The 57,211-nt window shown below is 62.9% G+C and carries 51 protein-coding genes and 1 pseudogene (1 of these 52 running past the window's edge); 33 read left to right on the top strand and 19 right to left on the bottom strand.

Annotated elements, in window-relative coordinates:
* From phnG to PHS32_RS07130, 11 genes are all read left to right on the top strand, one after another.
* Positions 1–23 carry the 3' portion of a phosphonate C-P lyase system protein PhnG gene (gene phnG, locus PHS32_RS07180; RefSeq protein WP_301078241.1) on the top strand. It extends 442 nt beyond the left edge of the window, so 23 of the gene's 465 nt are visible here — the last part of the coding sequence; the start codon falls outside the window, past its left edge; the stop codon is at positions 21–23.
* Positions 20–619, top strand: a complete 600-nt coding sequence (phnH, locus tag PHS32_RS07175) for a phosphonate C-P lyase system protein PhnH (protein ID WP_301078240.1) — start codon at positions 20–22, stop codon at positions 617–619. Before phnG ends, phnH begins: the two co-directional genes overlap by 4 nt.
* An 89-nt stretch (positions 620–708) precedes the next feature.
* Positions 709–1,881, top strand: coding sequence for a carbon-phosphorus lyase complex subunit PhnI (locus PHS32_RS07170; protein WP_301078239.1), 1,173 nt, complete (start codon positions 709–711; stop codon positions 1,879–1,881).
* Positions 1,878–2,792 carry an alpha-D-ribose 1-methylphosphonate 5-phosphate C-P-lyase PhnJ gene (locus tag PHS32_RS07165; RefSeq protein ID WP_301078238.1) on the top strand — a complete coding sequence of 305 codons (915 nt, stop codon included), beginning with the start codon at positions 1,878–1,880 and terminating at the stop codon, positions 2,790–2,792. Before PHS32_RS07170 ends, PHS32_RS07165 begins: the two co-directional genes overlap by 4 nt.
* Positions 2,789–3,595, top strand: coding sequence for a phosphonate C-P lyase system protein PhnK (gene phnK, locus PHS32_RS07160; RefSeq protein ID WP_301078237.1), 807 nt, complete (start codon positions 2,789–2,791; stop codon positions 3,593–3,595). The genes PHS32_RS07165 and phnK overlap by 4 nt, the downstream gene beginning before the upstream one ends.
* A complete protein-coding gene (phnL, locus tag PHS32_RS07155) occupies positions 3,592–4,311 on the top strand; it encodes a phosphonate C-P lyase system protein PhnL (protein ID WP_301078236.1) in 720 nt (239 codons plus the stop codon). The genes phnK and phnL overlap by 4 nt, the downstream gene beginning before the upstream one ends.
* Positions 4,308–5,465, top strand: a complete 1,158-nt coding sequence (locus PHS32_RS07150) for an alpha-D-ribose 1-methylphosphonate 5-triphosphate diphosphatase (protein WP_301078235.1) — start codon at positions 4,308–4,310, stop codon at positions 5,463–5,465. Before phnL ends, PHS32_RS07150 begins: the two co-directional genes overlap by 4 nt.
* Before the next feature lie 59 nt (positions 5,466–5,524).
* A complete protein-coding gene (locus PHS32_RS07145) occupies positions 5,525–6,172 on the top strand; it encodes a DapH/DapD/GlmU-related protein (RefSeq protein WP_301078234.1) in 648 nt (215 codons plus the stop codon).
* Positions 6,173–6,350: 178 nt separating this feature from the next.
* A complete protein-coding gene (locus PHS32_RS07140; RefSeq protein WP_301078233.1) occupies positions 6,351–7,880 on the top strand; it encodes an Eco57I restriction-modification methylase domain-containing protein in 1,530 nt (509 codons plus the stop codon).
* Positions 7,873–8,952, top strand: coding sequence for a BsuBI/PstI family type II restriction endonuclease (locus PHS32_RS07135; RefSeq protein ID WP_301078232.1), 1,080 nt, complete (start codon positions 7,873–7,875; stop codon positions 8,950–8,952). The genes PHS32_RS07140 and PHS32_RS07135 overlap by 8 nt, the downstream gene beginning before the upstream one ends.
* Before the next feature lie 315 nt (positions 8,953–9,267).
* The gene (locus PHS32_RS07130; protein WP_301078231.1) at positions 9,268–11,214 is read left to right on the top strand and encodes an autotransporter-associated beta strand repeat-containing protein; all 1,947 of its coding nucleotides are present in this window, start codon (positions 9,268–9,270) and stop codon (positions 11,212–11,214) included.
* A 41-nt stretch (positions 11,215–11,255) separates the two neighbouring features.
* Here the strand turns inward: PHS32_RS07130 and PHS32_RS07125 are convergent.
* From PHS32_RS07125 to PHS32_RS07095, 7 genes and pseudogenes are all read right to left on the bottom strand, one after another.
* Positions 11,256–11,576: pseudogene (locus PHS32_RS07125) on the bottom strand (ABC transporter permease subunit); the annotation flags it as partial.
* A gap of 41 nt (positions 11,577–11,617) precedes the next feature.
* Positions 11,618–12,469 carry an endonuclease/exonuclease/phosphatase family protein gene (locus PHS32_RS07120; RefSeq protein ID WP_301078230.1) on the bottom strand — a complete coding sequence of 284 codons (852 nt, stop codon included), beginning with the start codon at positions 12,467–12,469 and terminating at the stop codon, positions 11,618–11,620.
* A 137-nt stretch (positions 12,470–12,606) separates the two neighbouring features.
* Complete coding sequence (locus PHS32_RS07115; protein WP_301078229.1) at positions 12,607–13,440, bottom strand: carbohydrate ABC transporter permease; 834 nt, start codon at positions 13,438–13,440, stop codon at positions 12,607–12,609.
* The gene (locus PHS32_RS07110) at positions 13,437–14,321 is read right to left on the bottom strand and encodes a sugar ABC transporter permease (RefSeq protein ID WP_301078228.1); all 885 of its coding nucleotides are present in this window, start codon (positions 14,319–14,321) and stop codon (positions 13,437–13,439) included. Before PHS32_RS07110 ends, PHS32_RS07115 begins: the two co-directional genes overlap by 4 nt.
* 56 nt (positions 14,322–14,377) lie before the next feature.
* Positions 14,378–15,607: an ABC transporter substrate-binding protein gene (locus PHS32_RS07105; protein WP_301078245.1), complete on the bottom strand. Its 1,230-nt coding sequence runs from the start codon at positions 15,605–15,607 to the stop codon at positions 14,378–14,380.
* A 150-nt stretch (positions 15,608–15,757) separates the two neighbouring features.
* Positions 15,758–16,771: an ABC transporter ATP-binding protein gene (locus PHS32_RS07100; protein WP_301078227.1), complete on the bottom strand. Its 1,014-nt coding sequence runs from the start codon at positions 16,769–16,771 to the stop codon at positions 15,758–15,760.
* A 58-nt stretch (positions 16,772–16,829) separates the two neighbouring features.
* Positions 16,830–17,630, bottom strand: a complete 801-nt coding sequence (locus tag PHS32_RS07095) for a DeoR/GlpR family DNA-binding transcription regulator (RefSeq protein WP_301078226.1) — start codon at positions 17,628–17,630, stop codon at positions 16,830–16,832.
* 127 nt (positions 17,631–17,757) lie between these two features.
* Here PHS32_RS07095 and PHS32_RS07090 point away from each other — a divergent pair, with 127 nt between their 5' ends.
* The 8 genes from PHS32_RS07090 (at position 17,758) to PHS32_RS07055 (ending at position 27,270) form a co-directional block, all read left to right on the top strand.
* The gene (locus tag PHS32_RS07090) at positions 17,758–18,510 is read left to right on the top strand and encodes an HAD hydrolase-like protein (protein WP_301078225.1); all 753 of its coding nucleotides are present in this window, start codon (positions 17,758–17,760) and stop codon (positions 18,508–18,510) included.
* Positions 18,507–18,674 (top strand): hypothetical protein, encoded by a 168-nt coding sequence (locus PHS32_RS07085; protein WP_301078224.1) that lies wholly within the window; start codon positions 18,507–18,509, stop codon positions 18,672–18,674. Before PHS32_RS07090 ends, PHS32_RS07085 begins: the two co-directional genes overlap by 4 nt.
* A gap of 46 nt (positions 18,675–18,720) precedes the next feature.
* Entirely contained in the window at positions 18,721–20,874 is a 2,154-nt protein-coding gene (locus PHS32_RS07080) for a phosphocholine-specific phospholipase C (RefSeq protein ID WP_301078223.1), read from the top strand.
* Positions 20,875–21,000: 126 nt separating this feature from the next.
* Positions 21,001–22,797 carry an alkaline phosphatase gene (locus PHS32_RS07075; RefSeq protein WP_301078222.1) on the top strand — a complete coding sequence of 599 codons (1,797 nt, stop codon included), beginning with the start codon at positions 21,001–21,003 and terminating at the stop codon, positions 22,795–22,797.
* 8 nt (positions 22,798–22,805) lie between these two features.
* A complete protein-coding gene (locus tag PHS32_RS07070) occupies positions 22,806–23,273 on the top strand; it encodes a hypothetical protein (RefSeq protein ID WP_301078221.1) in 468 nt (155 codons plus the stop codon).
* Positions 23,270–23,959, top strand: coding sequence for an ATP-binding cassette domain-containing protein (locus PHS32_RS07065; protein WP_301078220.1), 690 nt, complete (start codon positions 23,270–23,272; stop codon positions 23,957–23,959). Before PHS32_RS07070 ends, PHS32_RS07065 begins: the two co-directional genes overlap by 4 nt.
* Positions 23,956–25,197: an ABC transporter permease gene (locus PHS32_RS07060; protein WP_301078219.1), complete on the top strand. Its 1,242-nt coding sequence runs from the start codon at positions 23,956–23,958 to the stop codon at positions 25,195–25,197. Before PHS32_RS07065 ends, PHS32_RS07060 begins: the two co-directional genes overlap by 4 nt.
* A gap of 108 nt (positions 25,198–25,305) precedes the next feature.
* Positions 25,306–27,270, top strand: a complete 1,965-nt coding sequence (locus tag PHS32_RS07055) for an alkaline phosphatase PhoX (RefSeq protein WP_301078218.1) — start codon at positions 25,306–25,308, stop codon at positions 27,268–27,270.
* An 87-nt stretch (positions 27,271–27,357) separates the two neighbouring features.
* On the opposite strand, the gene PHS32_RS07050 is transcribed toward PHS32_RS07055, so the two are convergent.
* A complete protein-coding gene (locus tag PHS32_RS07050) occupies positions 27,358–27,813 on the bottom strand; it encodes a hypothetical protein (RefSeq protein WP_301078217.1) in 456 nt (151 codons plus the stop codon).
* A 275-nt stretch (positions 27,814–28,088) separates the two neighbouring features.
* Between PHS32_RS07050 and PHS32_RS07045 the strand changes: the two genes are divergently transcribed.
* Positions 28,089–29,885, top strand: a complete 1,797-nt coding sequence (locus PHS32_RS07045) for a phosphodiesterase (protein WP_301078244.1) — start codon at positions 28,089–28,091, stop codon at positions 29,883–29,885.
* Positions 29,886–29,887: 2 nt separating this feature from the next.
* Here PHS32_RS07045 and PHS32_RS07040 read toward each other — a convergent pair whose 3' ends face one another.
* Both PHS32_RS07040 and PHS32_RS07035 read right to left on the bottom strand, forming a co-directional pair.
* Positions 29,888–31,396: a Ppx/GppA phosphatase family protein gene (locus PHS32_RS07040; RefSeq protein ID WP_301078216.1), complete on the bottom strand. Its 1,509-nt coding sequence runs from the start codon at positions 31,394–31,396 to the stop codon at positions 29,888–29,890.
* Positions 31,397–31,487: 91 nt separating this feature from the next.
* The gene (locus tag PHS32_RS07035; protein WP_301078215.1) at positions 31,488–31,970 is read right to left on the bottom strand and encodes a fasciclin domain-containing protein; all 483 of its coding nucleotides are present in this window, start codon (positions 31,968–31,970) and stop codon (positions 31,488–31,490) included.
* A 227-nt stretch (positions 31,971–32,197) separates the two neighbouring features.
* Between PHS32_RS07035 and pstS the strand changes: the two genes are divergently transcribed.
* From pstS to phoR, 7 genes are all read left to right on the top strand, one after another.
* Positions 32,198–33,241 (top strand): phosphate ABC transporter substrate-binding protein PstS, encoded by a 1,044-nt coding sequence (gene pstS, locus PHS32_RS07030; RefSeq protein ID WP_301078214.1) that lies wholly within the window; start codon positions 32,198–32,200, stop codon positions 33,239–33,241.
* Between the two features lie 110 nt (positions 33,242–33,351).
* A complete protein-coding gene (gene pstC / locus PHS32_RS07025) occupies positions 33,352–34,317 on the top strand; it encodes a phosphate ABC transporter permease subunit PstC (RefSeq protein ID WP_301078213.1) in 966 nt (321 codons plus the stop codon).
* A gap of 62 nt (positions 34,318–34,379) precedes the next feature.
* Positions 34,380–35,264, top strand: coding sequence for a phosphate ABC transporter permease PstA (pstA, locus tag PHS32_RS07020; RefSeq protein WP_301078243.1), 885 nt, complete (start codon positions 34,380–34,382; stop codon positions 35,262–35,264).
* A 36-nt stretch (positions 35,265–35,300) separates the two neighbouring features.
* Positions 35,301–36,080, top strand: coding sequence for a phosphate ABC transporter ATP-binding protein PstB (pstB, locus tag PHS32_RS07015; protein WP_301078212.1), 780 nt, complete (start codon positions 35,301–35,303; stop codon positions 36,078–36,080).
* 159 nt (positions 36,081–36,239) lie between these two features.
* Positions 36,240–36,941, top strand: coding sequence for a phosphate signaling complex protein PhoU (gene phoU, locus PHS32_RS07010; RefSeq protein ID WP_301078211.1), 702 nt, complete (start codon positions 36,240–36,242; stop codon positions 36,939–36,941).
* Positions 36,938–37,660, top strand: a complete 723-nt coding sequence (phoB, locus tag PHS32_RS07005; RefSeq protein ID WP_301078210.1) for a phosphate regulon transcriptional regulator PhoB — start codon at positions 36,938–36,940, stop codon at positions 37,658–37,660. The genes phoU and phoB overlap by 4 nt, the downstream gene beginning before the upstream one ends.
* 44 nt (positions 37,661–37,704) lie before the next feature.
* A complete protein-coding gene (gene phoR / locus PHS32_RS07000) occupies positions 37,705–39,060 on the top strand; it encodes a phosphate regulon sensor histidine kinase PhoR (RefSeq protein ID WP_301078209.1) in 1,356 nt (451 codons plus the stop codon).
* Here phoR and PHS32_RS06995 read toward each other — a convergent pair.
* From PHS32_RS06995 to trxA, 4 genes are all read right to left on the bottom strand, one after another.
* On the bottom strand, positions 39,057–40,772 hold the full coding sequence (locus PHS32_RS06995; protein ID WP_301078208.1) for a hypothetical protein: 1,716 nt from the start codon (positions 40,770–40,772) through the stop codon (positions 39,057–39,059). The genes phoR and PHS32_RS06995 overlap by 4 nt on opposite strands.
* A gap of 154 nt (positions 40,773–40,926) precedes the next feature.
* A complete protein-coding gene (locus PHS32_RS06990; RefSeq protein ID WP_301078207.1) occupies positions 40,927–41,184 on the bottom strand; it encodes a type B 50S ribosomal protein L31 in 258 nt (85 codons plus the stop codon).
* Positions 41,185–41,353: 169 nt separating this feature from the next.
* Positions 41,354–42,616: a transcription termination factor Rho gene (rho, locus tag PHS32_RS06985; protein WP_301078206.1), complete on the bottom strand. Its 1,263-nt coding sequence runs from the start codon at positions 42,614–42,616 to the stop codon at positions 41,354–41,356.
* A 330-nt stretch (positions 42,617–42,946) separates the two neighbouring features.
* Positions 42,947–43,279, bottom strand: a complete 333-nt coding sequence (gene trxA, locus PHS32_RS06980) for a thioredoxin TrxA (protein WP_301078205.1) — start codon at positions 43,277–43,279, stop codon at positions 42,947–42,949.
* Positions 43,280–43,429: 150 nt separating this feature from the next.
* Here trxA and PHS32_RS06975 point away from each other — a divergent pair, with 150 nt between their 5' ends.
* From PHS32_RS06975 to PHS32_RS06950, 6 genes are all read left to right on the top strand, one after another.
* Positions 43,430–45,934 carry a PD-(D/E)XK nuclease family protein gene (locus PHS32_RS06975; protein ID WP_301078204.1) on the top strand — a complete coding sequence of 835 codons (2,505 nt, stop codon included), beginning with the start codon at positions 43,430–43,432 and terminating at the stop codon, positions 45,932–45,934.
* The gene (locus PHS32_RS06970; RefSeq protein WP_301078203.1) at positions 45,931–49,221 is read left to right on the top strand and encodes a UvrD-helicase domain-containing protein; all 3,291 of its coding nucleotides are present in this window, start codon (positions 45,931–45,933) and stop codon (positions 49,219–49,221) included. Before PHS32_RS06975 ends, PHS32_RS06970 begins: the two co-directional genes overlap by 4 nt.
* Positions 49,218–50,486 (top strand): TIGR03862 family flavoprotein, encoded by a 1,269-nt coding sequence (locus tag PHS32_RS06965; protein WP_301078202.1) that lies wholly within the window; start codon positions 49,218–49,220, stop codon positions 50,484–50,486. The genes PHS32_RS06970 and PHS32_RS06965 overlap by 4 nt, the downstream gene beginning before the upstream one ends.
* A gap of 241 nt (positions 50,487–50,727) precedes the next feature.
* A complete protein-coding gene (locus PHS32_RS06960) occupies positions 50,728–51,201 on the top strand; it encodes a hypothetical protein (RefSeq protein ID WP_301078201.1) in 474 nt (157 codons plus the stop codon).
* 72 nt (positions 51,202–51,273) lie between these two features.
* Positions 51,274–51,648, top strand: coding sequence for a DUF3592 domain-containing protein (locus PHS32_RS06955; protein WP_301078200.1), 375 nt, complete (start codon positions 51,274–51,276; stop codon positions 51,646–51,648).
* A 59-nt stretch (positions 51,649–51,707) separates the two neighbouring features.
* Positions 51,708–52,310: a hypothetical protein gene (locus PHS32_RS06950; protein ID WP_301078199.1), complete on the top strand. Its 603-nt coding sequence runs from the start codon at positions 51,708–51,710 to the stop codon at positions 52,308–52,310.
* Positions 52,311–52,331: 21 nt separating this feature from the next.
* Here PHS32_RS06950 and PHS32_RS06945 read toward each other — a convergent pair whose 3' ends face one another.
* From PHS32_RS06945 to PHS32_RS06925, 5 genes are all read right to left on the bottom strand, one after another.
* Positions 52,332–54,320, bottom strand: a complete 1,989-nt coding sequence (locus PHS32_RS06945) for a M48 family metallopeptidase (protein WP_301078198.1) — start codon at positions 54,318–54,320, stop codon at positions 52,332–52,334.
* A gap of 22 nt (positions 54,321–54,342) precedes the next feature.
* Positions 54,343–54,933 carry a LemA family protein gene (locus tag PHS32_RS06940; protein WP_301078197.1) on the bottom strand — a complete coding sequence of 197 codons (591 nt, stop codon included), beginning with the start codon at positions 54,931–54,933 and terminating at the stop codon, positions 54,343–54,345.
* Between the two features lie 6 nt (positions 54,934–54,939).
* Positions 54,940–55,518: a hypothetical protein gene (locus PHS32_RS06935; RefSeq protein ID WP_301078196.1), complete on the bottom strand. Its 579-nt coding sequence runs from the start codon at positions 55,516–55,518 to the stop codon at positions 54,940–54,942.
* A 28-nt stretch (positions 55,519–55,546) separates the two neighbouring features.
* The gene (locus PHS32_RS06930) at positions 55,547–55,957 is read right to left on the bottom strand and encodes a hypothetical protein (RefSeq protein WP_301078195.1); all 411 of its coding nucleotides are present in this window, start codon (positions 55,955–55,957) and stop codon (positions 55,547–55,549) included.
* Between the two features lie 73 nt (positions 55,958–56,030).
* Positions 56,031–57,206: a HEAT repeat domain-containing protein gene (locus PHS32_RS06925; protein ID WP_301078194.1), complete on the bottom strand. Its 1,176-nt coding sequence runs from the start codon at positions 57,204–57,206 to the stop codon at positions 56,031–56,033.
* Positions 57,207–57,211 lie beyond the last annotated feature (5 nt).

Genomic DNA, 57,211 nt, shown 5'->3' with positions numbered 1-57,211 from the left:
CTTTCGTGCGAGGTGAGGCATGACAGCGGCATCAACTCTGGCGGCCGGTCTGGTCGATGGCGTGCATGAAAGCCAGCAGGCGTTTCGCGCCCTGCTCGATGCGCTGGCGCGCCCCGGCCAGGCGCGCTGGGTCGGGGAGGCCTTGCCGGGCGTGGCGCTGGGCGGCGCGCTGGCGCGCTTGTTGCTGTGCCTGAGCGACGACGAGACGCCGGTCTGGTGGCAGCAGCCGGATGCCGGCCTGCCACAGTGGCTGCGTTTTCATACCGGTGCGACGCTGGCGCAGCGGCCCGAGCAGGCCGCCTTTGCGGTGCTCACGGGCATCCAGCAGGGGCTGGCGCTGGCCGACTTTGCCGCCGGCAGCACCGAGTCGCCCGAGTTCTCCTGCACGCTGCTGATCGAGCTGCCCAGCCTGAGCGGTGGGCCGGAGCTGGAATGGCGCGGCCCCGGCATTCAGACCCAGCAGCGCGTCGCGCTGCAAGGGTTGCCCATCGATTTCTGGAGCCAGTGGCAAGTCAACCACGCCGCCTTTCCGCAAGGCGTGGACATTGTTTTTACCTGTGGCGAATACGCCTTGGGCCTGCCGCGCACGACCCGCGTGCGGCGACTGGAAGGAGTCTGAGATGAAGCCCCCACGCTCATCACTTTGTGTATTCACTGCCCCCCGAGGGGGCGCAGGCTTCCCTTGGGGCGGCCCGGCGGGAGCCTGATATGTATGTTGCAGTAAAAGGCGGCGCTGCCGCGATCGAGAGTTCCTGGCGGCTGCTGGAGCAGCAGCGCCGGGGCGACACCGACATCGCCGCGCTGTCGGTGGCGCAGATACGCGCCCAACTCTCGCTGGCGGTGGACCGCGTGATGAGCGAAGGCTCACTGTATGACCCGGAACTGGCGGCGCTGGCGATCAAGCAGGCCAGCGGCGACCTGCTGGAGGCGGTGTTCCTGCTGCGTGCCTACCGCACCACCTTGCCGCGCCTGGGTTACGCCTTGCCGCTGGACACCGCGCGCATCACGCTGCTGCGGCGCATCTCCGCCACCTTCAAGGAGGTGCCGGGCGGCCAGTTGCTGGGGCCTACCTACGACTACACGCAGCGCCTGCTGGACTTCGCGCTGCTGGCCGAGCAGGACTCCAGCGAGCCGGCGCCGGCAGCACCTGAGGCGCCAGCGGACAGTGCGCCGGGCAGCGCTGCGGCAACCCCGGAGCCCGCCGCGGTGGTGCCGCGCGTCAACGATCTGCTGGCGCGTGAAGGCTTGCTGGAGACGCCGCAGCCCAGGGACGATGCGACAACCGGCGATCTGACGCGCGAGCCGCTGATGTTTCCGGCCGACCGTGCCTTGCGCCTGCAGGCGCTGGCGCGTGGCGACGAGGGCTGGCTGCTGGGCATGGGTTACTCGACGCAGCGCGGCTATGCCAACTCGCATCCGTTCGCCGGCGAGATCCGGCGCGGTTTCGTCAGTGTCGAGCTGGTTCCCGACGAGTTGGGATTTGCCATCGACATTGGCGACCTGGAAGTCACCGAGTGCCAGATGGTCAACCAGTTCAGCGGCAGCCGCGAGTTGCCGCCGCAGTTTACCCAGGGCTACGGCCTGGCTTTCGGCGGCTCCGAGCGCAAGACCATGGCCATGGCCCTGGTCGATCGCGCCCTGCGCGCCGACGAGCTGGGCGAGCCGCGCATCGCGCCGGCGCAGGACCCCGAGTTCGTGTTGTCGCACGCCGACAACGTGGAGGCCTCCGGCTTTGTGCAGCACCTCAAATTGCCCCATTACGTGGACTTTCAGGCCGAGCTGGAACTGGTGCGCAAACTGCGCGCCAGCCATGCCCAGGCCGCCCCGGCGGCAGCCGGCGGCGCCAGTTCTTTCCGGCACGATCAGCAGGAGGCCGCATGACGGACAGCCATTACAACTTCGCCTTTCTGGACGAGCGCACCAAGAAGCGCATCCGCCGTGCCCTGCTCAAGGCCGTGGCGGTGCCCGGCTACCAGGTGCCGTTCGGCTCGCGCGAGATGCCTTTCGCCTACGGCTGGGGTACCGGCGGCGTGCAGATCACGGCCAGCATCATCGGCTTGAGCGATGTGCTCAAAGTCATCGACCAGGGCGCCGACGACACCACCAACGCGGTCAACATCCGGCGCTTCTTTGCCCGCACCACGGGCGTGGCGACGACCGAGAAAACGGCCGAGGCGACGCTGATCCAGACGCGCCACCGCATTCCGGAGGTGGCGCTGACCGAAGCCCAGGTTTTGGTCTACCAGGTGCCCATGCCGGAGCCGCTGTTCCGGCTGGAGCCGCGCCGGCGCGAGGCCATCAAGATGCACGCCTTGAGCGAATACGGCTTGATGCACGTGCGGCTCTACGAGGACATCGCGCAACTGGGCGCCATCTCGCACAGCTACGACTATCCGGTCATGGTGAACGAGCGCTACCTGATGTCGCCGTCACCGATCCCCAAGTTTGACAACCCCAAGATGCACATGAACCCGGCCCTGCAACTGTTTGGCGCCGGCCGTGAAAAACGGCTTTACGCAATCCCGCCCTACACCCCGGTGCGCAGCCTGGACTTCGAGGACCATCCGTTTGAGGTGCAGCGCTGGGAGCATGCCTGCGCGCTGTGCGGCGCCAGCGAGAGTTATCTCGACGAGATGATCGTCGACGATGCCGGCAGCCGGCTGTTCGTCTGTTCCGACAGCGATTACTGCGAGCAGCGGCGCGACGCCGGTCATGTCGGCGGCCAGCAGGCGGTGACCCTGCGCGACGCGCTGTCCGAGCCATCGCCGGCAAGCGCCCAGGAGGCCGTATGAAGCCGCCCGTGTTGCTGTCGGCGCGGCAAGCTGGCAAGGCTTTCGTACAGCAAGGCCAGCCGCGCTGGGCTTGCCGCGATGTGAGTTTCGATCTCTATCCCGGCGAGGTGCTGGCGGTGGTGGGCGAGTCGGGCTCCGGCAAGAGCACGCTGCTGCGCCTGCTGGCGGCGCGCCTGGCCTGCGACGAGGGCGCGGTCCATTACGACCTGCGCGCCGAGGCCGACAGCCAGTCCGGCGCGCTGGTGGACCTGGCCACGCTGTCGGAGGCGCGGCTGCGCTGGCTGGCCCGCACCGACTGGGGCTTCGTCGAGCAGCATGCCCGGGACGGCCTGCGCATGAACGTCTCGGGCGGCGCCAATGTCGGTGAACGCCTGATGGCGCTGGGTGCCAGGCACTACGGCCAGTTGCGCAGCGAGGCGGTCGCCTGGATGCAGCGCGTGGAACTGGACACCGCGCGCATCGACGACCTGCCCGGTACTTACTCCGGCGGCATGCAGCAGCGCCTGCAGATTGCGCGCAACCTGGTGACGCACCCGCGCCTGGTGTTCATGGACGAGCCGACCACGGGGCTGGATGTGTCGGTGCAGGCGCGCCTGCTGGACCTGCTGCGCGAGCTGGTGGACGACTTGCAACTGGCGGCCGTGGTGGTCACGCACGACCTGGCGGTAGCGCGCTTGCTGGCGCAGCGCATGCTGGTCATGAAGGACGGCCGCGTGGTCGAGCAAGGCCTGACCGACCGCGTGCTGGACGACCCCCAGCATCCCTATACCCAACTGCTTGTTTCCTCGGTGCTGACGCCATGAATCCCCTGATTGAAGCCATTTCCCTGTCCAAGACTTTTACGCTGCACGGCCGCGGCGGCCTGCAACTGCCGGTGTTCGCCGGCATCGATTTGAGCGTGCGCGCCGGCGAATGCCTGGCGCTGACCGGCCATTCGGGCAGCGGCAAGAGTTCCCTGCTGCGCTGCCTCTACGGCAACTACGGCGCCAGCAGCGGCGAGGTGCGTATCCGCCATCTGGGCGACTGGGTCAGCCTTTCCGGCGCCGCGCCGCGCGAGGTGGCCGACGTGCGGCGGCGCACGCTGGGCTACGTGTCGCAGTTTTTGCGCGTGATTCCGCGCGTCGCCACGCTGGACATCGTGGCCGAGCCGCTGCGCCGCCTGGGACACAGTGCCGACGAGGCACGCGCGCAGGCGGCGCTGTGGCTGCAACGGCTCAATCTGAACGAACGGCTGTGGCATCTGCCGCCGGCCACTTTTTCGGGTGGCGAGCAGCAGCGCGTCAACATCGCCCACGGCATGATCAGCGCCCCACCGGTGCTGCTGCTGGACGAGCCGACGGCCTCGCTGGACGGCGACAACCGGCGCGTGGTGGTGGAGCTGATACGCGCGGCGCGAGAGCAGGGCAGCGCCGTCATCGGCATCTTCCATGACGACGAAGTGCGTGAGGCGGTGGCGACGCGCTTGCTGGACGTCGAGCGGTACCGGCTTGATGCGTCCATGGCGGGGGCCGTGCCGTGAGCGCCGAGCTGGTTTTCAGCAATGCGCGCCTAGTGCTGCCGCAAGAGGTGGTGCTGGGCACGCTGAGCGTCCATGGCAAGCGCCTGGGCCAGGTCCACAGCGGTGGCACGGCGTTACCGCAGGCGCTGGATCTGGAAGGGGACTATCTGTTGCCGGGCCTGGTCGAGATTCACACCGACAACTTCGAGCGCCACCTGATACCGCGGCCCAAGGTGCACTGGGTTGAACTGCCGGCCTTGCTGGCGCACGATGCCGAGATCGCGGCGGCCGGCATCACCACCGTTTTCGATGCCATGGGGATCGGGGATGTGGAGCACGACAGCCTGCGCGGCGGCGACATGGGGCGCGTGATTTCAGTCATCGACCACAGCACCGAGCGCGGCATGCTGCGCGCCGATCATCACCTGCACGTGCGCTGCGAGTTGCCGGCGGCCAACACGATTGACCTGTTCCGGCCTTTTCACGGCCATAAGCGCCTGTCCCTGATCTCCCTGATGGACCACACCCCGGGCCAGCGTCAATGGGAAAACCTGGAGCATGCGCGCGTCTACTACACCGGAAAAAAAGGCTGGAGCGCGGAGAAGTTTGAACACCAGGTGGCGCACGCCGCGTCGATGCAAGCGCAGTATGCGGTGCCGCACCGGGCCTACTTTGCCGACTACTGCCGCGGCCACGGCATCGCCATGGCCAGCCACGACGACACCACGGTGGACCATGTGGAGCAGGCGCACACCGAGGGCGCTTTCATCTCCGAGTTTCCGACCACGCTGCTGGCGGCACGCGAGGCGCATAGCCGCGGCCTGCTGACGGTCATGGGCGCGCCCAACGTGGTGCGCGGCGGCTCGCACTCGGGCAATGTTGCGGCGGCGGAACTGGCGCGCCAGCAACTGCTGGACATCCTCTCGTCCGACTACGTGCCGGGCAGTCTGCTGACCGCCGTTTTTCGCCTGGTCGACGACGGCCTGATGTCGCTGGCGCAGGCTGTCGCCACGGTGACCCGCAACCCGGCGCGTGCCACCGGATTTTTGGACCGGGGAGAGATTGCCAGCGGCCTGCGCGCCGACCTGGTTCGCGTGCGCATGGTTGAAACGCCCGACGGAAAACACCACGGCGTGGTGCGCTCGGTCTGGCGCGAAGGGCAGCGGGTGCTTTGACAATGAAGCAGCGCATCGGCCCGGACCTGGTCTGGGACAAGTGATCGGAACTACCCAACATGAGCTATACCCACATTGCCGCCCACAACCTGCCGGATGCGGTCCGTCTGGGGCTGGAGCCGACGCTGGCGTTGGATGCCGTGGTGCGCGACTGCCGCTTCGGCCGCTACACCCAGGTCGGCCGGCAGTCGCACATGGAAGACTGTCTGCTGGATGATTACGCCTACGTTCAGCACTACTGCGACCTGATGTCGGCGGACATCGGCAAGTTTGCCAACATCGCCAACATGGTGCGCGTCAACCCCGGTTTCCATCCCATGGAGCGGCCCACGCTGCACCACTTCAGCTACCGCCCGACGCTGTACGGCATGGCGCAGCATGACGATGCGGACTTCTTCGCCTGGCGGCGGCGCCAGCGCGTCGTCATTGGTCACGACACCTGGATCGGCCACGGCGTGGTGATCATGCCGGGGGTGCGCATTGGCAACGGCGCCGTGGTGGGCAGCAACTCGGTCGTCACCAGGGACGTGCCGCCCTATGCCATCGTCGCTGGCGCCGCCGCCAAGGTGATACGGCAACGTTTTCCGCGCTCCATTGCCGAGGCCCTCGAAGCCACTGCCTGGTGGGACTGGGATCACGAAACGCTGACCGCGCGCATGGCGGAGTTCAAGGATTTACGGACTTTTCTGGCCAGGTACGCGCCCTGACAGGGCTGGTTTGCGATGGGCCGCCAGTCGCCTGGCGTCGCTGGCAAAATGGTGGGATGCCGCCGATCAGGGACGGTGTTGCCAATCGGCCGCACTTTTCCCTGGGCAGGTTGGTATTGCTTGCCAAGTTTACTGTTAATTTGTACAGTACTGGTCATCGCCCCAAATATCCAGAACCATGCTCTTCGAGTTTTCAACGAACGCCGACAGCGCGAACCAAGCTTATGCCAATGGTATTGCGGCAACACGCTCGATCCCGAAGGCGGAACAAAAAGCCCTGGGACAGTACATGACGCCACCGGCGATCGCGGAATTCATGGCGCGGCGTGCGGTGCAGGGGTTGGGTGCCGCCACGATCAGGATACTGGAGCCGGCCGCCGGTTCCGGCGTCCTCGCTGCAACGGCCATTGATGCTTTGCTGGGTTCGGCAGATACGCCGCGCAGAATAGAACTGCTGCTCCATGAGATTGACGAGCGACTGATCCACGGCCTGCGGCATGTATGCGAGGCTCTCAAACTGAAATGCGCCGCGCGGGGGGTCGATCTCGACTATGTCGTTGCCAATGAAGATTTTCTTTTATCGGCGACGGCCCGGGAACAACAACCATTGGTCGATCTGGTCATCAGCAACCCTCCTTATTTCAAGTTGGGCAAGCTCGATCCTCGCGTCACGGCGCATTCCTATTCGGTCTGGGGGCAGCCCAACATTTATGGTTTGTTCATGGCGGCCTGTTGCGGCTTGTTGCGCGCCGGCGGCCGGTATTGCTTCATCACGCCACGGTCCTGGATGAGCGGCCCTTATTTCTCGGCCGTGCGCCGTCATCTGCTGGCGCATCTGCGGCTCGACGCTATCCATGTTTTCGACAGTCGATGCGCTCATTTTTCCGGCGATGAAGTGCTTCAGGAAGCGGCGATCACCTGGGGCACGGCGCGCGCCCAGGAAGGTCCGATCGCGATCAGCAGCAGCTACGGTGCGAAGGATTTGGACACGGCGCTGGTACAGCACCTGGCGCCGTCACTGTTGGTGAGTCCCTTGAGTGAGAGGGTCATTCGCTTGCCATCTCCCGCCAAACCCGCTCCGTCGTCGAAGCTGACCCACGGTTTTGCCAGCCATGGTCTCAAGGTGTCGACCGGGCCGGTGGTGGCGTTTCGTGCGGCGGCTTTTCTGCGGCATGAAGAAGCGATTGATTCGGTCCCGTTGCTGTGGCTGCAGCATGTCAAGGCCATGGCCATCGAGTGGCCCATCAAAAAGAAGCGCGAGCACATTTCTGTTCGCGCGCAAAACGCCTGGATGCTGTTGAAAAACGAACCCATGGTCATCTTGCGGCGCTTCAGTCCCAAGGAAGATGCGCGGCGCGTGACGGCGGCGCCCTATTTCGGTGACTTGCCCGGCTCTGTCATAGGTATCGAAAACCATCTGAATTACATCAGCCGGCCGGGCGGCGCCATGTCGGCAAAAGAGGTTGCCGGGCTGGCGGCATTTTTGAACAGTCAGAGTGTCAGTGAGTATTTTCAGGCGGTCAGCGGTCACACCCAGGTCAACGCCTCCGACTTGCGGCTATTGCCGCTGCCCTCCCTGACCGAGTTGGAACAGATTGGCGCCCTCGTGAAACCCCATTCGCCGCCGGAGGCGATTGACGAAGTGGTGGCGCAAGTGCTCGATTTGCCTCTTGCGTCGGAGCGAGCGTTAGACTCGCTCCATGCGTAAAACAACCACCGCTCCGATTGACCACGGTATGCCGGCGCTGGTGCCGCTCAAGGAAGTCCAGCAACGCCTGAATCAGATTTTTCCGGAAGCCTTCCCCGATCGGCGCATCCTGGTGGGGAGCATGGCGGTCCGTGTGGTCTACGTATTTCTTTACGGCGATTTCATTGAGGGCAGCGGCCACTGTTTGCGACCCAGTCATGTCTATTTTTTCACGGGCGAGCAAGCCCAAAAGACTTCGCACAGCGAGCGAACGCAGTGGCGTGGGGATGCCGGTAAACCAGGGTTCCGTCCTTTGGGCCAGCGCTGGTATGCCGATAACAGCCGGGAGTCGATTCGTGATGATCTGATGCGCAACACCATGCTTCGTTTGGGCATTGCGCACAAGCAAACTGGTGTTGCCGTGACCTCCAGCCAGCCGATCTGGTATCTCGACAAGGATTTTGCCGCGTTATTTCACTCGGCACTCAAGGGATCAGCGCTTGACCAGGCGATTGCCAAGTGGCGCGCAACAGCGCTCGATGCCGGCACGCTTCAGAGAATGGCGCTCCGGGCCGGCGGGATACAGAAAAAAGCGGGGGATGTCTTCATCGAGATGCCCGACGGCTCACGCCTGCGAGTTTCAGCCGGGCCTTCCTCCGTCATTGCCAAAGACGTTATCGAGCAGTACGCGCGGAAACATCTTGAGGCCCCGGAAGTTCTTTGGTTGAGTGCTTCCGACAAAAAAGCCTACCCGCAGTTTGTTGAACTGGCTGCCACTGTGGGGCTTCGGTTCGATCTGAATGCCGAGTTACCGGATGTCATCCTGGCGGACATGACCCGGCCCGTGAAATTCGTTTTTTGCGAAGTGGTGGCAACCGATGGACCGGTCACAGAGGCGCGACGGGAAGCCCTCATGCAACTGATTGAGCGGTCGCGAATCCCTTTGTCTCACGTTACCTTTGTCACGGCCTACGAAGACCGCAATGCCGCGCCATTCAAGAAGAACTTCAGCCAGCTTGCGTACAACTCGTACGTGTGGTTCAGAACAGAACCTGATCTTCTGGTGCACTTGTCAAGTATCGCTGTGCCTTGACTCAAGGCGAGGCGTCTTCCGGCGCCGCCACCAGCACCTCGACCCCCGCTTTCTCGATTTCCTGCCGGGTGCCGGGGCCCTTGCCGGCATCGGTGATGACGCGCGTCACCTTGTCGAGCCGGGCGATGCGGAAGATCGCCTGGGCGTAAAAGTGTGTCGCAATTCATTTCCTGGTCTTGGCAGGGCTGGGCAACAAGGCGAAATGGCCGCTGAGACACCTCGGAAAGCACTGCCGTGAGCGTCATGGGCATGTCACATGCGCGCCCTAGGATTCGACCCCGACATATCGTCTGAACTTACCCAGTCTTTTCTTACATGCAAACCGCGAACATCTTCCAGCTACGTTCCTTGTACATCGCCATTGCAGCCGGCTTTCTGCTCCTGTCGGGTTGCGGTGGCGGCAACGACACAGCATGGACTACTCCCGCTGCACCCAAGGGCGTGGGCAGCGTGGATACGGCGCCCGTCGCCAGCGAAGCCGCTGCCTTGCCCTTTGTCGACAACGTGGCCAGCAACCAACGGGGCGATGCACGCTACGCCACCCTGGCGACCAACGCCGGGGTCCGTGTGGCGGCGGGTTTTCTTGACATCTGGAAACCCAGCAGCTTGATCGTGGACGCAGGTGTCACCGCCGCTGCCAACGGCAGCTTCCCGGCGGTGGTGGCCTCTACCTGGTCAGGCATTCCCGGTGATGCCACCGATGGCACGGTGCTCAACGCCACGGTGCATAACGCCAATATCCAGTACGTCGTCAATGCCACGACCAACCGCACCAGCGCACAAACCCTGGCCGCCTACCTGGACGACCGGCGCGGCAAGGCCTACAGCATGAGCGACGGCATGGGCCCGCTGACCACAGCCTGGCGCACCGCAGCCCAGCAAAACACCAGCATTACGGCGATTGCCGCTGACGCGACCACCGTGTTGTACAACGACACGGGCAACAATGCGGGCGTAGGCGGTACGGCCAACACGCAAAACTTTGGTGCCGTGGTGGACATCGTGGGCAACATCGGTGAAAACGGCTCCACCGAGCCGGCCAAGCGTTTTTACAAGTATGCACGGCCCTGGCGCTGGAGCAGCAGCGTGCAGGTGGTGCCGGCGCTGGTTCCCGCCAAAAGCGGCGCACCCAAGACGGATGGGGGTTTCATCAGCGGCCATACCGCCGAGGCTGTGCGTGATGGCATCGCCATGGGCTATGTGGTGCCCGAGCGCTTCCAGGAACTGCTGACCCGCGCCGGTGAGTTGGGCGAAAACCGCATCCTGGCTGGCATGCATTCACCGCTGGATGTGATCGGCGGGCGCATCCATGGCCAGGCTGTGGCTACCGCCAGCCTTTATTCCGGCATCAACAGCAGCAAACGCTCCGCCGCCGCCGCCCTGGCACGCAGCACCTTGATGGCCGCCGTGGGTGTCACGACTCCGGCCGCGTTCAACGCGTATGCCCATTCTCAAAGCACCACGGCCGATCGTTTTGCCGACCATGCCACCAACAAGGCAAACTACCGGCGCTACCTGACGTTTGGGTTTACCCAGATTGCCGATGCCAGCAAGGCCGCCACGGTGCCCAAGGGGGCCGAGGTGTTGCTGGAAACCCGCCTGCCCTACCTGAGCGCCGACCAGCGTCGCGTGGTGCTCAAGACCACCGCGCTGCCTTCGGGCTACCCGGCGCTGGACGATGCCGAGGGCTGGGGCCGTTTGAACCTGTTTGACGCGGCCGACGGCTATGGCCTGTTTGCGGGCGACGTGGTGGTGTCGATGGATGCCAGCTTGGGCGGTTTCAATGCGCAAGACAGCTGGCAGAACGGCATCGGCGGCGCGGGTCTGCTGACCAAGCGCGGCAGCGGCCAGCTCACGCTGACGGGCAACAACAGCTACAGCGGCGGTACGCTGCTGGAAGCGGGCACGCTCGAAGGCACGTCGGCCACGGCGTTTGGTCGCGGTGATGTGTACCAAAGCGGCGGTGTGCTGCGCATCAATGCCGCCAACAAGCTGACCATGGGAGCGCGCTACACCCAAACCGGCGGCATGCTGCAACTGGTGCTCGCCAGCGGTGGTCAATTGGCGGTGACCGGTGACATCACCCTCGGTGGGGTGCTCGACGTCAGCTTCCAAACCGGCTACAAACCGGCCGTGGGCGATGTGCTTAACGTCATCACCGGCGCCAGCGTGCACGGCACCTTCAGCAGCATCACGGTCAATGGCTACACCGTGACGCCGATCTACTCCGCCACCGGTCTGCAGTTGCGCATTACGGCCTGATCCATTGGGCGTTCCAGGTGATCGACTTCATGAACAAGACCTCACTTGATGCCGGCGCGCATGAAGCTCTGCACGAACTGCCGCTGGAACAGCAGGAAGGCGATCGGCAGCGGTGCCGAAGTCATCAAGGTCGCCGCGGTGATGATGGACCAGTCCACGCCCTGGTCGGCGGATGAAAGCACTTGCAGACCCACGGTCGGCGGGCGCGACGTGACGCTGTTGGTGATGATCACCGGCCACCGGAAGTTGTTCCAGTGAAAGCTCACCGACGGCAGCGCAAAAGCGTTATGTACCGGCTTGGCTAGGGGCACGTAGACGCGCCAGAGAATTTGCAGCGCGCTGGCGCCCTCGACCCGCGCCGCCCCCAACGCGCCGGGCTTTGGCCGGAGCCCCTGATGCCAGGTCAGCCCAACTCAAGCAACACGGGTTGATGGTCGGAGGCACGCGTTTGCGTGTTGACCTCGATGCTTTTGAGGTGGGGCTGCAAGTCCTCGCTCACAAATACGAAGTCGCAGCAGATTGGCTCGGGACCGTAGCGCTGGTCAAACAAGCGAAATGTCGACGGCTGCCGCGTGTCGCCATGGATCAGGCGCCAGGCATCGCTCAGGCGGCTGGCACCCGAGGTTGCCGGGGCTGCCTGGATGCAGGCGTATTCGGCGCTGGAAAGCTCGAAGTTGAAGTCGCCGCACAGCACCGCGCTGGCGGTGTGCACCTTGCTCTGGAATGGCTCACTGCTTTCATCCGGCAACGGTGGCTGCGCGGCCTGGTCGCAGGCCTGGGCATGGAGTTCCACCAGCGCCTGCGCCTGGGCCAGGCGCTGCCGGACAGAGTAGTACTCAAGGTGAGTCGTCATCACGCGCAAGGGGCCCAGCGCCGTCAGCACCGTGGCGCTGGTGCAGATGCGCGGCATCGAGCTCACGGCGCCATCGGCCGGGTAAGGCAGCGGGTAATGCTGCACCAGGGCCACCGGCAGACGGCTGGCGACCAGATTGCCGAACTGCTGGCGTTGCCCCTGGCGCCCCAGTTCATTGACGGCGGCACCGAAAAAGACCTCATGCTCCGGCAACAGTTCGCGTAGGCGCGCTACCTGGTCGAAGCCGGCGTTGCCGGCAAGCCGCGGATAGTTGATGGCGACTTCCTGCAGGCACAGCACGTCGAAGTCGGCCATGGCGCGCGCCTCGCGCAGCACACGCTCGACGCTGACAACTTCATCAAGCCCACAAAACCATTGCACGTTCCAGGTGATCAGTTTCATGATGCGATGCACCCCATTGAGGCAAATTGAAATTCTTGAGGCCAAATTGCCATTCGGCTACTCATCTAGAGTTCGTATTATCCCGCTGCAAGGGATGAGAATTGAAGTTCCAGATGATGGGTTTAATTCAATCGTCCTCACTTGATGCCGGCGCGCATGAAGCTTTGCACGAATTGCCGCTGGAACAGCAGGAAGGCGATCAGCAGCGGCGCCGAAGTCATGAGTGTGGCGGCCGTGATGATGGACCAGTCCACACCCTGGTCGGTGGAGGAGAACACCTGCAGGCCCACCGTCAGCGGGCGCGAGGTGACGCTGTTGGTGATGATGACGGGCCACAGGAAGTTGTTCCAGTGAAAGCTCACCGACACCAGGGCAAAAGCGGTGTAGATCGGCTTGGCCAGCGGCACGTAGACGCGCCAGAGGATTTGCAGCGCGCTGGCGCCCTCGACCCGCGCCGCTTCCACCAGTTCCTTGGGAATTCCGAGGAAGGTTTGGCGCAGCAGGAAGATGGCGAAGGCCGAGGCGAAGTAGGGCAGGCCGACCGCCAGCAGCGTGTCCACCAATCCCAGGCGCGCCATGGTCTTGTAGTTCTCCACCAGCAGGATGTCGGGCATGATCATGAGCTGCACCAGCACCAGCGCAAACAACAGTTTCTTGCCGGGAAACTCGTAGCGCGCAAAAGCGTAGGCGGCCAGCGTGCTGCACAGCAACTGGCAACACAGGATCAGAGTCACCAGCGCCATCGTGTTCAGAAAGTAGCGGGCGAAGGGCGCGGCGGCCCAGGCGCGCGCAAAGTTGTCCAGCGTCAGCGGTGCCAGCAATTCGAAGCGGGTGGAATACTCGGACGGATGGAACGCCGTCCACACGGTGTAGAGCAACGGCAGGATCCACAGCAGCGCCAGCAGCCAGGCTGCCAGCGTGTCGATGCGTCCGGGGTCGTTATAGACCAGGCGCGTTGGCGCAGTTTTCATTGGTAATGCACCTTGCGGTCCAGCACGAAGAACTGAAACAGCGCCACCGTTGCCAGCACTGCCAGCAGCACCACCGTGAGCGCGGCGGCGTAGGCGGTGTCCCAGAACTTGAAGCCCACTTCGTACAGGTGATACAGCAGCAGCGTGGAGGCGTTGTCGGGGCCGCCGCGCGTGAGCACCACCACATGGTCCACCATGCGCACGGCGTTGATGACGGCGTTGATCATCACGAACAACGTGGTCGGCATCAACAAGGGCCACTGCACGCGCCGGAAAAAATACCAGCGCGAGGCACCTTCGATCGCGGCGGCCTCGCGCAGGCTCGGGCTCAAGGATTGCAGCGCGGCCAGGTAGAAGATCATGAAAAAGCCGGCCTCTTTCCAGATCGCCACCAGCGTGATCGCGCCCAGGGCGGTACTCTGGTCACCCAGCCAGTTGTGCGAGGGCAGCCCGAAGAAGCCGGTGATCTGCTCCAGCAGGCCGTAACCCGGTGTGTAAAAGAACAACCAGATGTTGGCCACGGCGATCATGGGCAGTACCGTGGGCGTGAAGTAGGCCATGCGCAAAAAGCCGCGGCCGGCGATGCGTTCGTTCACCCACAGCGCCATGACCAATGCCAGACCGATGGAAAAGGGAATGGTCGCCAGCGCGAACCACAAGTTGTTGGTGGCGGCTTTCCAGAATACCGGGTCGCTCACCATCATCTGGTAGTTTTCCAGTCCCACCCAGACGCCGGGGCGCGCGCCCTTGGGGGTGGAGAAAAAACTGTCGATCAGCGTGGCCACCGCCGGGTAATGCGTGAACGCCAGCAGCAGCACCAAGGCAGGCAACAGCAACAGGTAGGCGTGCAGCGCCGTGCTGCCGGAAGTTTTGGAGGTCATGAAGTGAAAACGCCATCGACCGGCACGCGCCGGTCGATGGCAGGAATGTCGCTATCCTATTTGTAGCTTTTCAGAATGCGGTCGGCTTCCTTCTGCGCGTCCTGCATGGCCTGGGCCGGCGTCTTGGCGCCGGTCAGCGCGGCCTGCAAGCCGTCGTTCAGGGCCTTGGTGACGCGCTGGTTGTCGTGCGTGGAAAACTCGGCGATGGAAAAAGGCAGTTGATCGCGCGCCACCAGGGCCGGCGCGAAGTCGCGGCCGTATTTGCGCAGCGCGTCGGTGGCGTAAGCGGCTTCGGACACGGCGACGTAGCCGGTCTCGATGCTCCAGCGCGCGGCGCGCTCGGGCTGCGTCACCCACTTGACGAACTTGAAGGCGGCTTCCTGCTGCGCCGGGGTGGACTTCTTGAAGATGTAGAAATTGCCGCCGCCCGTGGGCGAGCCCTTGCGCTTGCCAGCGGGCAACATGGCCACGCCGAAATCAAACTTGGCGTTGTTCTTGACGTTGGTGAGGTTGCCGGTGGTGGTCCACATCATGGCGACTTTCTTCTCGAAGAAGTCTTTCGGCGTCGTGCCCCATTCGACCACGCCCGCGGGGTGCACGCCTTGCTTGGCCAGATCGACCCAGTACTGCAAGGCTTCTATCACCTTGGGATCATCGAACTTCACGGCGTTGCCGGCGTCGTTGGCCAGGATCGCGTCGTTCTCGACGGCCAGCGCCTGGAACAGCCAGTACGGAAAACCGCTGGACGGAATCTGCACGCCGTATTGCGTGACCTTGCCGGAGGCGTCCTTCCTGGTCAGCTTCCTGGCGTAGTCCGCCATCTCGGCCCAGGTGGCGGGCGCCTTGTTGGCGTCCAGCCCGGCGGCCTTGAACAGTTCCTTGTTGTAGTACAGGACGATGGTGGAGCGCTGGAACGGCACGCCCCAGGTCTTGCCGCCGGTCTGGCTGTTGGCCATGAAGGCCTTGTAGAAACCGCCCAGCCAGGCCTTGTCGTCGGCGGTCTTGACGAAGTTGTCGATCGGCACGATGGCGTCTTCGTCGATCAGCGTGAACATATCGGTGGACAAGAGCACGGAGGTGACGGGCGGCGTGCCTGACTTGTGCGCGGTGAGCGCCTTGACGATGGTGTCCTGGTAGCTGCCGGCGTAGATCGGTGTCACCTTGACGCCAGGATTTTCCTTGGTGAATTCGCCTGCGAGGTCGTCGATGTATTTGGCAATCGTGCCGCCCACGGCCACCGGATAGAAGAAGGAAATCTCGGTCTGTGCCTGCGCCATCGCGCTCATGGGCAGGACGCCCAACGCGAGTGCGGCGGTGGCGAAACGAATGATCTTGCGGGACAGACCAAGAGCTACGCGAAGCGAGCTTTGCTCTGTCCTCAACTGATTAAGTGTTCTCTCTTGCATGTTTTTTTCTCCTTGGAGGATGGTTGATGTTCAGTTGACTCGGTTGCCCGGCAAATCGAAATAGTGCTCGGCCTGTGCCGGCCATTGCAGCGTGACCTGTGCGCCGGCCGTCAATTCGCATTGACCATCGGCGCGCACGGTGATGACTTCCGTGCCCACGGCGCAGCGCAGCACCAGGTCGGCGCCCAGGTATTCCAGGCTTTGCACGGTGGCGGGAATGTTGCCGCCCAGCGCGACTGATTCGGGCCGTATGCCCAACTGCGCGCCCGCGTGTTGCACCGCCACCTGGCTGCCCGCGATGTGACCGTTTTCCAGGCGCAAAAGGTTCATGGCGGGCGTGCCGATGAAGCGCGCCGCGAAGGTGGTGGCAGGGCTGGAATACAGCGTGCGGGGCGCCGCGTTCTGCTCGATGTGCCCCTTGTTCAACAGCACCACCTGGTCTGCCATGCTCATGGCTTCGGTCTGGTCGTGCGTGACATAGACCACGGTGAGTCCCAGGCGTTGTTGCAGTTCGCGCAACTCGCGGCGCATGTCCTGGCGCAACTGGGCATCCAGATTGGACAGCGGTTCGTCCATCAGGCAGACCTTGGCCTGTGCCACCAGGGCACGGCCCAGAGCAACGCGTTGCTGCTGCCCGCCGGAGAGCTGCGACGGCTTGCGAGCCAGCAGCTTTTGCAGCCCCAGCAGCTCCACAGTGGACTGCAAACGGCGCGCCGCCTCCGCGGCTTCGACCTTGCGCACCGACATGCCGAAGCTGATGTTGTCCGCCACGTTCAAATGCGGGAACAGCGCGTAATTTTGAAACACCATGGCAATGCCGCGCAGCGCCGGTGGCTGCTCTGTCACGTCTTGGCCGTCGACAAAGACCTGGCCGCTGCTGGCGGACTCCAGTCCGGCAATGATGCGCAACGTGGTGGATTTCCCGCAACCCGAAGGCCCCAATAAAACACAAAATGTGCCGGGTTCAATCGTCAGGTTGATGGCCTCCAGGGCTTTGGTGTTACCCCAATCCTTGGAGACGTCCACGAGTTGGATAGATGACATTGCGTGAGCATATGTCTGAACTGTGACTGTTTCGTGACGATTGAGGTCGGCCCCCGTCTCAAGGCGAGGCGTCCTCCGGCGCCGCCACCAATACCTCGACCCCTGCCTTTTCGATTTCCTGCCGGGTGCCGGCGTCTATGCCGGCATCGGTGATGACGCGCGTCACCTTGTCGAGCCGGGCGATGCGAAAGATCGCCTGGGCGTGGAATTTGGACGAATCGACGATCACGTTGACGGTTTGTGCGGCGGCTATGAAGGCGCGGTTCATGGCTGCCTCCTCGGCCGACAGCATGCCGATGCCGCCGGCGCACGAGATGCCGTGCACGCCCAGAAATGCGGCGCGCACCGAGATGTCGTCGAAGGCGCCGGGGGCGGGGCGGCTGACCGAGGCCATCTTCTTGAAATCTATGCTGCCGGGCAGCAGGTAAACCGAGGCGTTCTGGCTGCGCGCGAACTCCATCGCAACGGTCAGCCCGTTGGTCACCACATGCAGGTTGTTGTGCGCGCGCAAGGCTTCGGCCAGATGGCGTGAGGTGGTGCCGCCGTTGAGCAGGATGCAGTCGCCGTCGGAGACCAGTTGCGCGGCGATCTCCGCGATGGCGCGTTTCTCCCTAAAGTTCTCCCGCTCCCGCTCGGCGTAGCTGATGCTCTCGTAGCGCGCCCAGCCTTCGGCGATGACCTCTCCGGAGACGGCGCCGCCGCGCTTGCGCTCCAGCAGCCCGCGTTCGTGCAGCTCGATCAGGTCGCGCCGCACTGTGATCGGCGAGGTCTGAAAGCGCTCGGCCAGGGCGTTGACTTCAACGGCGCCACCGCCCTGAACCAGGGCCAGGATTTCCTTGTGACGAGCGGCTTTGAGCATGCGAAATCTCCGGGATGGACAAGCACCGTATTAGAAACCAGAAACGAACACAAAAAAACAAATTACCCCTGTGTCGAGCAGGATCTACGTCATCAAAATGACATTGTATGTTCGTAATATTGAATATATGAACAAAAACGATCATATTCGAGCAGTCATTTTTGATGTCGATGGAACCCTGTTTGACACCTTGCCATCGCTGTCTGCTGCCGCCAACGAGGTGCTGGTGCAAGTCGGCCGGCAGGCGGTCTCCGCCTCGCTGTTGCAGTCGGCGCTCAACGAGGGCTTGCGGCCGCTGTTTCACAAAGCCATCGCCTTGCAACGGGAGGCCGTCGATGCGCAGACAGTGACCCAACTGGAAGACCAGTTCATGGCGCGCTATCTGCGGCACGGCTTGGCTACAGCGCCCTTGTTTGCCGGCGTGGCGGACGCCTTGATCGCCTTCAAGGATCGCGGGCTAAGGCTCGGTGTCTGCACCAACCGGGACCGCGCTTCGACCGCCGCGCTGCTGGCGGCGGCGGGCATCGCCGACTCATTTGATGCCGTCGTCGGCCTGGGCGACGCGCCGCTGCCCAAGCCGGCGGCAGAACCGTTGCTGCTGTTGCTGGAGCGCCTGCGGGTGGCGCCGGCGAATGCCTTGTTTGTCGGCGATTCCGCCCTGGACGCGCGCTGTGCGCAGCTGTCCGGGGTTCGCTTTGCCGCACACCTGGGCGGCTACGCCGAACAGGCCCAAGACCTGCTACCCAACGTTTTGAGTTTTGGCCGTTACCAGCAGCTCACCCACTGGCTGCTGGATCACTGCGGTGATTCGTTTTCTCCGCGTCAGCTTCGTTTTGCCACGTCCCCTCAACCCTTGTCCATGAATCAGGAGTACTTATGAAACCCTTGTTGTCACCCGCCGGCGCACTGCGCCTGGGTCTCGCACTTTTCTTGACCGCGATCCTCGCCGCTTGCGGTGGCGGAGGCGGCGGTAATAGCGCCGCCGCAACGCCGGACCAGGCCGCCGCTGCCCCAAAGACGCCCGTCATGCGCTGCGCGCCCTGAGCCGTCCCATTGCAACCCCTTTTTCCATCATCAGGAGTACCTACCCATGAGCCTCGATCGTCGCAACTTCCTGCGCATGACAGCCAACAGCGGCGCCGCCGCCGCCGCGCTGGCCGCGCTGCCTTTGAGCATTCGCAAAGCCCTTGCCGTTGAACCCGCCGTGCAAACCGGCACCATCAAGGATGTCAAGCACATCGTCATCCTGATGCAGGAGAACCGGGGCTTCGACCACTATTTCGGCACCATGAAAGGGGTGCGCGGCTTTGGTGACCGCTTCCCGGTGCCGCTGGAGAGCGGCAAGCCGGTCTGGTACCAATCCAATGGCACGACCGAAATCGCGCCGTTCCATCTGGATCCGAAACTGTTCAATGCCTTGCTGGCGCCCAGCACGCCGCACAGCTTCTCGGACTCGCAGGCGGCCTGGAACCAGGGCAAGTTCGGCAACTGGCCCAAGTACAAGAACAACAACTCGATGGGTTACTACAAGCGCGAAGACATTCCGTTCCAGTTCGCGCTGGCCGAAGCCTTCACCCTCTGCGACGCCTACCACTGCTCCATCACCACCGGCACCGATCCGAACCGGATCACCTTCTTCAGCGGCTCCAACTTCAATCCGGTGCTGGCGGCCCAGGGCATCAATTGCACCGACACCGATTCGGAACCCAACAACGTGCGCTGCTGGATCGGCAACCCGGCGGTCGACAAGTGGCCGGTGCCGGGCTACACCTACAAGGACACGGCGTTCAAGTGGCCCACGCTGCCGGACCTGCTGGAGAAAGCCGGCATCAGCTGGCGCATCTACCAGGACCCCAACGACAACTGGACCGGCGCCATGCACGGCTGCCTGGCTTTCGAGAGTTTCCGCACGGCCCAGCCCGGCTCTTCCATCTACAAGAACGGCATGTCGCTGTGGACGCTGGACGACCTGGCCAACGACGTCAAGAACAACACGCTGCCGCAAGTCTGCTGGGTGCTGCCACCGCAGGTGTTTTCAGAGCATCCGGGCGGCCCCTCCAGCCCGCTGAAAGGCAGCAATTTCACCGAGCAGGTGCTGAACGCGCTGACCGTCAACAGCGCTGTCTGGGCCACGACGGCGTTCTTTTTGACCTTCGATGAGAACGACGGTCTGTTCGACCACGTGCCGCCGCCGGCCCCGCCGTCCTACAACGCCGACGGCAGCCTGGCCGGCAAGGCCACGCTCAAGCTCGACGGCGAATACTTCTCGGACCCGACCGGAAAATACCGCAAGGCCGACGACACCATCTCCGGCAGCTTGCGACCCTTCGGTCTGAGTGCGCGCGTCCCGATGTACGTGGTCTCGCCCTGGAGCAAGGGCGGCTGGGTCAGCTCGCAGGTGTTCGATCACACCTCGATCGCGATGTTCCTGGAAAAGCGCTTCGACATCAGCGTTCCCAACGTCAGCCCCTGGCACCGCGCCGTCTGCGGCGACCTGACCTCGGCCTTCGACTTCACGCACCCCGGCGATGCCCAACTGCCCAAGTTGCCCGATACCAGCAACTACGCGGTGCTGGACGCGCAGCAGAGGACCATGCTGGCCTACAGCATTCCGTCCAAGCATCAGCCGCTGTTCCAGGAGTCCGGCACACGCTTTTCGCGCAAGCTGCCGTACGAGCTGCACGTCAATGCCACGGTCACGGCCGGCAGCAGCGTGGCGCTGACTTTCGCCAACACCGGCACGCAAGGCGCCGTTTACCACGTCTATGACAAACTGCACCTCAATCGCATCCCGCGCCGCTACACGGTGGAGGCCGGCAAGACGCTGACCGACAGCTGGGATCTGTCGGCCGATCAGGGCCGGCACGACTTGTGGGTCTACGGACCGAACGGTTTTGTGCGCGTCTTCAAGGACGATGCGCCCACCGCGGCCAACCTGGCGAGCCCGGAATGCAAGGTCTGCTATGACGTTGCCAACGGCGATGTCTACGTCAAGCTCAGCAACGCCGGCAAGCAGGCCTGCACGCTGACCATTCAGGACAGCGCTTACGGCAGCGGCGGACCCTGGGTGCTGAAAGTCGAGCCCGGCAAGGTGGTGGAGCAATCCTGGCCGCTGCGCAAGAGCGGCAACTGGTATGACTTCAGCATCACGGCCGACACCAGCAAGGGCTATCTGCGGCGCTTTGCCGGCCGGGTCGAAACCGGCCAGCATGGCCTCAGCGACCCGCTGCTGGGAACGGTGTAACAGCTGCCAGGGGCCGCCTTCAGAAAGGCGCGCCCCTGGCACCCACCTCTATGTCAAAAAATTGTCATCAATGTTTCACACGAGCCGCCTAGACTGCGCGGCTTGTAACCCATCCGGAACCTCAGCATGTATTTCAAGCCGACCTTTCTAACTTTGGCCCTGGCGGCCACGCTGTTCTCAACGGCCGGTGCCGCGCAGACCATCTTCCCCTTGAGCCGGGCCGATATCCTGGCCGGTTCGCATTTCGATTTCAAGGTCGAGTTCGATGGCGTGGTCGATCCGGCGCAGGTCAAGGTCAGCATCAATGGCCAGGACTACGCCAAAGTCCTGGGCAAGTCGGCGGAACTGGTGGCCCGGGAAGACGGCAAGGAGGTCTCCAGTTTGATCCTGCGCGATGCCAGCCTGGCCAAGCCCGGTAGCTACACGGTCACGGCCAGCGATGGCAAGACCAGCAAATCGGTGACCTGGAGCGTCTATGCCACGCCCGCCAAGCGGCTGGCCAAAAATGTGATCCTGTTCATCGGCGACGGCTTTTCCATCGGCCACCGCACGGCGGCCCGCATCCTGTCCAAAGGGATAGAGGGCGGCAAGTACACCGCCAAGCTGGCGCTGGACGACATGCCTTACATGGCCTTGTTGTCGACGCAAGGCACCGACTCCATCATCACCGACTCGGCCAACGCCGCGCATGCCTATACCACCGGGCACAAGTCCTGCGTCAATGCGCTGGGCGTCTATTGCTCGCGGGCCGCCAATACGCTGGATCACCCCAAGGTCGAAACCATCACCGAGCTGGCCAAGCGCCGCGGCATGGCGGTGGGCGCCGTGACCAACTCCGAGATCGAGGACGCGACGCCGGCGGCGATGGTGGCGCACACGCGTCGCCGCTCCGATTACAACGACATCGTGAAGATGTTTTACGACAGCAAGATCGACGTCATGATGGGTGGCGGCTCGCCCAACTTTTTGCCCAAATCGACGCCCGGTTCCAAGCGCGGCGACGAGGTCGATTACATCGAACGTTTCAAGCAGGCCGACTACAAGCTGGCAACCAGCAAGACCGAGATGCTGGCCGCCGCCGACGATGGCAAGACCACCAGGCTGCTGGGGCTTTACAACACCGGCAATGTGGACGGCGCGCTGGACCTGAAGTTTCTCAAGAAGGGATCGGTCAGCCGCTTCCCGGACCAGCCCGACGTGCCGGAAGAAATGGCTGCCGCGCTGAAGGTGCTGTCGCGCAACAAGAACGGCTTTGTGCTGATGGTGGAGAGCGCCCGCATCGACAAGTACTCCCACTCGATGGACGCGGAGCGCGCCATTTATGACGCCATCATGCTCGACAGCGCGGTCCGCCAAGCCAAGGATTGGGCCAAGGCGCATGGCGACAACACCTTGATTCTGGTGACCGCCGACCACGCCCACGCCGTCAGCGTGATCGGCACCGTGGACGACGACGCGCCCGGTAGCGAGATGCGCAACAAGGTCGGCACCTACGCCGAGGCCCATTTTCCCAACTATCCGGCACCTGACGAGCAGGGCTATCCCAACAAGGTCGATGTGTCGCGCCGGGTGCGCCTGACCTTTGGCGCCTACCCCGACCACTACGACACTTTCCGGCCCTTCATGGACGGTGAATTCGTACCCACCCTCCGCAATGCCGAGGGCGTCATGGTGGCCAACGAAAAATACAAGAACGTGGCCGGTGCCGTGCTGCGCGAGGGCAACCTGCCCAACAAGGGCGCGCGCGGCAGCAACAGCGGCGTTCACTCGGGTGACGACGTGATTCTGACGGCCATCGGCCCGGGGGCCGACAAGGTCCATGGCCAACTGGAAAACACCGAAGTCTTCCGCATCATGGCGGAAGCCCTGGCGCTGGCGCCACAGGCCAAAGCGGCTGCCGCCAAGGCAGCCCGGAAGAAGTGAGACCTGTTATGACTCGGAAGTCCGGCGCAGCGTTGCGCCGGACTTTTTTACTTTCGCCTTTGCTGCTCTGGGCGACTGCCCTCCAGGCGGCCGACAACCTGAGCCTGGATCGCTTGCTGAGCTTCGAGTCGCTGTACAAATCGATCGGCATCCTGGGCACCCAGTATTCGGAGCGGGCCAAGGCGCTCAAAGGCCGGGAGGTTCGCATGCGCGGCTACATGGCGCCGCCGATCAAGCCGGAGAGCAACTTTTTCGTGCTGACGCGCGAACCGGTGTCGGTCTGCCCGTTTTGCGCGTCGGATGCCGAGTGGCCGGTGGACATCGTCGTCATTTACCTGAAGAGCACCTTGGGTCCGGTCAATTTTTCGCAGCGCATCGAAGTCAGCGGCAAGCTGGAGATGGGCTCCTGGACCGACCCCCAGACCGGCTTCGTGAGCCAGGTTCGCATCGTCAACGCCGAGGTCGCCAAGCTGTGAGTGGCCAGGGCCAGTTGCAGGTGCGTGATCTTGCGCTGCGCTTTGCCGGCCAGCAGAAAGCCTTGTTCAACATTCCCTCGCTCGATCTGTCAGCCGGCGGCAGCCTGGGCATTTGCGGCGTTTCGGGCGCCGGCAAGACCACGCTTTTTCACTGCCTGGCCGGCATTGCGACCCCCACGGCGGGGCAAATCTGCTGGGGCGGCACCGACATCTGCACTTTGCCGGCGCCTGCGCTGGGGCGCTGGCGGCATAGCAACCTGGGGCTTGTGTTTCAGGACTTTCATTTGATAGACGGACTCTCGACGCTGGACAACGTGCTGCTGCCGGCTTATTTCGACCGCTGGCGGCCGGCCGCCGCGCTGCGCCAGCGGGCCCGCGAATTGCTGGCCGCCAGCGGTATTTCCGCGTTCGATCGCTTGGCCGCCCAGCTGTCGCGCGGCGAGCGCCAACGCGTCGCCTTGGCGCGTGCGCTGCTGCTGCAGCCCTCCATCGTGATGGCCGACGAGCCGACCGCCAGCCTGGACCCCGACCATAGGACGCAGATCGGCGATCTGCTGACCGAGCTGGTCCGCGCCCAGGGTGCGACGCTGATCGTCATCTCGCATGAGCCCGAGTTGCTGGCACGCATGCAGCGTTGCCTGCGCTTGCAGGACGGGGCCTTGCAGCAGCTTTCTCCCTCGCCATGATGCGCGGCTTCAATCCCTGGCCCATGGTGCGCGCCGACCTGCGCCGCAACCGGCTACTGGTGTGGGTCACGCTGTTGCTGGTGGCGGTGTCGGTCGCCACCGGCATTGCGGTGATTTCGCAGGAGCGCGCGCTGCGTCAAGGCAGCGCACGGGCCGCCGATGATTTTGACCTGCTGCTGGGCGCCCCCGGCAGCGCCACCCAGCTGGTGCTGACTTCGGTCTACCTGCGGCCCCAGGCTATTCCCCTGCTGGACGGCGACTTGCTGGCCAAAGCCAGCAGTGCCGCCGGCGTCAAATATGCCGCTCCCATCGCCTTCGGAGACAACTGGCAAGGGCATTCCATCGTCGGCACCATCGCCGCCTTCGCCAACCGGGGCGGCACGCTGGCGCCTGTGCAAGGGCGAATTTTCGAGAAACGCGGCGAGGCGGTCGTCGGCGCCGGCGTGGCGCTGGCGCTCGGTGCCAGCTTCAGTCCGGCGCATGGGCAGCAGCGTGCGCCGGATGACGAGGAAGGCCATGCCGACGCCGCGCACAGCGCCGTCCGCTATACCGTCGTCGGGCGTCTGCCGGCGCGCCACAATATCTGGGATACGGCCATCCTGGTGCCGGTGGAAGATGTCTGGCGCGTGCACGGCTTGCAGCCTGCTCAGGCCGTCACCGAGGCCACGCACATAGGCCCGCCATGGGATGCCAAAGCCCTGCCGGGCCTGCCGGCCATCGCCATCAAGCCCGACTCGGTGGCGGCGGCTTACCGCTTGCGCGGGCAATTTCGAACGCCGCGCAGCGTCGCCCTGTTTCCGGCCGAAGTCCTCAACGATTTGTACCTGGCACTGGGCAACGTGCGCGACCTGATGTCGCTGTTGGTGATCGCCACCCAGGTGCTGGTGGTGGTGGCGGTGCTGATGGCCTTGCTGGTCGGTTTTCTGGCACGCCGGCGCCAGTTCGCCGTGCTGCGCGCCATGGGTGCCAGCCGCTTGTACGTCTTCAGTGTGGTCTGGATTGAAGTGGCGCTGCTGATCACCGCCGGTGCCGCCATCGGAGTGTTGCTGGGCTGGGCTGGTTCGGTGGCCTTGTCGTACGGGCTGCAGTCGCAAGTCGGCTTCGACCTGCCGGTGCGTCTGGGCGCCGCCGAAGGCGTGCTGGTGGGCGCCCTGATTGGGGTCGGCGCGCTGGTCGCCACGCTGCCGGCCTGGCTGGTCTTTCGACGCTCCATCGCCGAGGGGCTGGTCGCGGGCTGAGTCTGGCCCGGTCGCAAATTACCGTGCCTTACGTGGGCGTCATCAAACCGACTTTGGCGTGTCACATTTGCTTTCTAAGCTCGGTGTTTTTCACACACTGGAGCGCTCATGTCGAACAATATTTCAAACACGCATTTCTCACGCATTGATCCGACCGATGTTGCCGGGCAGACTGCCCAACTGCAACGCCGCCAGGTACTGAAGGGCGCCCTGGGTGGTGCCGCGGTGCTGGGCCTGGGCAGCTTTGGTCTGAGCGCCTGCGGCGGCGGCACCGATCCGACTATCACCGCCGTCGAGTTCATCGGCATGGCTGCGCCGACGACGGATGCACAGCGCGCCACCACCTGGACCAGCGCCAGCGCCAAGATGACTTACTCGGACGGCAGCACAAAAACCCAGGCGCTGGCCTACAACACGCTTTACAAGACCGGCGACAGTCTCAAGAACGGCAGCGCCAGCGTGGTGGCTGGCGGCTATTTCGACAAGTCCGGCGCTCCCATCATCGACACCTCGGGGGCCAGCGCGATGCAGTATTTCAGCGACAGTCCGGACGGCCAGTCGTTGCTGAGCCTGTCCAACCCGACGGTTCCTGGCGTCAAAGGCAACACGGTGTTTCTGGTCACTCAGTTCGAATACCTGACTGCCAACAACGCTTCTGCCGGCACGCGCCCGACACCGGCCGCCTCCGACATGTACGGCAAGCTGCCGTCGCAGATCGCTGTGGCCACGCTGGATCAGGACAAGAGCACGGGCGCGCTGTCGGTCGTGCGCTACTTCCCGGTGGACGCCAGTGGTGTGATGGGCCTGTGGATCACTTGCGCGGCAAGCCTGTCACCCTGGAACACCCACCTCTCCAGCGAGGAATATGAGCCGGACGCTGTCAATATTGCCGGCAACACGATGTTCCAGGCCTTCAGCCAGAACCTGTTCGGCAGCACTACCGCGGCCAACCCCTACCACTACGGTCACGTGCCGGAAGTCACGGTCAATCCGGACGGCACGGCCAGCATCAAGAAACACTATTGCCTGGGCCGCATCGCGCGCGAGTTGGTGGAAGTCTGCCCCGACAACAAGACGGTGTTGATGGGCGATGACGGCACCGACACCGGCTTGTTCATGTTCATCGCCAACACCGAGAAGGACCTGAGTGCGGGCACGCTGTATGTCGCCAAGTGGGCGCAGACCTCGGCCACCGCGGGCGGCGCGGGCACGCTCGGCTGGATCAAGCTGGGCAGCGCCACCAGCGCGGAAGTCAAGGCCCTGGCGGACACGCTCAAGGCCAGCGACATCGTGACGGTCAAGAAGGCCGACCCGCTGGACGCCAGCTACACCAAGATCGCCTTCAACGGAACGACCGAATGGGTGAAATTCACCGCCGGCCAGGAAAAAGCCGCTGCCTTCCTGGAAACCCATCGCTACGCCGCCGTCAAGGGAGGCACGCTGGAGTTCACCAAGATGGAGGGGGTGGCGCTCAACAAGAAGGACAAAGTGGCTTACATCGCCATGTCGCGCATCGAGAAGGGGATGGCGAACACTGCCGGCGACGTTCAAGTGGGCAAGATTACCGCCGGCGCGACCTATGAACTCAAGCTGTCGGCGACCCAGAAGGACACCTCTGGCGCGCTGATCGGCAGCGACTGGGTGCCGACCGTGATGGCGGCGGTTCCCGCGCTGGTGGGTGAAGACCTGGCCACGCCGGATGCCTGGGGCAACACTGCCAACGTGGACAAAGTCTCTAACCCGGACAACCTCAAGTTTTCGGAGAAACTGCGCACGCTGTTCATCGGCGAAGACTCCGGCCAGCACGTCAACAACTTCCTGTGGGCTTACAACGTGGACAGCAAGAAGCTCTCGCGCATCCTGTCGATCCCCGCCGGCGGCGAATCGACCGGTCTGCAAGCGGTGGACAACCTCAACGGCTTTGCCTACATCATGAGCAATTTCCAGCATGCGGGTGACTGGACATCGATCCACTCGGTCATCAAGACCGGTGCTGATCCCTTGATCAACGCCAACTGGAACAGCAAAAAGAGTTCAGCGGTAGGCTACCTTAGTGGCTTGCCGGCGCTCTGATTTCAAAAGCATCTCGCGCTCCAACTACGTGCTCCAGCAGACCGCGTCGCGGCGCTGGGGCACTTTGTGATGCTTCCCTGGGGGGTGTCAGTCCTTGTTGGGGCGCCCGGTCTTGATCGCCGGCACCGCCTTCAAGGCGGCCAGCAACGCCGCGTCGGGCATGGCGGCCAGCGCCTTGATGCCGGCACGGATCAATTCGCTCTTCTTCACGGCATGGGCCAGTTTGCCGGCGCGCTGTTTCAGCTCGTCGATCACTGCATATTCAGCCTTCGGGATGGTGAAGCTGTCGCGCACCAGCTTCGGCTTCTTCGCCTTCACCGGTTTTTCCGCCTTGCTCTTGAGCACTGGCTTGGCCGGCGTCCTGGTCACTGCTTTGGCAAGCGGCTGGGCGGCCGGCATTTTTGCAGCTGTTTTCTGTTTGGCCTTGCTGGCAACTGGGGTTGCGCGCAGCGGGGTCGCCGGCGCTGGCGCGACCGCGGCAGCAGTGGCAGTCACGGTTCTGGCGGGACGGCTGGTTGTGATTTTCTTCTTGGCTGTCGTCATGGTGAATAAGTCCTCTGAATAAACGGGGTATACAGTTTATACCGTTTATTTGGAGCCCGCTGGCGCCTGCTTGCGTGGTATTTGGGTGGTCATGGTTTTGCCACGGTCTTGTCACGAATTTGTCATCCACTGCTCCTAGACTGCAAGCTGAGCCCTGAACAATGGAATTCCAGATGAGCATGACGCAGCAGGCGGTGACCACGGCATTGCCGGCGATCGAGTTTTTTTCCAGCGTGGTGGAGATCAGCCCCGGTGCGCGCGCCAAAGCGTGGTCCATGCCGGCGCTGTCGGATGCGGTGCGGCGCGGGCGGGGCGCCCTGGCCGGCTTGATTCGCGGCGAAGGACTGTATCCGGTATTCCAGCCGATTGTGTCGCTGCGCGACGGTTCCATCTACGCGCACGAAGCGCTGATCCGGGGGCCGCAAGACACTGCGCTGCACACGCCCGATGCCTTGTTGACGGCAGCGGCACAGGAGGGTTTGAACTTCGAGTTCGAAAACCATTGCGTCATCGCTGCCTGTCAACGCTGGGGCAAGCTGGTGGAAGCCGGGCGTCTGTTTGTGAATATCAGTGCCGAGGTGCTGGTGCAGATTCTCGAACAATACGGACGCGCCGCCCTGCTGGAACTGATCAACGGATTTGGTGTCTTGCCGCGCAAGCTGGTGTTCGAGATTACCGAGTACCAGCGGGTCGCCGACATGGACCACCTAGCGCGCATGGTGCGCGAGTTGCGCTCCGCCGGGGTGGCGATCGCGCTGGATGATTTTGGCGATGGCCGCTCCAGTCTGCGGCTCTGGTCGCAAGTGCGGCCCGAGTTCGTCAAGATCGACAAGTACTTCACCAAGAACCTCAGCCAGCACGCCGACAAGTTGAAGACCATTCAGGCGCTACAGCAAATCGGCGCGCTGTTCGAGACCGCGCTGGTGGCCGAAGGCATCGAGACCGAAGACGATTTGCGGCTCCTGCGCGACCTCGGCATCGATTGCGGCCAGGGCTATTTTTTGGGGCGGCCGGCGCTGTTGCCGCGCGAGCAGATCGAGGCGGGCGCGCTGGCCGTGATGCGGGACCGCCGGGTGGCGGTGTTTCCCGAGTTGCGCCGGGCGTCGCAGAGTGGCGTGCTGAGCCGCATTGCCTTGCTGGACGCGCCAACCGTGACCCCGAGCACCAGCAACGATGAACTGGTGGCCTTGTTTTTGAATCATAAAAAGCTGCACGCGGTGGCCGTCGTGGATGGCCACCGGCCGGTCGGAATCATCAACCGCTCCAATTTCATGAACGAATACAGCAAGCTGTACTACCGTGAGGTGTGGGGCAAAAAGCCGTGTCTGGTGCATGCCAACCTGGCGTCGCGCCTGATCGAGCGCAACCACAACGTGGATGAGCTGATCGGCATCCTCACCTCCGATGACCAGCGCTATCTGACGGACGGTTTCATCGTCACGGAAAACGGCCGCTACGTCGGCTTGGGCACCGGGGAACAACTGGTCCGCTCGGTGACGGAAACACGCATCGAGGCGGCCCGGCACGCCAATCCGCTGACTTTCCTGCCCGGCAATATTCCGATCAGCCAGCACATCGAACGCCTGCTGGCGGGCGGTGCCGAATTTGTCGCGTGCTACGCGGACTTGAACAATTTCAAGCCCTTCAATGACCAGTACGGCTATTGGCGCGGCGATGAAATGATCCGGCTGCTGGCCCGGCTGGCGCTGGCCCACTGCGATCCGAAGCGCGATTTTGTCGGCCATGTGGGCGGTGACGACTTCATCATCCTGTACCAGAGCGCCGACTGGCAGCAGCAATGTCAAAACATCGTCAGCGAATTTGCCGCGCGCGCGGTGGATTTGTTCGACGAGGCCGCGCGCGCGGCGGGAGGCATTCATGCGGAAGACCGGCACGGGGTCTCAAGGTTTTTCCCGTTGACCACCTTGTCGATAGGCGCGGTCAGGATTCGTTCCGATGAATATGCCAGCGCGGAGCAGGTGGCCTCCGTGGCGGCGCGGGCAAAACACGAGGCCAAGACCGCCAGGTCCGGTTTTCTGGTACTTGAAAGCGCTGAGGTCAGTAGCTGCTGAGGTCAGTAGCCGCTGAGGCTCAGAGACCAGGGGGTTTTCTGCCAGGCCAGCACCTCCTCGCGCAGCAAGTGGGCCGATTGGGGAAAGGTCTGCGCCCAGCCGGCGCGCCAACCCAGGTGGAAGCTGTGGCTGTTCTCCGTCGCCCGGGTCAATGTCAGGCCTTTCAGGTCCGGGTCGCGCCGGGCGTGGCACAAAATGACGGCCAGGCGCAGGCAGAGCAACTGCTGTACGAAGGTTTCGTCTTCGAAGTCGGCCTCCAGCTTGCGCAGTTTTCCGCGATGCCCCAACACCAGCTGGCTGAGCTTGTGCAGTTCGGACAGGGCAAAACCCAGGGCATCCGAATTGTCCAGAATGTAGGCGCCGTGCTTGTGGTAGTCGCTGTGCGAGATCTGGCTACCGATTTCATGCAACTGGGCGGCCCAGGCCAATTTTCGGCTCAGGCGTTGCTCCTCCGCTGGGTCCTGCGGCGCTGCCTGGGGGTGCAATTGGGCAAACAAATGGAGCGCTACTTTTCCGACGCGCAGGCCATGAACCTCATCGGTGCCGAATTTGCTTGCCAGCCGTTGCACCGATTTGGCACGCACATCGGTCTGGTCCGACGTGTTGCCGGCCAGGTCAAACAGAACCCCATGGCGCAGGCCGCCGGTTGCCAGCTGCATCCGATCGATCTGGAGCAATTCGAAAACCGCCCGCAGAATGCTCAAGCCGCCGCCAATAATGGGCCGCCGGTCTTCTTTCAAGCCGGCCAGACGGATCCGGTCCGCGCTTTGCGCGGCGATCAGTTTGTCCTGCAACCAGTCCAGACCCTCCAGCGTGACGACGCCGGCGGGCCAGCCGGCGGCCAGCAACACGTCACCGACCGCGCCCACCGTGCCGGCCGAGCCATAAGCCACTTCCCAGTCGGCGCGCCGGTAGGCATTGAGGGCTTCGTCCAGCACCGCCTTGGCCGCAATGCCGGCCATTTGAAACGCGTGTCTGGAAAACTGCTGGTTCGGAAAATAGCGCGTCGACCAGGCCACGCTGCCGACCCGGTAGGACTCCATCAGCCGGGGCTTGAAGCCCTGGCCCAGAATCAGTTCGGTGGAGCGGCCGCCGATGTCGATCACCAGGCGGCGCTCGCCGCCCTGCGGCAGCGCATGGGCCACCCCCTGGTAGATCAGGCGGGCTTCCTCCCGGCCCGAGATGACGTCGATCGGGAAGCCCAGCACGGCATTGGCGGGCAGCAGGAATTCGTCGCGGTTGTGCGCCTCGCGCAGGGTCTGGGTGGCCACGGCACGCACGGCGGCGCTGTCGAAGCCGGCCAGACGTTCGCCAAAACGGGCCAGACAATCCCAGCCCCGCTGCATTGCCTCCGGTGTCAGGTTGCGCTCGCCATCCAGGCCGCTACCTTGGCGGACGGTTTCCTTCAAATACTCGGTGCGGTAATACTGGTCGTGCTCGATACGTCCAATTTCGAGGCGAAAGCTGTTCGACCCCAAATCCACCGCGGCCAGGCGTGTTCCTTCTTGCATCAGCTATGGTTTCCTGTGTTTCAGCGCTCAGCATAGCATTGGGACTGCGCCCGTCACCGGCGATCATGCTGCGACCCACCCTCTGGCGGTGTTACTTTTTGTGCGGCGGCAGCAGCACGCTGTCGATGACGTGAACGACGCCGTTGCCGGCCTGGCCATCGGCGCTCTGGACCACCGCTTGTTCAACCGTGACAAAGTCGCCGGCCCTGGCCAGCGCCACCGGGGCGCCGTTCAAGGTCTTGACGGACGAGTTTTTGATGTCTGCCGCTGCCAGTTTTCCGGGCACAAGGTGATAGCTGAGCACGCTTTTCAGCTTGTCGGGGTGCTGGGTCAGGTCGTCCATGGTTTTGGCCGGCAGCGCCTTGAACGCGTCGTTGCTGGGCGCAAAGACCGTGAACGGACCGGCGCCCTGCAGGGTGGCCGACAGGCCGGCCTGCGCCAGCAAGCCGTTGAACGTGCTCAGCGATGGGTTCTTGGCAATGCTGTCGGCGACCGAGACCGGGGTGGCCACAGAGGCGCAGCCGGTCACGGCGACGGCGATCAGGGCAAGGCTGAAAAAGCGGCGGTTGAACATGCAAGGTACTCCTGAAAAATGAAGACCCAAGCGTAGTGTTGCCGTGTGACAGCTTTGTGACGATGGGATGACTTTGTGCGCACTCCTTGCGAGCCGGGACAGCGCGGCATCGACGCCGCCTGATTCGCGCCAGAAACTGATAAATGTCACATTACTGTCACACAAGCTACTTATATTTGCCAGCTAGCAGCCAAAGTCCTCTCTTGTTCAACTCAAAAGGTATCGCGATGAAAACCAGTTTCAAAATCTCCTTGATCAGCATGGCGGGCGCCCTGGCCATGTGCTACGCCAGTCTGTCCAGCGCGCAGGAAATTACCGGCGCCGGCGCCAGCTTCCCGGCTCCCGTCTATGCCAAATGGGCCGCCGACTACAACAAGGCGACCGGCGTCAAGATCAACTACCAATCGGTCGGCTCCGGTGCCGGCATCAAGCAGATCGACTCCAAAACCGTTGATTTCGGTGCCTCGGACATGCCGCAAACGGACGATGTGTTGGCCAAGAAAGGACAGTTCCAGTTTCCCACCGTGATCGGCGGCACCGTGCCGGTGATCAACGTCAAGGGTATTGCACCGGGCCAAATGAAGCTCGACGGCCAGGTGCTGGGCGATATCTACCTGGGCAAGATCACCAAATGGAACGACGCCGCCATCAAGGCGTTGAACCCCAGCCTGGCCTTGCCGGATGTCGCCATTGCCCCGGTGCGCCGCGCCGATGGCTCCGGTACCACCTTCAATTTCACCAACTACCTGAGCCGTGTCCATCCCGAGTGGAAGACCAAGGTCGGCGAGGGCACGGCCGTCAACTGGCCCTTGGGCGCGGGCGGCAAGGGCAATGAAGGCGTGGCGGCATTTGTCGCTCGTCTGCCCAACTCCATTGGCTACGTCGAGTACTCGTATGCCAAGCAAAACAAGATGACTTACACCTTGATGAAGAACCACGACGGCGTATTTGTGGCGCCTAACGAGGAGACCTTCAAGGCCGCCGCGGCCGGTGCCAACTGGAACCAGTCGTTCTACCAGCTCATCACCGACCAGCCCGGCAAGAATGCCTGGCCGATTTCGACCGCCACTTTCATCCTGATGCACCTGAAGCAGGACAAGCCGGCCAATGCCACTGAGACCTTCAAGTTTTTCGGCTGGGCTTTCAAGAACGGCGGCAAGATTGCTTCTGATCTGGACTACGTCGCCATGCCCGACAGCGTTGTCGTGGCGATTGAAAAAGCCTGGGGCCAGGTCAAGGATGCGGCCGGCAAGCCGGTGGCTCTGAAGTAAGCGGTTGCTGAAGCAGCGGGCCTTTTTCCAGGGAGAGCAAGCACGTGTCAACTACACTTCCGGTCAATCAGTTGCCTGTCAACCCTTCTGCAAGATCCTCCGGACGTGTCATGACCAATCCTCCCCCGGCAAAGTCGGCCCGTTCCGGCCCCCTGGCGGACCGTCTCTTTGGCTGGTTGGCCAAAGGCGCGGCCTGCCTGACCCTGGGCCTGCTGGCGGCCATTCTGCTGTCGCTGACCATCAGTGCCTGGCCGGCCATCAGCAAGTACGGTCTTGGCTTTCTCGCCAGCACCACCTGGGATCCGGTGAAGGAGGAGTTCGGCGGGCTGGTCATGATCTACGGCACCTTGATGACCTCGCTGATCGCCTTGCTGATCGCCGTGCCGGTGAGTTTTGGCATTGCGCTGTTCCTGACCGAGCTTTCTCCGGCCTGGCTGAAACGCCCGCTGGGCACCGCCATCGAGCTGCTGGCGGCGATTCCCTCCATTGTTTACGGCATGTGGGGCTTGCTGGTGTTCGGTCCGCTGCTGGCCACTTATGTTCAGCAGCCCTTGCAGGCCTTGTTTGCCGGCGTGCCGGTGCTGGGCGCTTTCGTTTCCGGTCCGCCGGTGGGCATCGGCATTCTGTCGGCCGGCATCATTCTGGCGATCATGATCATCCCGTTCATTGCGGCGGTCATGCGCGATGTGTTCGAGGTCACGCCGACCCTGCTCAAGGAATCGGCTTACGGGCTGGGCGCCACCACCTGGGAGGTGGTCTCGACGGTGGTCCTGCCCTATACCAAGGCCGGGGTCGTCGGCGGCATCATGCTGGGCCTGGGGCGCGCCATCGGAGAAACCATGGCGGTGACCTTCGTCATCGGCAACTTCAACCAGCTTGACTCCCTGAGCCTGTTCCAGGCCGCCAACAGCATCACCTCGGCACTGGCCAACGAGTTTGCGGAAGCCGGCGAGGGCCTGCACCAGGCCTCCCTGATGTACCTCGGCCTGGTGCTGTTCTTCATCACTTTCGTGGTCTTGACGCTGTCCAAGATACTGCTCTCGCAGCTCAGGAAGAACGAAGGAACCAAGACATGAGCGCCGCGCCGGGCCGTCCCCAAGCAAGCTCGCACCGCAGTGCGCAGCACGAAGGTACTCCAGTGAGCACCGCTGAGCTGCTGTTGCGCGCCGCCGCGCTGGAACAGATGCGCCAGGCGCGCTATGCGCAGCGCAAGCTGGTGAACCAGGTGGCGTTGGCGCTGTCGCTGGCGGCGATGGCGTTCGGCTTGTTCTGGCTGTTCTGGATCCTGATTGAAACCTTCCGGCTGGGCGTCAGCGGATTGTCGCTGGCCACCCTGACCCAGATGACACCGCCGCCGAATGACGCGGGCGGACTGGCGAACGCCATCTACGGCTCGTTCCTGATGGTTTTGCTGGCCACTTTTGTCGGCACGCCGATCGGCATCATGGCCGGCATTTACCTGGCCGAGTTCGACAGCAAGGGCTGGCTCGCCGAAACCACGCGTTTCGTCAACGACATCCTGCTGTCGGCGCCCAGCATCGTGATCGGGTTGTTCGTCTACGCCGTGGTGGTGACGCGTTTCAAGTCGTTCTCCGGCTATGCCGGCGTCATGGCGCTGGCCTTGATCGTCATTCCGGTGGTCATTCGCACCACCGAGAACATGCTGCAACTGGTGCCGGCCGGTTTGCGCGAGGCCGCTTATGCGCTGGGGGCGCCGAAATGGAAAGTCATTGTCAGCATCACCTTGAAGGCGGCGCGGGCCGGCGTCGTGACGGGTATTTTGCTGGCGGTGGCGCGGATTGCGGGTGAAACCGCGCCGCTGCTGTTCACGGCGCTGAGCAATCAGTTCTGGACTTCGAGCTTGAGCGAGCCGATGGCGAGTCTGCCGGTCACCATCTTCAAGTTCGCCATGAGTCCCTATGAGAACTGGCAAAAGCTGGCCTGGGCCGGTGTCTTCATCATCACGATCGCGGTGCTGGGCCTGAACATTCTGGCCCGGGTTTTAACCCGCAGCAGGACCTGAGTCGGTCGCTGCCAAAACCACAGGAATAGGCTGAACATGAATACTGCCATTGCCAGGCCGGAAACGCCCAAGATTTCTGTCCGGAATCTGGATTTCTATTACGGCAAGTTTCACGCGCTCAAGGGTATCAATCTGGAAATCCCGGAAAACAAGGTGACGGCTTTCATTGGTCCGTCCGGTTGCGGCAAATCGACCCTGCTGCGCGTTTTCAATCGCATGTTCGAGTTGTACCCGGAGCAGCGCGCCGAGGGCGAAATCATGCTCGATGGCGAAAATTTATTGACCAGCAAGAAGGACGTGGCCCTGTTGCGCGCCAAGGTCGGCATGGTGTTCCAGAAGCCGACGCCGTTTCCGATGTCGATCTTCGACAACATCGCCTTTGGCGTGAAACTGTTCGAGTCGCTGCACACCACCGACATGGAAGAGCGCGTCGAGTGGGCCTTGCGCAAGGCGGCCCTGTGGACCGAGGTCAAGGACAAATTGAGCCAGAGTGGCGCCAGCCTCTCGGGCGGGCAGCAGCAACGGCTGTGCATTGCGCGCGGCATTGCGATCAAGCCGGAAGTCTTGTTGCTGGACGAACCCTGCTCGGCGCTGGACCCGATCTCGACCGCCAAGATCGAGGAGTTGATCACCGAGCTCAAGAGCGACTACACGGTGGTGATCGTGACGCACAACATGCAACAGGCGGCGCGCTGCAGCGATTACACCGCCTACATGTACCTGGGCGACCTGATCGAGTTTGGTTCCACCGAGCAGATGTTTTTCAAGCCCACGCGCAAGGAAACGGAAGATTACATAACGGGCAGGTTCGGATGAACCTGAAACCTTGTGGGACAGACCGCAGTTACCAAGTCAGAAACCTTGCGGGACAGACCGCAGCTACGCGTAGCGAGCAAGCTCTGTCCCCAACCGGTTGTCAGATGTTGGATGTCGGCAAGCTCTGTCCCCAACCGATTAAAGTATTTAGGAGCACACATGCCTGAAAAACATCTCTCCACGCAGTTCGACAGCGAACTCAGTGCCGTCTCGACCCGGGTCATGGAACTGGGCGGTCTGGTCGAGTCGCAGATCCAGCAGGCGATCTATGCCTTGTCGCAGTTCAGTGTCGAGGTCGCCAATCAGGTGATCGCCACCGAGTCGCGCGTCAACGCCATGGAGGTCGATATCGACCGCGAACTGTCCAGCATCATTGCGCGGCGCCAGCCCACGGCGCGCGATTTGCGGCTGCTGATTGCGATCTCCAAAACCACCGCCAACCTGGAACGGGTCGGCGACGAGGCGGAAAAAATTGCCCGCATGGTGTGCTCCATCATTCAAAGCGGCTCGCCGCGTTCGCTGCCCGCGCTGGAACTCAGGGTGGCGGCCGACATGGCCTCCGGTTTGTTGCGCAAGGCGCTGGACGCCTTTGCCCGGCTCGATACCGCGGCAGCGGTGGCGATCCTGAAGGAAGACGATCTGATCGATCAGGAATTCAACGGTTTCGTGCGCAAGCTGATTACCTACATGATGGAAGACCCGCGCATGATTTCGCCCAGTCTGGATTTGCTGTTCCTGGCAAAAGCTATAGAGCGCATTGGCGACCATGCCAAGAACATTGCCGAGTTCATCATTTATGTGGTCAAGGGGGCGGACATCCGCCACACCTCGATGGAACAGATTGAATCGGTGCTGAAATGAGACATCAACCGGGCGTTTTGATTGTTGAAGACGAGCCGGCGATTGCCGAGCTGATTGCGGTCAACCTGCGGCACAACGGCTTTCGTCCGACCTGGGCCATGGACAGCGCCTCGGCGCAACGCGAGCTCGATGCGGTGCTGCCGGACGTTATTCTGCTGGACTGGATGTTGCCGGGCGAGAGCGGACTGTTGCTGGCCAAGCGCTGGCGCGGCAATCCGCGCACCAAGGCGGTTCCCATCATCATGCTGACGGCGCGCAGCGATGAAACCGACCGGGTGGCCGGTCTGGACGCCGGAGCCGACGACTACATCGTCAAGCCGTTTTCCACCAAGGAACTGCTGGCCCGGGTGCGGGCCGTGCTGCGCCGGCGCTCGCCCGAGCAGGTGGGGGGCACTGTTGCCATCGGTGCGCTGTCGCTCGATTCCTCAACTTACCGGGTCTCGTTCGAAGACCAGTTGCTCAAGCTCGGTCCGACCGAATTCAAGCTGCTGCACTACCTGATGAAACATGCCGAACGCGTGCACAGTCGCTCGCAGTTGCTGGACAAGGTCTGGGGCGACCATGTGTTCATCGAGGAGCGCACGGTGGATGTGCATGTCAAACGCCTGCGCGAGGCGCTGGGCGGCACCGCCGGTCAAATGATAGAGACCGTGCGCGGTGCCGGTTATCGACTGACGGCGCAAACCGCGTCCGCCGTCTCGGCACGGGCCGGCGTTTGATCTGAAGAGACCGGCGCAGTCCTGGCCGCCGTTCTGAACCAACCATGTTCTGGCGAATTTTTTCCTTCATCGCCTGTCAGCTTGCGGGAGGCGCGGCCGGTTGGCTGGCGGCCTCCGCCAGCCACAGCGCGACCAGTGAACTGGAAGGTCTGGCGGCCGGTCTGCTGCTGGCCGGCTTGAGCTGGTTCCTGATCGATCTGTCGCGTGCCGGGCGTCTGCTGCGCTGGCTGCGTGCCGATGAGTTTTCCAGCGCCGCGATGAGCACCGGCTTGTGGGGCGAGGTGTCGGACCGGGTGCGCCGTCTGATTCGGGTCCGGGAGCAGGCCGCATTGGAGAGCCAGCATCGCCTGCAGGATTTTTTGGCGGCCTTTCAGGCTTCGCCCAACGGCGTCGTGCTGCTCGATGCGCAGGGGCGGATCGAATGGTTCAACTCGATGGCGGCATCGCATTTTGGTCTGGATGCCCAGCGCGACATGCTCCAGCACATCGGCAACCTGGTGCGCGACCCCGCCTTTGCCAGTTATTTTTCCGGTCACGATTACCAGAGTGAAGTCCTGATGCCGGGGCGCGAGAACTCGCCGACCCGGCCGGTCCGGCTGTCGGTGCACCTGCATCCCTATGGCGCGGGCCGATTGCTGCTGCTGTCCCGCGACGTCACCGCGCTGGAGCAGGCGGAGGCCATGCGCCGTGATTTCATCGCCAATGTGTCGCATGAAATCCGCACGCCATTGACGGTGCTGACCGGTTTTGTCGAAACCCTGCAGAGCTGTCCCCTGGACGAGTCGGAGCGCGAGCGTTATCTGGCCTTGATGGCGCAGCAGGCCGAACGGATGCAGACCCTGGTCAGCGACCTGTTGACCTTGTCGCGCCTGGAAGGCAGTCCGCCGCCGGGTGACTCGGATTGGGTCTCGGTGGCGGCGTTGACGGCGCAACTGGAGCAGGATGGACGGGCCCTGTCTGCCGTGCTGAGCCCGGCCTCGGAGCCGGTCCACCGGCTGCTGTTCGAGGCTCCGCCGGCGCTCCAGATTGCCGGCGCGCCGACCGAATTGGCCAGCGCCATGAGCAACCTGGTGGGCAATGCCATTCGCTATACGCCAGCCGGCGGGGAAATCGGCGTGCGCACCGTGTTGCTGCCCGATGGTCGGGCCGAGTTTTCGGTGTCCGACACCGGCCCCGGCATTGCACCGGAACATTTGCCGCGCCTGACGGAACGGTTTTACCGGGTTGACCACAGCCGCTCGCGCGATACCGGCGGCACCGGTCTGGGTCTGGCGATCGTCAAGCACGTGCTGCAGCGCCACGGCGCCCAGCTGAGAATTGAAAGCAAACCCGGCGTGGGTTCCACTTTCATCATCACTTTCCCGGCCGGTCGCGTCCGGGCCCAGCCGGACAGAGCTTAGCGCGGCGTTGCCGCCACGCGCTGAAAGATCAGCACCGTCTCATCTCTGTCGGTTGGGTGCTGGGCGCTGCCGCGCAAGCGCCAGTTGGCCGGGTCAACCACTTCCGGCAGCGTTGGCAGGGCGTCCTGGCTGACGATCAACCAAGGGCAACTGGCGGCCGCTGTGGCCGGCTTGAGTGTCAAGTGGCCATGGAATTGAAAAGCGGCGATCTGGCCGCGGCTCAGGCCGTGCGTCTCGGCGCAGCCCGGTGCTTGCAGCAGCACCATGGCGCGGCGCACCAGCGGGGCATAGCTGCGCGCGAAATCGAGCAGCGGAAGCCACAAGGTCATCAGCAGCACAAAGCACAGTACCGCCCCGCCGGCCGGCAGGACCAGACTTTTCCAGATCGCGGCGCGGTGCCGGCCGACGCGCCATTTCACCAGCCAGGCCCAGGCCAGCGTCGCGGCCGTGGCCAGCACAAAGGGGAACAGGGAGAAGCTGGGTTGAAACCCCGGCGCCAGCCGTGCCACGTTGGCGGCGGGTTGACTGGGCACCCCGGTCTGCATGGCGATCCAGACCACCCAGATGGTAAAAGCGCAGCCCGAGAAAAAGAGCAGCGTGAACCAGTCGATCAGCGCGGCAACGCTGCGCTTGAGGGTCGGCAAGGCAAACGCCGCCAGGGCCGCCAGGGCCGGCAGGGCCAGCAACAAGGAGCGGTCGGCCGACGCGGTGCTGAAGGTGGCTGCCAGTGCCACGCCGGTAAACCACAAGGGCAAGGTCAGATGGCGGCTCGGCGTGGCGCTTTGAACCAGTTGATGACGCCAGCGCCACAGCGTCCACAGCGCCAGCGGCCAGGCCGGCCAGGTGAACCACAGCAGCAAACGCCCCAGGCTGCGCCACTCGGCCCAACTCGCCTGCGGCAACTCGATGCGCCAGCGCCACAAATCCAGCGCGCTCGCCAGCAGGACCACCAGCGCGCTCAAGAGCGCGATGCTGGCGCCCGCGCGCAAGCTCTTGTTGCGCGCCGCAGCCGGCGCCGGGGCGCGCTCCAGCAGGTAAATCGCGGCGCTGCCGCCGCCCAGCAAGGCGGCAATGGTCGGCGCGCCGGACAAGGCCAGTCCGGTCAGGCCCAGCGCGGCGCTCACCAGGGGTAGCAGGGCGCGATGGGGCAAGGCCGTGAAGCCGAAAAAGGTCAGGGCGACAAAACAGAGTTGGGCCTGCGCCGGCGTGGTTTCGTGCGACAGCTGAGCCAAGCCAAGACAGGCAATCAAGGCCAGCAAGCTGCCGTCGGCCATGGCGCGTGCATAGTCAGGCGGCAAGGCCTCGCCGCCAAAGGCAAACGCCACAGGTTGTGCCGCCGGGCTGCGCGCCAGGTAGTAGCTGGCGTACCAGGTGGCAACCAGGGTCAGCGTCAGCAGCAAACCAAAAGGGATGCGCGCCGCAAAATCAGGCGTTATCCAGCCCGGTGCCAGGCGCATGGCCCAGCCACCCAGCCAATAGGGCAGCAGCGCGTCGACGTCGGGCGGCAGGTCCAGCAGTCGTGGCGAGAGCCATTCGGTGGCACCACGGGCCATCTGGGCCATGTAGCCAAAGGCCGTCATGTCGGCGCTCTTCCAGGGCGCGCGGCCGACAAAGCCGGGCAGCACGTAGGCGATGCACAGCAGCAGCAGCGCGCTACGCGGCAAGCGGCGCACGGCGCCCTGGGCGACGATGGCGGGGGTCGGTTGATTCACGCGGCAATACTAAGGCAAGTTGGAAGGCAAAAACCGATTTTCGTCAGCGCCTGGCGGCACTCGCGTTGGCGCCGCGTTGCAGCCTGCCATGACGGACAAATAAAAAAGGCAGCGCGGTGACCCGGGCTGCCTTTGACAAGAAGCGTTTGCCAGTTTACTTGGCTGCGGTCTTGCCGAAACGGTTGCGGAAGCGCTCGACGCGGCCACCCATGTTGTCCACCGATTTCTGGGTACCGGTGTAGAAAGGATGCGACTCGCTGGAGGTATCGAGTTTGTAGAGCGGCAGTTCGCGGCCATCTTCCATCTTGATCATCTCTTTGGCCGCCGCGCAGGAGCGGGTCACGAATTTGAAGCCATTGGACGAGTCCAGGAAACAAACATCGCGGTAATTGGGGTGAATGCCTTCTTTCATATCTTCTCCATCAGTTGCGCTAGCCGCGACAGGCCCTTGAGCAAACCATTGCGCAATTCAAAGCCCGCCGTACTTGTCGCGTAAAACCATAAATTATACCTTGGCTTGTCATTGCGGACTTGATCCGCAATCCATGGATCCCGGGTCGAGCCCGGGATGACAAGGCTTGTTAGCCGCCGCGGCGCATCATATCGAAGAACTCGCTGTTGTTCTTGGTGGCGCGCATCTGCTTGAGCACCATCTCCATCGACTCGACCTCATCCATGTTGTAGAGGAACTGGCGCAGGATGCGCGTTTTTTGCAGGATTTCCGGTGCCAACAACAACTCTTCGCGCCGTGTGCCGCTGCGGTTGAGCTGGATCGACGGGAATACGCGTTTCTCGTACAGCCGGCGGTCCAGATGGATTTCACTGTTGCCGGTACCCTTGAACTCTTCAAAAATAACCTCGTCCATGCGGCTGCCGGTGTCAATCAGTGCGGTGGCAATGATGGTCAATGAGCCGCCTTCCTCCACATTGCGGGCCGCGCCCAGGAAACGTTTGGGGCGCTGCAGCGCGTTGGCATCGACGCCGCCGGTCAGCACCTTGCCGCTGGAGGGCACGACGTTGTTGTAGGCACGTGCCAGCCGCGTGATCGAGTCGAGCAGGATGACCACGTCTTTTTTCAGCTCGACCAGACGCTTGGCGCGCTCGATCACCATCTCGGCCACGTGCACATGGCGGGCCGCCGGTTCGTCGAAGGTGGAGGCTATCACCTCACCCTTCACGGTGCGCTGCATTTCGGTCACTTCCTCGGGGCGCTCGTCGACCAGCAGCACCATCATGTGGATCTCTGGATAGTTGGCGCTGATGGCATGGGCGATGTGCTGCATCATCACCGTCTTGCCGCTCTTGGGTGGCGCCACCAGCAGTGCGCGTTGGCCCTTGCCAATGGGGGCGATGATGTCGATGATGCGCCCGGTGATGTTCTCATCACTCTTGATGTCCTGCTCCAGCTTCATCTGCACCTTGGGGAACAGTGGCGTCAGATTCTCGAACATCACCTTGTGCTTGTTCTCTTCCGGACCGCCACCGTTGACCTTGTCCAGCTTGTTCAGGGCAAAGTAGCGTTCACCGTCTTTCGGCGTGCGCACCTCGCCTTCGATCATGTCGCCGGTGTGCAGATTGAAGCGGCGTACCTGGCTGGGGCTGATGTAGATATCGTCGGTCGAGGCGGTGTAGCTGGTGTCCGGGCTGCGCAGAAAACCGAAGCCGTCGGGCAAAATTTCCAGCACGCCGTCGGCGATGATCTGCTCGCCGGTGCGGGCGCGCTTCTTGATGATGGCGAACATCAGCTCCTGCTTGCGCATGCGGCCGGTGTTTTCAATCTCAAGCTCCTCGGCTTGCTTGAGGACTTCCGACACGTGCAGTGCCTTGAGTTCGTTTAAGTGCATGGAGTGGCTAACTAGGAAGTTGAACGGAACGTGGGGGAGGTAAGGGTGAGGCGGGACCGTTGCCACAACCTCGGAGTTTTGAACCGGAAACTCGAACCAACTCAAGGGGAGTTGGTGAACTGGCGTGATTATGACAGGAAAATCTGGAGAAATCCGATACCGGGGAAACGCCAACATGGTTCACGCCGTTGGCACTGCGGTCCCGGATCGGAGCCTGCCCCGGGCTTGATCCGGGGGCGGGGTTCCAGCACCTGCCATCCAATGCTTGCGCGGCAGGGATGCCGGGTCAGGCCCGGCATGACAAAGTTGTGCCGATGGCGCTGTTTGCAGTCACGCCAGTTGTTGATCGATAAAGGCGATCATCTGGGCCTTGCTCATGGCTCCGACCTTGGTGGCCGCCAACTGGCCGTCCTTGAACAACATCAGCGTGGGAATGCCGCGAATACCGAATTTGGCCGGGATGTCGCGGTTTTCGTCCACGTTCATTTTGGCGATTTGCAGCTTGCCCTCGTAGCTGGCCGACAAGTCGTCCAGCAGGGGGGCAATCATTTTGCACGGACCGCACCATTCGGCCCAGTAGTCCACCAGCACCGGCACGGAGGATTGCATGACATCGGCCTCGAAGGAAGCGTCGGAGACATGTTTGATAAGTTCGCTGGCCATGGTATTTCCTTTTAAAAAATGTTGAGGGCAGAACCGCTTGTCACAGCAATACCGGGTTTGTCCGGGAAAGTTCTAGTGGTGTGATCGGTAACAGGTAAAGTGGGGAAATTGTGACAGAAACCAAGCCCCAGCTTCGATAGACAATCGCCTATGGCCGAGATAGTGAAAAAACATCATGTGACCGCGGCCTGGGACGGCGTCATGGGTCAGGTTCGTGCCCAAATGGCGCAGCGCAAGGTGGAGCCGTCGCGCACGCTGCTGCTGTTGCCGTATGTGCAACTCATGCCGGAAGCGCGCAACGCCTGGCTGCGCGGCTGCGACGGCGCGCAGCCGCAGGCACACTTTCTGCCCCGCTTCGAGACCAGCATCAGCTGGGCTCGCGGCTTGGGCGGTTTTGCGCCCGCTGGCGACGATTTGCGGCTGGACGCCGCGCGCGACCTGCTGACCGCTACATCGCTGCTGTCGCGCAGCGGGCTGGCGGCGCAGCAGAATGTGCTTGCCGCGCGTTTGCTGGAAGCGGCCTGGAGCCTGGCCCGCAGCGCCGCCGCCCAGCCACCCGCGGTGCGCCTGCAGTGGGGCAGCGGCTTGGCCGGCGCGCTGGTGGCCGGCATGGATTCCCCACTGTTGGCCCTGGAAGCAGCGATTGCCCGCATCGCGTTGGCGTGGGCCGCCAGTTCGAGTTACCCGACCGATACGGTTTTTTCCGCGACGCCGGACTTGCTGGTGTTGCTGCAAGGTTTTCAGACCGAACCGCTGGCACTGGCCTTGCAGCAGGCGCTGGGCAACCGGGTCGTCACGGTGCCCCTGGCGCTGGCGCCAGGGCCTGACGCAGACGCCGGCGTCCCGCTGTTGCACGCCGCTGCCGACGGGGAAGACGAGGCGCAGCGCGCCGCCGCGTGCGTGTTGGCGCATCTGGCGCAGGGCCGCAGTCCGGTCGCCCTGGTGGCGCAGGATCGGCTGCTGACGCGCCGGGTGCACGCCATGCTGGCCCAGCGCGGCGTGGCCTTGCGCGACGAGACCGGCTGGACGCTGTCCACCACGCGGGCCGCCGCTGCCGTGCTGAGCCTGCTGCGGGCGCAAGTGTGGGATGCGACGACCGATGTGGTGCTGGACTGGCTGAAAAATGCGCCGGCGTTTGACCCGCAGGCCGTGACGCAGGCGGAGATCGCCTGGCGCCGCATGGGTCTGCGCGACTGGCGCGCGGTGCCGCTCGACAACGCCCTGGCGCAGCAGGTGCAGTCACTGCGCGAGACCTTGCAGTCGGCCCGGCCGCTGACGCGCTGGCTGGCCGATTTGCGCCATGCCCTGGACAGCGCGGGGCAGTGGTCCGGTCTGGCGCAGGATCCGGCCGGCCAGAGGGTGCTGGCCGCCCTGCGTCTGCGCGAGGGCGCTGAAATCGAATTTGCGGATGTTGCCGCGCGCATGAGCCAGCGCGAGTTCACGGCCTGGGTCAGCCAGACGTTGGAGAGCCTGAATTTTTCACTGCCGCAACCCGTCCCGCCGCAAGTCGTGATCCTGCCTTTGAGTCAACTGCTGGGTCGTTCCGTGGCGGCGGTGGTGCTGCCGGGCTGCGACGAGGTTCGACTGCCGGTGTCGCCCGAGCCGGCTGGCCCCTGGACCCCGGCCCAGCGTGCCTTGCTGGGCCTGCCGGCACGCGAACAACTGGCCGCCGCGGCGCGTGCCGGCTGGTGTTACGCCTTGCAGTTTCCGCAGGTCGACCTGTTGTGGCGTCAGAGTGAAGGCGGCGAGCATTTGATGGCCAGCGGCTTCGTGCAGGCGTTGCGGCTGCGGCAAGCGCTGGCGCTGGCGCCCGACCCCAGCGCCTTGCGCGCGCTCAGTCCGCAGCCCTGTGCCATGCCGGCGCCCAGCGGTGACGCCCTGCCGCTGAAGCGGCTCTCCAGCACCGCCTATGAAGACCTGCGGCGCTGCCCATACCGCTTTTTTGCGCTGCGCCAGTTGAAATTGCAGGAGTCGGATGAGCTCGACGTCGCGCTGGACAAACGGGATTTCGGCAATTGGCTGCACCACGTGTTGAAGCTTTTTCATGAAGCCTTGCAAGCCGCGCCGGCGTCCGGATTGCCGGCGCGCAGCGCCCTGCTTGATGCCGCCGCCCAGCAGGCCACGGCCGAGCTGGCTTTGTCTCAGAGCGAATTTCTGCCCTTCGCCGCGACCTGGCCGCGGGTGCGCGCGGGTTACCTGCAATGGCTGACCGACCACGAAGCCGGCGGCGCCCGCTTCCAGCAGGCCGAAGCCTGGAAAGAAATGCCGCTGGGCCACCTGACCCTGGTCGGCAAGATTGATCGCATAGACCGGCTGGCGGATGGCAGCGCGCTGGTCATCGATTACAAAACCGAGGTCCGCAACAACACTGCCCAGCGCATCAAGGACGCGCTGGAGGACACCCAGCTGGCCTTTTATGCCGCCCTGCTGAGCGACGACACGCTGGCCGCGGCGTACCTGAATGTGGGTGAAAAAGAGGGCAGCAAATACTATCCGCAAGCCGATATTGTGGGCTTGCGCGACCAACTGCTGGAGGGCATTGCCTCCGACATGGCGCGTATCTCGGAGGGACATCCCATGGCGGCGCTGGGTGAAGGCAAAGCCTGCGAGTTTTGCGCGGCGCGGGGTTTGTGCCGGAAGGATTTTTGGGAATGAAAGCTGCCTACGAACACAACGGTCAGCCGGTCAGCGCCGAGGCCTTCTACGCCGTCGCCTGTGACCCGCGTCGCAGCGTCGCGGTGGAAGCCTGCGCCGGTGCCGGCAAGACCTGGATGCTGGTGTCGCGCATCGTGCGGGCCTTGCTGGACGGTGTCGATCCGCAAAGCGGGCAACTGCGGGTGCAGCCGCACGAGATATTGGCCATTACCTTCACCAAGAAGGCGGCCAGCGAGATGCGCGAGCGGCTGTACCAGTGGCTGGCCCAATTTGCCGCTGCCGATGCACAGACCCTGATCAAGGAACTGCGCGATCGCGGTGTCGCCATGCAGGACGGTGGACCGCCATCCGCCGAGCTGGCGCGGCAGTTGTCGACGCTGTATGAAAAAATCCTGGCCAGCGGACGCCAGGTGCAGGTGCGCACTTTCCACAGCTGGTTTGCCGCCTTGCTGCGCAGCGCCCCGTTGGCTGCATTGCAGCAAATGGAACTGCCGGCCAGCTACGAACTGCTGGAGGACGACGCACCGGCCAAGGCGCTGGTGTGGCGCCGGTTTTATGCGCTGCTGACGGAGGATGCCCAGCAGCAGGCCGACTATGAGGCGGTCGTTTTCGAGCATGGCCGCGCGCAGACCGAAAAAGCCTTGCAGACGGCGCTCGACAAGCGCACCGAGTTTGCCCTGGCCGATGGGCATGGCGTGGTCGCCCAGTCGGTGCTGGCGTTCGACGAGCAGTACCCCGACTTCGCCGCCCTGCAGCAGCCGGATGACTTTCTGCGCGCCCAGCCGCAGCGCTGGCAAACGCTGCTGGCTGCCGCCCAGGCGCTGGCGCGCGCCGGCGCCAAGACGTTTGCCGCGAAAGGGCTGGAACTTGAAACAGCACTCGCCAACGGCGACCTGCCGGCGGCATTCGATGCCTTGTTGACGAAGGAAGGCGCGCCGCGCAAGTTCGGCGAGAAGATTGCCGGCATCGAACTGGTGCGCGCGGCGCAAGACCTGCTGCTGCGGGTGCAGGCGGCCCGGGCGCAACAGGCCGCCTGGCTGTACCAGCAACGCATGGCGCGGCTCAGCCGCGTGTTGCTCAAGGAGTTTGCCGCGCTCAAATTCGAGCGCGGCTGGATCGACATGAATGATGTCGAGCGCGCCGCGCTGCTGATGCTGGGCGACCCGGTGCTTTCGGGCTGGGTTCAGGAGCGTCTGGATGCCCGCATCAAGCACTTGCTGATCGACGAGTTTCAGGACACCAACCCGCTGCAATGGCAGGCGCTGCGCTCCTGGCTCAGCGGCTACGCGGGCGCCGGCGCCACGGCTCCCAGTGTCTTCCTGGTGGGCGACCCGAAGCAAAGCATTTACCGTTTCCGGCGCGCCGAACCGCAGGTGTTCAAGGCCGCGCAAGCTTTTGTGCGCCAGGCTTTGAATGGTGATCTGCTCAGTTGCGACCACACCCGGCGCAACGCCCGCGCGGTGCTGGCGACCGTCAATGCGGCCATGCTGGAGGCGGCGCAGGCCGACGGCTATGACGGTTTTCGTGTCCACACCACCAGTTCCCCGGAACAGGGTGCGGTGTGCAAGCTGCCGCCCATTGCGCGACCCGCGCGCCAGGCTAATGTGTCTGGGACTGAAGCCGATACCGTCGCCTGGCGCGACAGCCTGGGCACCCCGCGTGAACTGCCGGAAGAGACCTTGCGCACGCTGGAGGCGCGTCAGGCGGCGCGCTGGATCGCGCAGCAACTCCTACGTTTCCAACCGTCCGACATCATGGTGCTGGCGCGCAAACGGGCCGCTCTGCTGCCTTTGCAGGACGAGTTGCGCAAGCTGCACATGGCGGCGCAGATCGGCGAGAAAACCGACCTGATCGAATGCTGCGAAGTGCAGGACCTGGTGGCGCTGTTCGATTCCCTGGTGTCGCCGCAGCATGACCTGTCGCTGGCGCGGGTGCTCAAGTCGCCCCTGTTCGGCCTGCCGGACCAGGCCCTGGTGCAACTGGCACTGGCGCAAGTTGAACCTGGTCTGCCGTGGTTCGAATTGCTGGAAAAAGCGCCACTGGTGACGCCGGATGGCCGCAGTGTGCTGAATTGTTTGCGGCGCTGGAAGGCCTGGCTGGACCAGCTGCCGCCGCACGATGCGCTGCAAGCCATTTACACCGATGGCGATGTGCAGGCACGCTTTGCGGCGGCGGCCCCCGCCAACCAGCGCGACTCGGTGCTGGCCAATCTGCGGACCTTGCTGGGGGTGTCGCTGCAATTGGGCGGTGGCCGCTACGCCACCCCTTACGCCTTGGTCCGGGCCCTCAAAGCCGGTGGCGTGCTGGCACCGGCGGCGGTCAACCCGGATGCCGTGCGGCTGCTGACCATCCACGGCGCCAAGGGTCTGGAAGCAGCGGTCGTGTTGCTGCTCGATACCGATAGCCCGCAGCGCAATGCCGAGTCCATGGGGGTGCTGGTGAACTGGCCGGGCGCGGCAGCCTGGCCGGAAAAGTTTGTCTTTCTGGCCAGCGAGAGCCAGCCTCCCGCCTGCGCCGTGCCGACGCTGGAGGCCGAGCGTCTGGAACGCGGGCGCGAAGAACTCAACGCCTTGTACGTGGCCTTGACGCGAGCCCGCCAGACACTGGCGATTTCCAGCATGGAGCCGTACCGGGCGGCCGAGCGCAGCTGGTGGCAACGTCTGTCCCCTCTGGCAACCGAGGCCAGCCTGGATGCGCCGGCCGCCGCGTTTGCGACAGGCGCCGCAGCGGGTGCCGACCCGGTTTTCCATATCAAGGAGTTGCCGTCGGTTGCGGCGGAGTACGCCGCGAAAGCCGAGACGCCAGCCGCTCCGGGCGACGCGGATGCGCCGGATTCGGCGTCGGTGCGCATCGGCAAGGCGATGCACCGCCTGCTGGAATGGGGCGCTGTCTCGGCCGACAATACCAGTGCCGCGGCGCGTGAATTCGAGTTGACGCCAGCGCAGGGGACGCAGGCGGCGGCGATGGCGCAACGCATCTTGCAAGGCGCAGGCGCCTGGGCTTGGGACCCTGGTGTGCTGGGCTGGCAGGGCAACGAGGTCGAGTTGCAGTACCAGGGCCAGACGCTGCGGCTGGACCGCCTGGTGCAGCGCAAGGACGGCACGCATGCGGGGCATTGGTGGGTGCTCGACTACAAGTCGGCCGAGTCGCCACAAGAGCAACCCGAGCTGGTGGCGCAACTGTGTCATTACCGCGCGGCGGTGCAGTCGATGTACCCGGATGCAGTGGTCAAGGCCGCGTTTTTGAGCGCCCCGGGCGCCTTGCTGGAACTTGAGGACGGTTCATGAAAAAAGTGATGGTGGTGGGTGGCGGCCCGGCCGGACTGATGGCCGCCGAAGTGTTATCCGGCGCTGGCGTGGCAGTGCATCTGTACGACGCCATGCCCTCGGTCGGACGCAAGTTTTTGCTGGCCGGCAAGGGCGGGCTGAATCTGACGCACTCGGAGCCGTTCGAGGGCTTTGCCTCCCGCTACGGCGCGCGCCGCGCCCAGGTCGAGGCCTTGCTGCGCGACTTTGGCCCGACGCAGGTACGGGCCTGGGCCAAGGAACTGGGGGTCGAGACTTTTGTCGGCACCTCGGGCCGGGTGTTCCCGGTCGACATGAAGGCCGCCCCTCTGCTGCGCGCCTGGCTGCACCGGCTGCGCCATCCGCCGGACGGGCCGGGCGTGCAGTTCCACATGCGCCATCGCTGGACCGGCGGCAGCGCCGGGCGGTCCGAAGACATACCAGCCCTTACCCTTGCCTTCGACAACCCGCAAGGCCAGGTGCAGGCGCGCTCCGACGCGGTGGTGCTGGCCCTGGGCGGCGGCAGTTGGGCGCGATTGGGCTCCGATGGCGCCTGGCTGCCCTGGCTGCAAGCGCTGGGCGTGGCAGTGGCGCCGCTGCTGCCGGCCAACTGCGGTTTTGACGTGCAGGGTGGCTGGAGCGCCTATTTCAGCAGCCGTTTTGCCGGCCAGCCCTTCAAATCGGTGGCCCTGTCCTTTACCACGTCGCAAGGCGTCAGGTTTGCGCGCAAAGGCGAATTTGTGGCCACCGCCACGGGTGTCGAGGGCAGCCTGATTTACGCGGCGGCGAGCTTGCTGCGCGATCAGATCATGGCGCTGGGCACGGCCACCTTTGATCTCGATCTGTTGCCCGATCTGAGCCCTGAGCGGGTGCTGGCCGAGGTGCGCCACCCACGCGGTTCGCGCTCGCTCTCCAGCCACCTCAAGAGCCGCCTGGGTATCGAAGGCATCAAGGCCGCCCTGCTGCATGAACGCTTGACGAAGGACCAACTGCACGACCCGGCTCAACTGGCCGCTGCCCTCAAGGCCTTGCCCATCACGCTGGCGGCCGTGCGCCCGCTCGACGAAGCCATCAGCAGCGCCGGCGGCGTGCGCTTTGAGGCCCTGAACCAGGACCTGATGTTGACGCAGTGGCCGGGCGTGTTTTGCGCCGGCGAGATGCTGGATTGGGAGGCTCCCACCGGGGGCTATCTGCTAACCGCTTGTCTGGCCAGCGGCCGGCGTGCCGGGCAGGGGGTGCTGGCTTACCTGGGCGCCATGCCAACCTAGCCGCTGCTGAGTTCACGCAATAGCCAGGCCTTGCGCAAGCCCTTTTTGAGCAGCAAACTGGTCAGCGTGGCGGTCCTGACCTGACTCAGGATTTCGACAAACTTGAAAAAGTTCACGATTTCATTGAACCGACGGCAACAAGTGATGGACTCACAAAGGTGGGTCCGGATGCGCGTCCCGCTGAGCTGAACCGCAAAGAAGGTTTGGTCTTGGCCCTTTCCCACCCCATAGGAGCAGTGAAATGAAACAAGCACAGAAAATGCGAGCCATGACGTTGTTTTCACCCGCAGTCGTGGCACTGGCGCTCATGTGCGGCGGCTCAGTGGCGTTGGCGGGTAATCAGGTAGCTGGAGTTACGGCGCTGGTCGCTGACATGGGCATACCGATAGGCCTTGAGGGCGATTCTGGCAACATCAAAGTCAACACCAAGACCGACGCCAGTGGGGGTTTCAGCTTCTCTGGATTGAAACCCGGAAAATACAAACTCAACATCCCCGGCCAGTCCCTCCAGACGATCATCATTGGCAAGGATGGCCGCTTGAATGGTCGGGTTCAGAGTAAGGACGTCAAAGGCACTGTCGCGCCCTCAAAGTCCACCATACCTGTTGCCGGAGTTCATACCATCGAAGGGATTGAAACAGAGTCCGACGTAGTGAAAGCCAAGGACGGCGAAGACGGGGTTAACCGCACTCGTCCCGGAAACCATAAGCCTTGAAGGACGAGTTTAATCAAGGGTTCGTCTAACACCTCGGTGTGACCGCTGAAAATAATGGTGAAGTCAAATTTGATGGAGTTTGTCTTTGTACTGGTGATTGTTCTTGTATGCGGTGCAGCGACGGCGGTACTTTCAAAAAGCGTGATTGAACTGAAACTCCATGGAGTCAAGTCGGCAGGTCAGGTCATCGCTTCAGGATCAAGGAGTGTGAAAGTCGAATACAAGGACGCGTCTGGCAAGACGTATAAAACGTCGGGCGCGCCATTGATGTTCGGAGATTTTAAGCATGGTGACGTGGTGGAGGTTCTGTATCTCACGGGTCATCCTGAGGAAGGCCGCCTGAATACCTGGGAAGAGCTGTACATGATGCCTGTCGTTTTCGGGTTGTTCTTTCTCGCTTTTTTCAGTTTGTTCAGATTACTGCTGATCAAGAAGATTTCATTCTGAGCATTTGAGACCAGTGAGGTCGCTTGAATCGTGATCAGCATCGTAACCGGGGACACGAAATGAAAAAATTGATACTCGCGCTGTATTTATTCATCATTGCAACTTGTACAAATTGCTTTGCCGATACGATATTTGGAAGCGGCAAGAACTACAAAGTGAAATTATCAAATTTGATTTGGAGTAAGACCATCGAAGGCGTGGGTGATGTCTACCTGAAAGGCAATAACATTATTTACGGCAGCAATCACTATTCAAAATTTACTGAAATTTCTTCTGAAAACGGCGATATTTTGAATGTGCTGAATCCGTATACGGTCGCGGAAGAAAAAAAGCCATTGCTTATCAATGGCACAACAGTCTACAAGGATGGATACAGATTGACTCGCGTTGTAACCAACAGTCAAAAATACGCTGATGTCAGCTTGAAAGCCATGGACAGGCGGTATCGTGGTGATAACGAAACCTATTATCTGATTGTCAAAACAAAGGACAGCAAAGAAATTTCTTTTTCATTGAGGCGCGGGCAGTTTGAATCCATTTCAGATATCACACACTTGAAAGACGGTAAATTCATCATCACTTTCAATGGCGAGGCGGGATACGACAAAAATCCTTACACCTGCCATATTGGACTGCTGGACCTGGACAAAATCATGAAATAGGCGGGGGACCGGTTGCGGGTTTCAGGCCGGCGTCACGCTTGGCGGCAGTGGGCAGTCGATGGCCATGCCGATGGTGCGTAGCAATTCGACTTCGGCCAGCAGCAACTTTCCGTCAACCAGCGCAGCTTCCACGCAAGCTGAAATCAGGTCTTGCTTCATGACTGGTGTCAGCTGGCGCAATCGGTCCAAGGCAGCGCTCATGGCATCGGCTGCGAAAGGCGCGCTGGGTGGCATGCCGGGCTCAAAACCGATGCGCGTCGCCCCGCGTGCAAACGCGGCCTTCTGTGCTGCCGGGTCGGCGTCGCCAGCGCGAGCCAGGGTGACGAGCAACAGCAGCACTTCGGCCTTCACGGTATTGAGGTTACCCTGACGTACACGCTTGCCGCCAGACGCCTTGCCTGACAACTGGCGCTTGAGAATGGTGACAACGACGAACTCGGCCAGCGTTACCTCTTGGTCGGCCTTCGCGCATTGGTCTACGGCGCTGAGTAAGGCCTTGCGCTCCGACGGACTCATCTGGCGCAATGCCGGTGTTGCCAGGGCCAGCACGGGTAGGCGGCCGGCGGGGCCGAGTTCCTGCAGACTTTTGGCAAGCTCGTCAAGAGTCGGTGTCATGGCGCCATCGCCAGTGGCGCCAAAAGCGCTTGTCTGCGTTGCGCGAAGCTTGGCATCGCTTGAGAGAAGCAGCGCATAAACGGCGGCGCGCGCACCCTGGGCTGAGTTGAGCGCTTGGCGCAACGCCTGGGGCATGGCGTCCAGCATCCGCGTCGCTTGCTCCACGTGCAGCGGCGTGACGCTGAAGTTGGCCACGGCGGCTTGCGGCACCGACCACGCTTGCCCCTCTTCCGGCGTCACGCCAACCCGCGGTTTTGCAGGCACTTCCGGTCCATGGCCGGTAATGCTTGCCAGCCGTTCATCGATCGAAGGATGGGTGGCGAACCAGTCCTTGAGAAGGGCCGACTTAATCGCCTGGCTGAAGAACATGTGGCTCAGTTCGCCGGCCAGGGCGTTGCTGACCAGCGAACCCTCGCCGCCGCGTATCTTCTCCAGGGCACTGATCAAACCGTCGGGATTGCGCGTGAATTGCACCGACGCAGCGTCGGCCAGGAACTCGCGCTGACGCGACACGGCGGCCCGGATCAGGCGACCGAAAAGCACTCCGATGGAGCCCACCACGATGATCAGCCCAGCCAAAACTAGCACGGTCTTGCCTCCCAGCATGGTGCCCATGGCGCCCACGTATAGCAAACCGGCCATGAGCAGCAAGAGGGGAGACCCGACGATGAAGAATACCGGTAACCAAATGACGGCTTTCCAGCCTTGCAGCCGTTTGTCAAATCCATCTTGAATCTTCGAGACGAAAAAGCTCATTGCGCCCAAAAGCGCGGCGGGTATCGCCAGCAACAAGACGATGACGCCTTTGGCCGTTGTGCCAATCGCCGCTAGGCCGGCTAGAACGCCGATCAGCCGGACGTTGAGCCGCATGTCGCCATTGAGAATGTGGCTGAACTCATGGCCGATGACGCCCTGCAACTCGTCGCGATTAAGTTGCGTGAGCATGCCTTGCGTCACCACGATGACGGCCTGGTTTGGGGAGTAGCCGGCAGCCAGGGCGTTGATGCTCTTTTCGGCGTCCATCACCCATACCGATGGCACCGCCACACCCGAGGCGATGGCCATCTCGTCCACCACGTTCAGGAAGCGTCGCTCTTCCATATTTTCGGCATGCCGCGGCAGCAGTCGGGCTCCGACAATTTTGGCAACCGCATCACCACCGCCGCGCAACTGGTATTCGCGCCACAGCGCGCAGACGATGATGGCGACGATGGTGGCACCAACCAGCAGGGGGTGAAACAGCCAAGGCAGGTTGTCATCTTCAAGGACCAGAGTGACACCCACCGTCACCAGCAAGTCCGTCACCGTGATCACGGCCATAACGGCGAGCAGCAAGAGCAAGACCAGGCGCCAGGTGTGCTGGCGCGCGTGATTCTGTTTGGCGAAGAAATCCATGCGAGGCGGCTGGCCGACGGGACTATCTGAACGAGACTTTGGGCGCCTGGCGCTCTTCGGCCGGATTTTCAAGCGCCAGCAATTCGGCGCGTGGGAAGCCGAAGGCGCCGGCGAAAACAAGGTCCGGGAAAGACTCGACGCAGGTGTTGAATTCCATGACCGAATCGTTGAACGCCTGGCGTGCGAAGGCGACCTTGTTCTCGGTGCTGCTGAGTTCTTCCGAGAGTTGCATCATGGTCTGATTCGCCTTCAGATCCGGGTGCGCTTCAGACAGCGCAAAAAGCTTGGAAAGGGCCCCCGAGAGACCCGCTTCGGCACTCGCCAGCCCCCGCATCGCCGCCGCTTCACCAGGAGCCTGAGCGGCCTTGCCGGCAGCGGTCAACGCGGTGTTACGCGCCACAATCAGGGCTTCGAGGGTTTCGCGCTCGTGGGCCATGTAGGCCCGGGCCGTTTCAACCAGATTGGGGATCAGGTCATAGCGGCGTTTGAGTTGCACATCGATCTGTGCAAAACCGTTTTTGTAACGGTTGCGCAGCGCCACCAGGCGGTTGTAGATTGATACAGCCCATGCCAATAAACCCACGACTACCACAGCACCGATGATGAATTCCATTTTGATTCACTTTCCTTGGTTGACGACACTTTGATCCGCTGGCTTAGGTTGCTTGTTCAGCACTTCCAGTACGCTGCCCATATCTTGCTTCTTGCGACCTGCCAGGTACTTGGCAAACTCTAATGCTGTCAGGTTATCGCTCGCCTTGCCGGGGTGCTTCAACCTGATATCTGGATCGGCACCATTTCGCAGCAAATGTTCAACCAAGACGGGTTCGTTTGCCAAGACGGCCCCTTGCAGCGGTGTAAATCCATTCCACGATTGGTTGACTTGCGCTCCCTTTTCAATGAATTTTCGGGATAACTCAAGTATGATTTTGTTTTGCTTTGAATCCCCGGACCCGTATCCGGCGACAATGAAATTGAGCGCTGGCATGCCATAGTGGGTGCTGGCATTGGGATCGAAATCACTGAGGTACAAATACATCTGCGCAATGCTGGCGGGGATTCCCGGAATCGCGTCGGTAGTGATTGCCAGGATAGGAACATCAATATCTTGTCGTAGGTTGTACCATGCCGCGGCCAGATAACCTGACACAAGCAGCAGGGGGATGGCTGCCAATATTGACTTGGTGTGTTTGGTCATTGGTGCCGGCAATAGGGGGTTTGATGCATCACTGGCGCCGAAGCTGCCCGTGGTCTGAAAACCAGGCCTCCAACCCCACCTTCTTCGTGAAGTTGTGTTGGACATAGCAGCTCACTCTGGGATAGTTGTCGAGGTCGCTGCTGACCATGCAAGTTTCCTCGTGCAGTTTTCCATGCTCTTTGAAGCTGACGCGCAAAACTGGAATCCGATCCGGCGTGGCGGCGTCCATCGTTCCCGTGGCCTCAGTGGACCGACCGCCGATCACTCGTACGATCTTCAGCACTTGCTCGGCGAGCGACACGGTCATGCGTCCGGTGTAGGTCTTTTCCGAATCGGCGTGTTTGCCGATCACGACATACGATCCGGACAGATAGTCGAGGCCACTGTCAGCCGGTTGGCCTGCGGCGAAGACGGGCATCCCGGCCAACAGCAGTGACACGAGAAGCGGGCAGGGCTTCGCTGCTCGCCAACGTGCCTTGTGTTTGCTTGCTGTCGATGCCCTCGTACCCAAGTCACAACTCCTGACGAATCCTGCGCACCATGATTCCCACCGTGCTCAGCCTGGCCATCGACAACTCGTTGGGCGAGTAGAGGGAAACCGTCCGAATTCGCAGCAGCGATGCTTCGTCCTGTTTCGACAGGCTGCGAAACAAGGCCCCCTTCACCGCTTCCAACCCGAAACCCTTGGAGTCAATCAGCAGTTCCAGCAGTTCTGCCTTCTCGGCGGCGCCAAGCACTGGCGGCTGCCTCAGGGCAGCTTCCTTGAGCAGGCCGTGGTCACTCAGCCAGCGCATCACGGGCGAGGTGAATAGCGTACCGAAGCGAGCCACGAAGCCCGTATTGCTGGTGACGTCACGGCCATGTTTGGCGTCGGGACGGGTCTCGGCCTTCAACCATCCCAGCGCGTCTTGTCGTTCCCGAGAAGATTTCTCACCCACCGGTTTGACCGCCTCCATGAACGGGATGCCGTCGTATCCGGCCAACTCCACAAAGGCAAACATGGCGGCCGCCTGCACGGCATCGTCTGTGGTGTGCTCCACCAGATCTTTCACGAAGGCCAGAGAGGTGGGCGAACCTATCATCGACAGCGCCCGCAGCAGCGATGCCTTGACGGCAGGATCGGACTCGACTGCAAGCTGCTTCTGGATCGGCTCTGCCGAGGATAGGAAGATGGCGTTGTACTCCAGGTAGTGCGCCCAGAAAGACCTGCGGCTGCCATCCTTGGACGCCAGCTGCGAGACGGCTAGCATCTCGCCCGGCTCACCCGCGGCGATGGTGCCCACGACCAGAGTTTCACCAACGTTGCCGTCGCTCAGATCCGCGGTTTCGTGCTGTGCCTTCAGGTAGGCCAGGCCGGTGCCTGGATCATGCACGATCAGGTTGTGACCCAGCGCCAGGAACAGCGGGTCGGGGGACTTTACCAAGCCGGTGGCCAGGGCCTCTTTGAACAGAGAAACCTCCCGTGCCACCGCCTCCTGTGAAATGGCAGTGCCGGAAATCGTTTCGCCATAGCCGCCTGACACCCTCTGTCGCCGCATCTCCGGGGTAACCGTTTGGAAATGGCTGGTGAGCGCCTGGACCAGGTGATTGGGCGCCGTGCCTTGAGCCATGCCAGCTGACCCGGTGATCAACAGATTGGCGGACAGGATCATTTTGAAGATCGCAGAGCCGATGCGGTGGATTGCCATTTGAA

The sequence above is a fragment of the Rhodoferax sp. genome, assembly GCF_028714215.1.
Taxonomy (GTDB): Bacteria; Pseudomonadota; Gammaproteobacteria; order Burkholderiales; family Burkholderiaceae_C; genus Rhodoferax.
Note: the sequence above shows the minus strand (reverse complement) of the source record. Positions and strands in the feature narration are given on the sequence as shown.

Coding starts and splice junctions, on each gene's coding strand:
- PHS32_RS06940 (WP_301078197.1), bottom strand. CDS start 54,933: ATGGAATTCATCATCGGTGCTGTGGTAGTCGTGGGTTTATTGGCATGG.
- PHS32_RS06970 (WP_301078203.1), top strand. CDS start 45,931: ATGAAAGCTGCCTACGAACACAACGGTCAGCCGGTCAGCGCCGAGGCC.
- PHS32_RS06945 (WP_301078198.1), bottom strand. CDS start 54,320: ATGGATTTCTTCGCCAAACAGAATCACGCGCGCCAGCACACCTGGCGC.
- PHS32_RS07050 (WP_301078217.1), bottom strand. CDS start 27,813: ATGACGACAGCCAAGAAGAAAATCACAACCAGCCGTCCCGCCAGAACC.
- PHS32_RS06935 (WP_301078196.1), bottom strand. CDS start 55,518: ATGACCAAACACACCAAGTCAATATTGGCAGCCATCCCCCTGCTGCTT.
- phoU (WP_301078211.1), top strand. CDS start 36,240: ATGCCTGAAAAACATCTCTCCACGCAGTTCGACAGCGAACTCAGTGCC.
- rho (WP_301078206.1), bottom strand. CDS start 42,616: ATGCACTTAAACGAACTCAAGGCACTGCACGTGTCGGAAGTCCTCAAG.
- PHS32_RS06925 (WP_301078194.1), bottom strand. CDS start 57,206: ATGGCAATCCACCGCATCGGCTCTGCGATCTTCAAAATGATCCTGTCC.
- PHS32_RS07090 (WP_301078225.1), top strand. CDS start 17,758: ATGAACAAAAACGATCATATTCGAGCAGTCATTTTTGATGTCGATGGA.
- PHS32_RS06960 (WP_301078201.1), top strand. CDS start 50,728: ATGAAACAAGCACAGAAAATGCGAGCCATGACGTTGTTTTCACCCGCA.
- PHS32_RS07060 (WP_301078219.1), top strand. CDS start 23,956: ATGATGCGCGGCTTCAATCCCTGGCCCATGGTGCGCGCCGACCTGCGC.
- phoB (WP_301078210.1), top strand. CDS start 36,938: ATGAGACATCAACCGGGCGTTTTGATTGTTGAAGACGAGCCGGCGATT.
- phoR (WP_301078209.1), top strand. CDS start 37,705: ATGTTCTGGCGAATTTTTTCCTTCATCGCCTGTCAGCTTGCGGGAGGC.
- PHS32_RS06955 (WP_301078200.1), top strand. CDS start 51,274: ATGGAGTTTGTCTTTGTACTGGTGATTGTTCTTGTATGCGGTGCAGCG.
- PHS32_RS07040 (WP_301078216.1), bottom strand. CDS start 31,396: ATGCAAGAAGGAACACGCCTGGCCGCGGTGGATTTGGGGTCGAACAGC.
- PHS32_RS07170 (WP_301078239.1), top strand. CDS start 709: ATGTATGTTGCAGTAAAAGGCGGCGCTGCCGCGATCGAGAGTTCCTGG.
- PHS32_RS07080 (WP_301078223.1), top strand. CDS start 18,721: ATGAGCCTCGATCGTCGCAACTTCCTGCGCATGACAGCCAACAGCGGC.
- PHS32_RS07085 (WP_301078224.1), top strand. CDS start 18,507: ATGAAACCCTTGTTGTCACCCGCCGGCGCACTGCGCCTGGGTCTCGCA.
- PHS32_RS06965 (WP_301078202.1), top strand. CDS start 49,218: ATGAAAAAAGTGATGGTGGTGGGTGGCGGCCCGGCCGGACTGATGGCC.
- PHS32_RS07035 (WP_301078215.1), bottom strand. CDS start 31,970: ATGTTCAACCGCCGCTTTTTCAGCCTTGCCCTGATCGCCGTCGCCGTG.
- PHS32_RS06990 (WP_301078207.1), bottom strand. CDS start 41,184: ATGAAAGAAGGCATTCACCCCAATTACCGCGATGTTTGTTTCCTGGAC.
- PHS32_RS07135 (WP_301078232.1), top strand. CDS start 7,873: ATGCGTAAAACAACCACCGCTCCGATTGACCACGGTATGCCGGCGCTG.
- PHS32_RS07055 (WP_301078218.1), top strand. CDS start 25,306: ATGTCGAACAATATTTCAAACACGCATTTCTCACGCATTGATCCGACC.
- PHS32_RS07130 (WP_301078231.1), top strand. CDS start 9,268: ATGCAAACCGCGAACATCTTCCAGCTACGTTCCTTGTACATCGCCATT.
- PHS32_RS07045 (WP_301078244.1), top strand. CDS start 28,089: ATGCCGGCGCTGTCGGATGCGGTGCGGCGCGGGCGGGGCGCCCTGGCC.
- phnH (WP_301078240.1), top strand. CDS start 20: ATGACAGCGGCATCAACTCTGGCGGCCGGTCTGGTCGATGGCGTGCAT.
- PHS32_RS07140 (WP_301078233.1), top strand. CDS start 6,351: ATGCTCTTCGAGTTTTCAACGAACGCCGACAGCGCGAACCAAGCTTAT.
- PHS32_RS07145 (WP_301078234.1), top strand. CDS start 5,525: ATGAGCTATACCCACATTGCCGCCCACAACCTGCCGGATGCGGTCCGT.
- pstS (WP_301078214.1), top strand. CDS start 32,198: ATGAAAACCAGTTTCAAAATCTCCTTGATCAGCATGGCGGGCGCCCTG.
- pstB (WP_301078212.1), top strand. CDS start 35,301: ATGAATACTGCCATTGCCAGGCCGGAAACGCCCAAGATTTCTGTCCGG.
- phnK (WP_301078237.1), top strand. CDS start 2,789: ATGAAGCCGCCCGTGTTGCTGTCGGCGCGGCAAGCTGGCAAGGCTTTC.
- PHS32_RS07070 (WP_301078221.1), top strand. CDS start 22,806: ATGACTCGGAAGTCCGGCGCAGCGTTGCGCCGGACTTTTTTACTTTCG.
- PHS32_RS07120 (WP_301078230.1), bottom strand. CDS start 12,469: ATGAAACTGATCACCTGGAACGTGCAATGGTTTTGTGGGCTTGATGAA.
- PHS32_RS07110 (WP_301078228.1), bottom strand. CDS start 14,321: ATGACCTCCAAAACTTCCGGCAGCACGGCGCTGCACGCCTACCTGTTG.
- PHS32_RS06950 (WP_301078199.1), top strand. CDS start 51,708: ATGAAAAAATTGATACTCGCGCTGTATTTATTCATCATTGCAACTTGT.
- PHS32_RS06975 (WP_301078204.1), top strand. CDS start 43,430: ATGGCCGAGATAGTGAAAAAACATCATGTGACCGCGGCCTGGGACGGC.
- phnL (WP_301078236.1), top strand. CDS start 3,592: ATGAATCCCCTGATTGAAGCCATTTCCCTGTCCAAGACTTTTACGCTG.
- PHS32_RS07075 (WP_301078222.1), top strand. CDS start 21,001: ATGTATTTCAAGCCGACCTTTCTAACTTTGGCCCTGGCGGCCACGCTG.
- PHS32_RS07100 (WP_301078227.1), bottom strand. CDS start 16,771: ATGTCATCTATCCAACTCGTGGACGTCTCCAAGGATTGGGGTAACACC.
- PHS32_RS07165 (WP_301078238.1), top strand. CDS start 1,878: ATGACGGACAGCCATTACAACTTCGCCTTTCTGGACGAGCGCACCAAG.
- pstC (WP_301078213.1), top strand. CDS start 33,352: ATGACCAATCCTCCCCCGGCAAAGTCGGCCCGTTCCGGCCCCCTGGCG.
- PHS32_RS07105 (WP_301078245.1), bottom strand. CDS start 15,607: ATGAGCGCGATGGCGCAGGCACAGACCGAGATTTCCTTCTTCTATCCG.
- PHS32_RS07115 (WP_301078229.1), bottom strand. CDS start 13,440: ATGAAAACTGCGCCAACGCGCCTGGTCTATAACGACCCCGGACGCATC.
- trxA (WP_301078205.1), bottom strand. CDS start 43,279: ATGGCCAGCGAACTTATCAAACATGTCTCCGACGCTTCCTTCGAGGCC.
- PHS32_RS07095 (WP_301078226.1), bottom strand. CDS start 17,630: ATGCTCAAAGCCGCTCGTCACAAGGAAATCCTGGCCCTGGTTCAGGGC.